Origin of the sequence: Shouchella oshimensis (assembly GCF_004375095.1) — a bacterium.
Classification (GTDB): domain Bacteria; phylum Bacillota; class Bacilli; order Bacillales; family Bacillaceae_D; genus Shouchella; species Shouchella oshimensis.
In genome coordinates this window covers 860,205-917,875 of sequence record NZ_SNUX01000003.1, presented here as the reverse complement: position 1 = coordinate 917,875, position 57,671 = coordinate 860,205, and the positions used below count along the sequence as shown (strand labels likewise).

The following is a 57,671-nucleotide window of genomic DNA, read 5'->3' as shown; positions in this document are numbered from 1 at the left end:
TTTGATGGCACTACATTTACAAACGATCATGATCCAGAAGAGGTGCTGATTACAGACTATGGCCAAGATTTTTATGCGGCACAAACATTTTCAAATACAGAGAACGATAAAGTGATTTGGCTTGGATGGATGGCAAATTGGCGCTATCCGTATCAATCACCTACTGATCCTTGGATGGGTGCCATGTCCATTCCAAGAGAATTAAGTTTAGTTACAAATGATCAAGGGGAGGTTCGCCTTTTTCAACAGCCGATTCATTGGCTAGATGATCTATCAGCTAAACAGGAGCCGCTTCAAACATTCCATGTGAGTGGGGAGAAAGCTTTACCATTAAAGGTCTCAGGTACAACCTATCGGTATGAAGCAACCGTTAGATGGGATGAATTGACTGAATTTGGCGTGCGACTAAGACATGGAGATGGAATGGAGTCACTTATCGGTTTTGATGCAGCGTACGATAAACTATTTCTTGATCGAACAAATGCTGGATTAGAAACGATTGTTGATCGTCATGGTGAGCCGTTTCCATTTGGTAGACGTTATGAAACGGATTATAGAGCGAGCAGAGGAGAATTGAAACTCACCGCATTAGTTGATGAATCCTCTATTGAGTTATTCATAAATGATGGTGAACTTGTTTTTACATCTCTTATCTACACAGATCCTACGAATGATGGGATTGAGTGGTATGCTGATGGGGGTACCATCCATGTATCTGATTCTACTTTTACGTATTTTCATAATGTCTGGAGACAACCGGTAGAAGAAGGAGCATTTGAGCGACTTGTGACCAACGTGAATCAAGCTCGTTTGAAAGTAGGAGAGTATTTGCCCCTCTCTGCTGCTCACAAGCCTGATTACGAAGAGGCTAGCGGTGAAACCTTAAGCTGGAAAAGCTTAGATAGTAACATCGTCGACATTCGTAATGAAACCGATGAAGGGGTAGTCATTAAAGCTCTAAACGAAGGCGTTACAGAGATTGTTGTAACAAACGAATCACAAGGACTAGAAAAAACAATCCGACTTTTTATTACCAAATAGGAGGACCTGTCATTTGAAGCATGTTAAAGAATTAAAAAGCCACGCTGACCGCGTAAAAGAAGCAACAGAGTTTGTTCATACAAGAGATTTATCACAAGCAACCTATCGACTGGGATACCATCTTATGGCACCATCAGGTTGGATGAATGACCCAAACGGACTTATTTATTATAACAATCAATACCATGCGTTTTATCAGCATCACCCTTATGACCCGACGCATGGTCCGATGCATTGGGGTCATGCTATAAGTGATGACTTAGTTCACTGGAACCATTTACCAATTGCCCTTGCTCCAGGAGATAGGTGCGACCAAAGTGGTTGTTTCTCCGGTAGTGCAGTTGATGACAACGGTGTTCTTACCTTACTATATACTGGCCACAATGTGATAAACAGAGAAAGAGATACATTTTATCAAAATCAAAATGTAGCTCGTAGTATTGACGGGATTCATTTTGAAAAAAGCAGCCAAAACCCTGTTATTCCAAGTCAACCTGATGGTATGCAACACCATTTTCGAGACCCAAAAGTATGGAAAGAAAACGGAAGCTGGAAGATGGTTGTCGGTTCAATAGAAGATGAGCGTGGTCAAGTGTTACTCTATCAATCTGATCAATTAGAAACCTGGTCGTATGAAGGAGTATTAGCGAAGCATAACGGTGGAAATGAAGGCTATATGTGGGAATGTCCAGATTTCTTCCCACTAGGTGATGAGCATGTTCTATTGCTTTCACCACAAGGAATTCAAACAGAAGGAGACCGATATCAGAACCACCATCAAACTGGATATTTCGTTGGTCATTACAAAAAAAATCAATTTGAAAGAGGACCATTTAAAGAACTTGATTACGGACACGATTTTTATGCTGTGCAAACGTTTCTAGATGGGAAAAACAGAAGAATAGCGATAGGCTGGATGGACATGTGGGAATCACCTATGCCAAGTCAAAAGGAAGGCTGGGCTGGGGCATTTACACTTCCGAGGGAGTTACTGTTAAAAAATGGGCATCTTTATATGAAGCCAGTAGATGAATTAGTGGCATTACGAGAGACAGAAATCAAACTTCCGTCTAGAAACATTGCCAACTCTTGGTCACTTCCTCTACAAGGGCAGAAAATCGAACTAGTACTTGCCATTAACCTTTCGCAAACCAATGCAAAAAGGTTTGGATTGAAGCTTGCCCAAGCAGAGGACGGAAGTGAAGAAACAGTCCTTTTCTTTAATGCTGAGACAAAGACTGTGACTCTTGATCGTTCACGAGCTGGGGAAGGTGTTACAGGAAAAAGAACAGCACCGATTTCGTGGAATGACCAGCTGCACATCCAACTCTTTTTAGACCGTTCTTCTATTGAAGTTTTTCTCAATGATGGAGAGACCGTCCTTACTAGTCGGATCTATCCGAGAGAGACAAGTAGAGGGGCTGAATTATTTACACTTAATGGTGACGTCCAGCTTGAAGATAGTGTAGGCTATGTATTAAAAACTGTCATCGCGTAAGTAAAGTAGCAAAGCGGCATTTTGCTGCTTTGCTACTTTACTTTTTCCATTCTTATGTTTTTTTCGATCTTCAAGGCAATGATGTCACATGTTTTCAATGCCCAACGATAATGTTGGAACATATTTGCAGCAAAGTAGGTATAGAGATCACTCGATTTTGTCCATTTAAAGTGCTTTTTTGTTGTTAACTCTTCATTGGTATGACAGTCAATTAAACGTATAACTCTTGCATGACTTAGCTTGAGTTTTTTTAATGCGTGATGTAGAGTGACGTCTTGATAGTTTGTCCATATTTGCTGATTGAGTAGAGCAAGATCACGCCACTTATAGCCAGGTGCTGGCATAGCAGGTAAATCCCCATCCATTCCTTCTCGATACCACCGCTCTAGCATGGCTTGCCATTCATACACATGCATCAGCACATCACGAAAATTTTTATCCCGTTGGTCTGCTTCTATGGATAAAGACCTTTTTCTTGTCGGTATCGAGTTTATTCGATTAAGTAGAGCTGCTAACGACGTTTCACATTCTTCCAGTAACATTTCTTTTTTATTCATTCGTCTAAACACCTCCACCTTAACTTGCAAGCAGTCGTTTAACTATTCTAAAAAAACAAAAGGTAAGAAGTCATGATCACTAAGAATTATCGATTTCGACTAACCGCGTGATAGACTTGAACCGTTTTTTTCGTAAGATTAGAAAAGAATTCTTGGAAAAGCTTATTCGAAATGACTCTTATGAATCGAAAGAAAATCACGATGCACGCAATCATCAGTAAAAGAGAAAAACCTAATTGTATACCTTCCATAATCCATCACCTTGACCCTTCGCATGAAGTCCCATCTCGTTGCATGGTTATTTGAAAACTATTCGTATAGTGAACCGTACTGCTACTATGTAAATGATATCAAAGAATCGGCTGTAAAAAAAGACCAGAAAAAGAGCAGAATTAACTCGATATGATAGTCTAAGCCTTTTTAACGTTCAACTAAGATGACAGTTGCAACCAATGAAAATAATTGATACTCAACCAGCAGAAGACTTTAAATAAACAACGTCCAAACGACCCTTTCACTTGAATAAAATCGGTATTCCTCATATGATTTACTTAGCCTGCGAAAGGAGGCGAGTATGGGACAGACAAACAAAGAGAGTTTATTTCTTCTGATTAAAGATTTTGAGAAGAAACTCAACAGACCTTTAAAGAGGGCAGAGATTACGTTACTTAAATCAATGCTAAGTAAAAAAACGAAATCTCAAAACTAGCGTATAGCCACTTCGCTATCTCTTATCTGTTCCATACTACATATATAAAAGCTGAATACAGGCGACTCAGTAACGCAATAAATGAAGTTGCTATTTCCCGAATATTATTTGAATAAAAAGAGTTTCATCTTAACAAGTGATACAACACCTCATTCAGATGAAAAGCCAAACGGAATAGGGAAGTTTGGTATGATTGGGGATCATACGAATACAGGAACGTTTCATGATCGATGAAATAGAGGCATGATCACTTAACGACTATATTGCCATTACGAATGAAAAGAGCTTGATGATTTGAGATGGGTAAAAGGTCTAATTTTGAATGATAGTGCTCAATCATTTTTTCTATTGCTTCATTAAAATAAGGGTGTCCAAAGTGAGGAATAGGGTATTGCTGAATCTGATTAAGCCCTGTGAAATTAGCAAGGGTAGGGGCCTTGGACTTATTGTCCATAAACGCCACATATTCAATATTTGGAGACATAATAATTGATCCAGCTGATTCACCAATATATAGTTTTCCTTTTTTCATCTGTTCAATAATCAATTTGTCTGAACCAGTCTTAAGCAATTCCTGCAGTAAATAAAAGGTATTGCCTCCAGATACATATATATAATCATTTTTAGATAGTTTCTTTTTAATTTCTGTAGCTGGGGCATGAGATATATCAAGAATATCTACCGTTATACCTAGCTGTTTAAATGCTACTTTTGCAGAATCTACATAATGTGTAATCAATTCAGGAGCGCTCGCAGTTGGAATAAATGTTACGACCTTTCCACTGGGATCTTCTTTAATAAATTCACGAAATAGATGGACCACATCTGCAAATGATGAGGCTAAGAACATGTTCATTGCAATCAAACTCCTAAAGTTATTTATGGGAACGTACGATCTTATTATAAGAAAAAATAACTGTCGAATCAACTGCCGCGTTAAAAACATACTTACACCCATAAAGAATAAGTAAATTTGAATGATTAGGGTGTTTTTTTGTAGTACCCATTCGAAATATAAATATAGATTAAGCCAATTGGAGCAATAACAATTGCAAACATATACAATATAATCATTTTAAACATTTTCCAAGGTATCACAAACAGTAAAGGTAATAGTAATTGGTTGCCTGATAGGAGCAAATCAATAAGGTCATCCCAGACTACTGTGGCAAATGGAAACAGAAAAAAGTTTAGTAAGAAGAATAGAAAAACAATAAAATGAAAGTCCCCAGTAAGCATTAATATAAGAATGATCTTTAGCTTAGAGCCAAAAAACCTAAGAACGTTCGCAATGAGGTTGAATAGTGCAGGAAACAAACCCTTTATTTTCTTTAAGTAATTAAAATTGAGAATTTCTTTCATAAAAAAGTCGTACAACCTTCTTTCTACGAATAGGCTAAAAATGTGGATGAAGGGAGGATGTATGATCTTTTTTGGACATGTACTACTCGGGATATCTCTCGCTGCTCCAATTGGCCCAGTTAATGCAGCTCAACTTGAAAAAGGCCTTAAACATGGTTTTTTACACTCTTGGTTAGTTGGTTTAGGTGCCATGTTAGCAGATGCGTTGTATATGCTCGCTGTATACATTGGTTTATCTCAATTATTAATGTATGAAGGTGTAAAAGTATTTCTTTGGTTGTTTGGCTGTTTTGTTCTTCTCTATACAGGAATTGAGACTATAGTCGAAACAGCAAAGTCTAAAAATCAGCTTACGTATACAAGGAAAAAGCCTTCATTGTTCCAATCTTTTGGTACCGGCTTTCTTATCTCTATTTCAAATCCATTGACCATATTATTTTGGTTAGGAATATACGGTTCAGTACTAGCGAAAACATTAACTTTATACGAGTCATCTCAAATATGGCTATTAAGTAGCGCCATCTTTATAGGGATCACTCTATGGGATTTGTTTATTGCAATAGTATCAAGCACAGCCAAATCCTTTGTAAGCGAAAAGACTAAACAGATCATCTCAATTCTATCAGCCATTAGCTTAATAAGTTTTGGATTGTACTTTGGTTATCTAGGGTTAACTTTATTACTTGGCTCGTAGAAATGTTTGATGTTAAAACTGGGCAGTGGAGGAACTATTAGAAGAAAGGATAGAGGCGGTAAGATGTTGCTTGAACATGAGAAAGGGCCGATGCCATAGTATACAAAGCACGACCCTTTCCCAAACAAACGTCATTTGGCGAAACACAAAGCCATTTCACCATACTACCTTATTGTGCATGAAAGTGAATAAGTTAGGCTTAAGAAGCTCTTATCCACTTGAACAATCCCGTTATTGTTTAAACATTCATCGCTTGCTGCTGCAATTTCCATACTATTAAAATAGATTCTAGCTATTAATAATACTGTCAGACAAACAATGAGTGTAGCTACAATAAGTCCTAGCACAAGATGGTTTTTATGAGACAAAAAAATCTCTCTCCTTTAAGTACATACTATAGTTAAACAACAGTTTAATGAAACTCTAGTAAAGAAAGGGCACGATTTCAAGGCATATACTAAAAAATAGGTTAAAAGGTGCATGATGCGCGTGCTTCTGCATAATTTATGGTCACATTTACTTCACCGTATTAAAGCTCCAAAGCAAAAGTGAGGTGGATTAAATGGCCAATTATGTTTAAGAAAACAAGATAAGTAATTTAAGAAAATTGCATCTTTCTATATTTCCTAATTAGATTGTTACAAGTCGGGAAAGGCTTGTAGAGGGTATGTCACCTTTCCAACATCGCAAACATATTAGATAATCAAAATATGGTGGATGAATCTATTAACGAACTGATCGAGGAAGGTTTATTGTTTGAAGTGTGTGAACTTGCAGAAGAACTAATTGAAATATATGAGAAAAAAGGCGATAATGAAAATGTAATTAAGTACTATAAAATTCCATATAGCGCGAAATTAAAACCCGAAATGATTGGAGATGGTCAAGAATGAAGAAGTATTTGGTTGCCTTATTTACAATTGCTTTTTTAACAATAATACCAATCTCAACGGAAAATGCAGATTTAGTTGACAATTCAACCCTTGAAACAAAAAGTAAGACAGATTACGGATAAAAACAATTATTTCATATTTTAAAGCAACCTATTGTAAAAAGAAGACCATAAACACGAGGTCTTCTTTTTACAATTCATCTGACCTTAACTATACTGGGTGTTATAGTCATTTTTGGAGGCGTTGCACTAATGAAGATTTATGATGCAAAAGAATTTCAAACTTTGCTAATTAGCGTATTTATTCTTGCCTTTATATATGATAGTGGTTTTCCATATTTCATATATAACTTCTAATGTGATAAGTGGAAATGAGTATCATATTATTACATCGACATCATATTTACTTATAGTCGCAATTGTATGCTATGTATTAAAGGCATATGGTTTCCATAGACTTTAATTATGTTTCATTAAATTTCATCTTTTGTCTCAAAACTTTAAGTAATCTTAGGTTTTGAGACATTTTCATGCTTTATTACTTAAGTTCCTGTAATGTATATTATGTAAACTTATAAATAAATGCAAGTGAAAAAGAGGATAAATATTCACCCTCTTCTTCTCTCATATACGTATTACTGTGTTAAGTGGAATAAGAATGCAAAAGCAGATACAAAAACGGCAATAATGCAATATTAAGCCAAAGTGCGTTTATGTTTCAAAATCTTCTCTTTTATTCATCTCAATTCTTCTTAGAATAAATGTCGATAGATAGTGTATCAATTTGCTTGCTATTTTAAGAAGAAGTCATTTTTGTCATTTTCATCAATTTCGATCTCTATAGACTTAACATTTTGCCATGTCGTTTCTAAAAAGGTATCTTCACTGTCAATGACTTCAATTCTAGCATTATCTTCAATTTTGGCTACCATTGTATACAAGAAGGCAATTACATCAGCTCTACTACCTTTTGGAGTAACCATTTCATTGGTACCATTATCAAATGTTAATTTAACTCTCATAGAATCCCTCTCATCTTTATGTATCTGTATTAACTCTTTATTATTCTGTACTTGAATTTAAGTTTCTTTACTCTTATTGCTGAATATGGTAACGGAAAGGTTAAATTTACTTTATTTAGCGAGTTTACTACCACTTAAAATATAACATCTTCCATTTAACTTTTGTTTAAATTTGTAAATTGATTTAACCATCCAATACGGTGATAGCTTTTCGTTCGACAAGCTTGCTAAGAAATTTAGAATCTATATGAATAGATTAAAAAAGCCTCTAAACATAAGCCTAGACTTAGTTTTGAGGCAAAAATAGAGAAATGAGTAAGCGTAATTTGTTTACTTTTTGTATCAATTGTTGCGTTAACATTTTATTTGGTAAATCATATGTGTCTGGTATTACTGCTAACAAAGAAATAGGCAATTATTAGCCTTTCCTGTCTTTCGGCAAAAGGTCTCGAACAAGCATTTCCATTGTTAAAGTATCAATTATCATCATATAATCATCGACATGTGCTCTATCCATCCCTCTTTCTAGCTTTCTGATTAGGGTCTGATTTAATCCAGTTCTTTTTGCTAACTCAACTCTACTAATACCTAACATTTTTCTCATCTCAACCATCTTCTCAACCATCTGGTCAAGATTCTCATCACTCATCTTTTTCATTCCAGAGCCCCTTTTTTCAAATAAATCATTTATAGTTATGTAATGATTGAATATTCATGATTTTTTTGTAACACTGTGTTAAAATTGTTCATTCCATTATAATTTATTTTATCTATAACGAAAACCCTAAAATAGAAAAATTCTCTCTTTTGGCAGCTAATATGCGTTGCTTTCGTTACATGTGTCGGCATCTTATTTTTTTACAGAGTAGGCTTTTTTCAAAAAAATGTGAAACGTATTTACATGTTTGGTCGTAAGAAAAGTAGGAGGATTGATACGTATGCATTTACTTGCTGAACAACTGTTTGTGTTATCCCTTGACCCCCATAAAAAGAAACCGTACGCGCGCTCAGCCGCTTCGCTTTCTTATGGCCTAGCTGCAGCGATCCTTACCGATCTGCTTGTCGATTCCCTTATTGAAGTCCGTCATAAAAAAATTGTTCCATTGTCTAAGAAAGCAGCAGATCCTCTATTAGAGGAGACCCTTATGTTAATGAACAACTCAAAGCCAAAAACGCCTGAATACTGGGTTACAGCATTGCCATCAAAACTAGATAACATCCAGCATACAATTGCTCGGAAGCTTGAAAACAGTACTATTTTGACTGTGAACAAAAAGTATATTTTAGGACTATTTCCATCATTCACTTATGAGTGCAAACAAGAGAATTTAATCCCTATCGTTCGTGAACGATTCGTAACCATTTTGGAAAAAGCAAATCAACAAGAACCTTTAAACAAAAATGAAGAGCGACACTTAATGTTACTATCTCTTCTTCAATCAAGTAAGCTAGTAGACATTGTATTCACAGATCGTAATGAAGCAAAAAAGATTGAAAAGCAAGTTAAACATTTGAACAAAAACCTTCCATTATCAAAATCCGTTAAGATGGCAACAGAGTTTATTGATACATCCATAACAATGGCGATTGCAACAGCAGTCGTTACCTCAACAACCTCCTCTTCATCAGACGCGTAGAGAGAAGACATTCATCTCTTATACGCGTTTTTTACTAGCTTTCCTTCCCTATTTATGTTAAAAATGAATATATTCACCTCTTTGTCTGGGTATACGTCACCCTATCCCCCATGATGTTTTTTCTCTTCCAATTCTTCTCTGAAAGGAGGCTTGTCTTCCAACTCATTTTTTACGTTTTGTAACATATAATCTAACACTGTTGTTGAATTTTGAATTTTTCGGCTTTATTGTAAGTGGATAAACTTAGTCAGCAACGGCTTTATGCAGCATTTCGTTACGATCTCAAAAAAGGAGGCGTTTCCATGCATTTGTTAGACAAGTTACAGGTGAATTTTGAAGAAGTGGAACCCCCACTCTCTAGCCAAGAAGCAATAGACGAGGCCACTCGTTGTTTGTATTGCTACGATGCTCCTTGCATTACCGCTTGTCCCACAGGTATTGACATTCCCGGCTTCATTAAAAAAATTACGACTGCCAATTTAATTGGCTCTGCTCGAACCATAATGGAAGCTAATCCTGTAGGAGCTAGCTGCGCCAGAGTCTGTCCTACTGAGGAACTGTGTGAAGGTGCTTGCGTGTTGAACCATTCTTCTAAAGCGATTTCAATTGGCAAATTACAGCGATTTGCAACGGACTGGGCTATTCATAATAAGAAAATCCTTTTTAAAGCAGGCAAAAAAACGAATCAACGTGTAGCCATCGTTGGCAGTGGACCGGCTGGTTTATCTGCTGCACGAGAGCTTGCTCGTCTCGGCTACCACGTCACCATTTTTGAAAAAGACTCCGAAGGTGGTGGTTTAGACACATATGGCATTGTATCGTTTCGATTACCAAAGAAAATCTCTTATTGGGAGGTCGAACAAGTTAAGTCTCTCGGTGTTACGATACAAACAAATACGTGTGTCGGCGAAGACATTACTCTTGATGAATTAAAAAGCTCATATGATGCAGTTATTCTCGCGATCGGAATGGGAAGCGTCCCTTCTCTAGGCATTCCGGGAGAACAAGCACAAGAGGTTTATGATGCCATTGATTTTGTGAAAGCAACGAAAACCGATGAGCTCGCTACTCATTTTTCTGGAAGGAAAGGTGTAGTCATTGGAGCTGGGAATACGGCTATTGATGGTGCAACATGTGCGGTTCGTTTAGGAGCTTCTAATGTAAAAATCCTTTACCGTCGTACCGAAGACGAAATGACAGCTTATGATTTTGAATATACCTTTGCCAAGCAGGATGGCGTTGAATTTCGCTGGCTTCACTCCCCTACTCGCATTCTTCTTGATGAGAATGGATCTGTAACTGGAGTGGAATGTATGCAAATGACCCTTGGAGAAGTAGATCAAGATGGACGGCGTCGGCCGATTCCAAGTGGTCATACTATCGTCATCGCCACAGATTTTGTCGTTCGAGCAATTGGGCAATCTCGTTACAGTTGGCTTGATCAGGCTAACATTCACACAAAGAATGGGATAATTACGATTGATGAGCAATTTAAAACAACTACTGAAGGTGTATATGCATGTGGTGACGTGATCTTCGGTGATGGACAAGGTGAAGCAATGGTCGTCTCTGCAGCTGAGCAAGGAAAACAAACGGCTTATTCCATTCATCAAAACCTAGCAGACATACGTAAGGAGGCACATTATGGCTGATCTTTATAGCAACCTTGCTGGTATCTCCTCCCCTAATCCCTTTTGGCTTGCAAGCGCACCTCCAACAAATTCAGGCTATCAAGTTCAGCGTGCCTTTGAAGCAGGTTGGGGTGGTGCCGTGTGGAAAACGTTAGGAGAACCAATAATCAACTCCACCTCTCGATTTGCCGCTGTTCACTTCAATGGTCAGCGTGTAGCAGGTTTTAATAACATTGAATTAATTTCTGATCGTCCTCTTGAGACTAATTTGCGTGAAATCGAGGAGACGAAAAAACGGTTTCCTGATCATGCGATAGTTGCTTCTCTAATGGTCGAACCAAAGCAAGACAAATGGCATGAAATTGTTAAAAAAGTGGAAGCTGTTGGTGTAGATGGCTTAGAGCTAAATTTTGGGTGCCCTCACGGTATGGCTGAACGTGGCATGGGCGCAGCATCTGGTCAGGTACCAGAGCTAGTGCAGAAACAAACAGAATGGGTAAAAGAAGTGGCTCAGACCCCTGTGATTGTTAAACTAACACCAAATATTACAGATATCACTGTAACAGCAGAATCTGCTGTGCAAGGTGGAGCGGATGCGATTAGTTTAATTAATACAATTAACAGCTTGGCCGGCGTCGACATTCACTCGTGGCAGACGGTGCCGAATGTCGATGGACTAGGAACTCACGGTGGCTATTGTGGGCCTGCCGTCAAGCCTATTGCGCTTCATATGTTAGGTGACTGTGCTAGGAATCCACAGGTGACGGTGCCGATTTCTGGAATTGGTGGCATAGCGAATTGGCAAAACGCTGTTGAATTTTTGTTAATGGGTGCGACTAATGTACAAGTTTGTACAGCGGCCATGCATCATGGATTTCGGATTGTAGAAGACATGATTGACGGTCTCTCCACATACCTAGATGACAAGGGTCTTTCCTCTGTTCGCGATTTAACCGGTAAATCGGTACAGCGCTACTCTGACTGGGGCAATGTGAATCTTAACCATCAAGTGGTCGCGTCTATTCATACAGATGTATGTATTAACTGTAATAAGTGCCATATTTCATGTGAAGACACGGCTCATCAATGTATTGAACGATTTGTTGACGAAAAAGGAGCGCCCTATTTAAAAGTAAATGAAGATGAATGTGTTGGCTGTAATTTATGTTCCATTGTTTGCCCAGTGGATGGCGCAATTGATATGGTCGTGAAAGAAAATGGCCTACCTCCTATGTCGTGGAATGATCGTCAAAGCAGCATGGCGTCAATGAAATCCCCTCAATCTTAAGGAGTGAGCGTTTATGAAAAAAGTGATCAAGAACGGGACAATTGTAACAGCATCCGATACGTATCAAGCAGACTTGTTGATTGAAAATGAAAAAATAACGGGCATCGGTAGCGCCGCAACGTTTGGAAATGTAGATGATACGATTGACGCGACAGGCTGTTTTGTTTTCCCAGGTGGTGTTGACCCTCACACCCATTTAGATATGCCATTTGGTGGTACGGTAACAAAGGATAATTTTGAAACAGGTACAATTGGTGCTGCATTTGGCGGCACCACAACCATTATTGACTTTTGTTTAACTGAAAAAGGAGAACCCTTACAAAAAGCCATTCAAACATGGCATGATAAATCAGCCGGAAAAGCAGCGATTGACTATAGTTTTCATTTAATGATCGGTGAAATGACCGAGGATGTGTTAAAAGAGCTCCCGGCTGTTATTTCTAATGAAGGCATTACGTCATTTAAAGTATTTATGGCGTATAAAAATGTGTTTCAAGCAGATGATGCGACATTGTTTGAAACGTTACTAAAAGCAAAAGAGCTAGGTGCTCTCGTTATGGTTCATGCAGAAAATGGAGATGTCATTGACTTTTTAACGAAGCAGGCACTTGCCAATGGACAAACGGACCCTATTTATCATGCACTAACCCGACCAGTTGAAGCAGAAGGAGAAGCGACGGGTCGAGCTTGTCAACTAACAGCTTTAGCAGGATCGCAGCTTTATGTTGTTCATGTCACATGTGCTGAAGCGGTAAAGCAAATTGAAGAAGCACGCAAACGAGGCGCTGATATTTGGGGAGAAACATGCCCCCAATATTTAGTGCTTGATGAAGAGGCGCTTCGAAAAGCAGATTTTGAAGGAGCAAAATATGTTTGGTCGCCTCCCCTTCGCCCAAAAGAACATCAAGATACATTATGGAATGCGTTGAAAACAGGTGGTTTACAGACAATCGGTAGTGATCAATGCTCATTTGACTTTGACGGTCAAAAAAGTTTAGGCAAAGACGATTTCACTAAAATTCCAAATGGTGGTCCAATTATAGAAGATCGGATGAGTATTGTCTATTCAGAAGGCGTTGAAAAGGGACGAATAAGCTTAAATCAATTTGTTGATGTTACATCAACAAGAGCAGCAAAACTATTCGGGATGTATCCGAAAAAAGGGAGTATCTCTGTTGGCGCAGACGCTGATCTTGTCTTATTTGATCCAAGTATAGAGCGTACCTTATCGGTTACCACTCATCATTTAGCTGTTGACTATAATGCATTTGAAGGAATGCAAGTAAAGGGTGTCCCTCGCACTGTACTTTCACGTGGGCAAGTCATTGTTCACGATGGCTCCTATATTGGTTTACCTGGAGATGGTGTTTTCATAAAACGCGCACGTTATGGCAAAATGCTTTCAAATGATCGAGTCAAACTTTAGGCAGGGAGGCACCTTCTATGGCAGAACATTTGCATTTCGAAAAAGAACGGAAACAAATTAATGCGTTTTTAGCAGAAGGATTAAAAATCGATACGATCATCGATCATTTAAACGGTTCAGATATCTCCTTCTCAAATGATCAGAAATACGAATCCCTCACAGTCGGCAATGCGAATGCTCGTAAATATGCATCCACCCTCTTTTTTCATCAACAAAAAGGAGGTGACGCTTCTCCATGAAGACAGAAAACCTTCGCATTAATCAAGATCGACTCATGGATACCCTTCGTGATTTTGCTAAGATTGGTGAAACAGAGAACAAAGGCGTTACCCGTTTAGCTTTATCAAAAGAAGATATTCAGGCGCGAACGTATTTTAAAGATCAATGTGAGGCTTTAGGATTAACGGTTCAATGGGATGATCTTGGCAACATGTACGCATTACTTTCAGGAAAGAATCCGGATCAAGCTCCTATTTATATGGGGTCCCATCTCGATACAGTAAAAAAAGGCGGTCGCTTTGACGGTGTTCTTGGAGTCGCGGCAGGCTTAGAAGTACTTCGAGTCATGATTGATCAAGGCATTGAGTTCAATCGACCTGTTGGCATCATTAATTTCACAAATGAAGAAGGCGCACGGTTTGAACCATCTATGATGGCTTCCGGTATTATAGCAGGAAAATTTGATCTACGTACTATGACAAAAAAAATCGATGAATCTGGCATGACGTTCGGAGAAGCTCTTGAATTGTCAGGTTTTAAAGGATCTCATGCAAACCGTTTAAATCAAGCCGCTGCTTTTCTTGAGCTTCATATTGAACAAGGTCCTATTTTAGAACAACGCCAGCTTGATATTGGTGTTGTTGAGTGTGTTGTCGGCATGTGCTGTTACGAAATCGACATTACTGGTCAATCGAATCACGCAGGTACAACCCCTCAGTCAATGCGAAAAGATGCTCTTACAGCTGCCAATCACCTTATGAACATCCTTCATAAACGATTGACTAAACTTGATTCAGATTTAGTCTACACAATAGGACGTTTTTCGGTTTCCCCAAATATTCATACAGTAATTCCAAATAAAGTTGTTTTCTCCATTGAAGCAAGGCATAAGGATGAGGGCGTTATTAAACAAGTGGAAGCGATTCTTTCTGAGGTTACTAATGAATGCTCCCTCCCTTCTAACGCAACAAAATTATGGGGACGAAATACGGTCTGGTTTAATGAGCAAGTTGTCCAACAAGTAGAAGAATCGACAAAAACCCTTGACTATTCCTATACCAAAATGGTCAGTGGTGCTGGACACGATGCCCAATTTATTGCAGGAATCGTACCATCAGCGATGATTTTTGTTCCGAGTGCCGGCGGTATTAGTCACTCAGAAAACGAATATACTTCGTGGGAGGCATGCGGGATCGGTGCAAATGTCTTATTGGAAACGGTTTACCGACTAACGACTAAACTGTAGGGAGGTTCGTCACATGGAAGCGGAGACGAAAAGAAGCTATAGTGAAAAAGATCAAGATTATTTATGGCATGGGATGAAACCGTACCAAGCGAATGGAACGCCATTAATCGCAGAGAGCGGCAAAGGTTCTTGGTTCACAGATACAGCTGGAAAACGATATTTTGATGGAGTTTCAGGGTTATGGTGCTTAAATTTAGGTCATGGTCAGGAGGAAATTATCGAAGCTGCAGCTAACCAAATGAAATCATTAGCTTACTTTCCCCTCTCTTTTGGTCATAAACCTGCAATTGATTTAGCAGAAAAATTGAGTGAGCTGCTTGGTGGTGGCTACCGTTCTTTTTTTGCAAATGGTGGCTCAGATGCGAATGAAACAGCATTTAAAATTGCTCGCCAACATCACAAGCAGTCAGGTAATCCAGAAAAAACAAAGATTATCTCTCGCTATCGCGCCTACCATGGTAATTCTCTCGGTGCGCTTGCAGCTACCGCACAAGCAAACCGGAAAATTAAATATGACGTGAATGTTCCAGGGTTTGTTCACATCCCTCCTCCTTATGCTTATCGGAGTAGCTTCGGCTCTTATGAAGAAGACGACCTCCGAGCTGCTGAGTATCTTGAACAAACCATCTTATGGGAAGGTGCCGAAACGGTTGCCGCGTTCATTATGGAGCCAATTATTTCTGGTGGCGGTGTCATTCACCCGCAGTCTGATATCTATTACAAAAAAGTTCGAGAGATATGTACGCGATACAATGTCTTGCTTATTTTAGACGAAGTTGTATCTGGATTTGGTCGGACTGGAAAAGTATTTGGCTACATGCATGGGGACGGCTTTTTTCCGGATATCATAACGCTAGCGAAAGGATTAACAGCTGGTTACTTACCTCTTGGCGCAACTTGTGTACATGAATCTATTTACCAGTCATTTAAAACAAACGGAACTACCAATCATTTTCGTCATATCTCCACTTACGGTGGACATCCTGCGTCTTGTGCCGTTGCCTTAAAAACGATTGAGATTATTGAACGGGATCAACTAGTGAATCGAGTAGCTCGATTAGAGCAAACCATTCTTCGTAAACTTCATGCGCTCACATCTTATTCGTTCGTTGGCGATGTCCGTGGTATCGGATTTTTATATGGTATTGAACTTGTCAAAGATAAGCAAACGAAAGAACCGCTTTCAGATGAAGCCATTAAAACGATTGTAGCTGCTTGTCAGAAGAAAGGGCTCATTATTGGTAAAAACGGCGATACAGTGCCTTCAGGAGGAAATGTACTCATTATAGCCCCTCCACTCACATCAACCGAAGATGATTTAACGTTTTTAGTAAAAACGCTAAACGAAGTGTTTTCAGAGACAGACAAAGAAGCGAGCTCTTATTGAGCCCGCTTCTTTGTTTTAAGTTTTATGATGAGCTTGTGTTTCCATCTACCGATTGGAAGTGGTCAACATATTGATGAAACCGTGGAGCTAAAAAACTGGTTTGTTGAACAGCCTGAAGGGTAACTGTTTCTGTAAGTACATTATTGCCACTACCTAAACGAAGACGAATGCTACCTAGGTTTGCTTGAACAGTTTCATTTAAGCGCATGTTCACTGTTTTACTCCCTCGACCTTGTTGATTAGCAGTAACATCACCGACATTAAAGTAGCCATAGTTTGTTGGCCAGGAACCATCCGCACGTTGAATTTGCGAGATAGATTGTCCACCTGCAATATAAACTTGAAGCTGTGCGTTTGATATAGTCTGCCCAGGTGTAAGCCCCGTTAATACTACTTCAACCGGAAACGTAGAACCATCTAAAGGCATTGGGTTTGGATAAGATAAAGTAAACGCCGCTTCCTCAACAGGTGGCTGTTCTTCTTCTTCGCCTGTACCGATTGTTACTGCTTTCGTTACCACGTTATTGCCTGCACCGACACGTAAGCGAATATTTGCTGGTCCTTCTGTTACACCATTGCCAAGACGCATTGTTACATCCATCTCTGCCTTTCCGGTTCCATCTGCACGAAGTGTTCCAACGGATTGATACCCATACCCGTTCGGCCAAGAGCCATCCGCACGTTGAATTTGCGAGACAGCCGTTCCACCTTGAAGGTACACTTGCATATCCGCATTTGTAATTACTTGATTGGGCTGCATATTTGTTAGGGTAATTCTAACTTGAAACGGTGTTCCATCTGCTGGCAATACAGCTGGTGTTTCAAGTTGATAGGAAATATCAATTGGAGGTGCTACGTCAGAACCGTAAGAGCCATTCGCAAATGTTGTGCGATCATACCAAAGATAGCCTGTTTGTGGTGCTCTCCACGGTTCAACCTGCGGCTCCGTCGAGTGCTCAGGTGTCTCCATTTCTAATATAGGCGAAGGCTCATCAAGAGGAAGATCGATTTCTGCAAATGTATGGTAATCCTCTTGTTCAGCTAGCCAATGAATAACGTTCACAAGAAGTGGACCATTATCACGATCAATAAAGCCATCATACGTTCGCTTCACTCCACCATGCTCTTCATTGCGATATTTTGGAGTACTATCCTCTACTGGAGAAGAATCTCCGATAAAAGCAGACTTCCCATCACCTTTTTTGCCAATGGCTACAAATGGGCCTTCCTCTATTCCTCCGCCAAAGTAAACACCTTGATCAACAGCTGGACCCCACGAATTTGCTTGCTCTGTTAAGCCATCTGGCAGGTAAACAATTCCTTTAGCAATGTCTTCATTCATAATGGCCATCGTTGACCCTGCATGGATCGATACTTCTTGAATTCCTTCTGTGATACCAAATGATTCCTCAACAGGCACAATGATATCTCCGGCTGTATTGTCAATGGCGTTAAAACGAAAGCGAACACCAAATTCATCACTTAACCAATCCGAACTTGTTACTCCTTCCATCGCTTCAATTTCACCTGCGCTCATGCCTTTTGTTGGTTCTTCATAAGCGCCTCTCCGCCAACCATTCATAATTTCATTTGAATCCCAACGATTTAAGTTACGGTCTGCATTGTAGTGATCAGCAATAAAGAAAACGCCGCCACCATTTTCCGCGAAACTAGCAATCGCATCTTGTTCTATTGCTTTAAAAGGAATTTGTGCTTCTGGTATGACAAAGACATCAACATCATTTAAGTCATCTAAAGATAACGGCTCTGTCCCACGATGCTCTTTCACTAAATACCCTTCTTCAACTAACGCATCTGCAAAATCAGAAAACGCACCATCAATCACCCAGTCTGATTGACCGGCCGTTTGTCCATGGCTGTTGTCGAATAAAACAGTTTTTCCATTAGGCTGATTTGGTTGTAAAACAGGTGCTGGATCATTAGGTCCCTCTGCTAAAGCGGGTTGTTGCAAACTTAACACCATAAACGAGAGCATTGCAGTTGCAAAAAATTCTTTCTGATACCTCATAACACCGTGCCTCCTCTTTATTCTGTTGTAAAAGCAATCGAACTCTTTTTATCATAGCAGATTGTTAAGCAGTCGATGTTAAAAAAATGTATTTTTTATCATCATTTTAAAAATAAAACAGACCACTTTTACAAGGAAACCGCGCTGATCAGCCTCCTTTTACTATTATTATCTTTACATAAAAAAACACCCGAGTGCATAACTATCAGATTTTATATTATATTTTGTTAAAACATTACTATTTTCCTAAGACAAATATTTTTATTTTTTTTAGCAATAGGCTAATATATAAGGGTGCAATGTATCAATTTTTTCCATTAGAGTGTAAAAATAGAGACCATTTTCTGACAGACAATAGCGTATGATGATGATTAGTTCCTAGTTCTATTGTCTTGAAATGGAGATGGTTATATTGAGTACAAATGTAAAAGCCTATCGATTATTGCACGAAATAGATAAACGGTTGCGGAAAGATTTAAGCCTTGCTGCTCATCTTCCAGCACGTGATGTTCTTGAAGTTGCTTTACACGCTCTACATAAAAAACGAACAAAAGAAGAGCTTGATCGATTATGGCATTTAAATTATTTACGCCATGACTTAATGAATTTTGAAACGATATCCCCTGCTCAAATTCATTTTTTAAAAGAAGTGCGCTCAATGTTATTTGAGGAAAATAATCATTTAACCCGTAACTCATTAGAGGAAACAACTTATGTATAATCATGATTCTCTTAACAATCGGTTGCTTTATCGGCGGTTCTTTTATAGTTGTCTATCTATCTTGTTAATCGTTGCTTCTATACCGTTTCAAGAAATTCTTGTCCATGCAGATGAAGACAGACCCCCTGCCCCACTCTTCATTGAAAATGAAGACAATCTCATTGTGAAACAGCCTTTCGCGATTCAAATGAATGAGGTGGAAGACAAAGATTGGGTGCTAACATTACCAGATCAACTAACTTGGGAGCAGTCAAATGATGAGGAGCATATTGAATACGATGAAGAATTCAATCAACTTGTCATTCAAGCAAATCAAGAGTCGAAAACCTTCACTTTGCAAGCGACTCATGCAGGGGTTTATGCGATCTCCGTACAATCCGTCACAAATGAAGAGAAAATTCTTTATCAAGACGTTACTGTACATATTAGTGATGCCGAAGAGGTAATTGAAACCGAAGATTCGCATGATGAAAAAAAAGAAAAGGAAACCGACATACCGACCGAATTAGAAAATCCTGAATACAATGAAGATCAAGAAGAGATTAAAACAGACGAACAACTAGAGGAAGAATTAGAAGAGCCAGTGGATAACGAAGATGTCTCAGAGAATTTAGATGGCGATAAAGAAAGTGAACCAGCATTAGAGGAAACAATTGACAATACCGATAAAGAGCAGACTCCAGTTAAGGAAGAAACAAAAGATGACGAAAACCGTGCTCCTGTCGAACCACTTGAAGAATCGGAGTTAGAAGAAGCTACAGACAATCTTAAAGATGGTTCTAAACACGAATCAAATGAACAGCCACAACAAAGCAATGTAACCGATGATTTACAAAACCAATTAAATGCTGTGAAAGAACGGTTCACCACGTCATCTGTAGACCTTGCAAATGTCAGCACCATCCCATTACCACCTGTAGGAGGACCAAACGTTTCAGATTTGTTTACATATGCAGGTGATCGAAACGTAGCACAACACCCTAATTCAAATGTGCGTGTGCTCGCAGATGGAACGCGAAATAAATCTTCGGCGATGTGGTTTAACGAGCGAATTGATTTAAACCAATCTTTTCAAACGACTATGCACTTATACATTAATGGGGCTAATCCTAATCAAAGGCAAATCGCAGATGGCTTAACGTTTACGATGCACAATGATCCTAGAGGTTTACAAGCCATTGGACAACGCGGGGAATCACTTGGTGCTTATGGAACACTTCGAGAACGTTCATATACAGGATTTATTCAAAATGCGCTCTCTTTTGAATTTGATACGTATCATAATGGCGATTATAGCGATCGCGGCTTACAGAATCAAAGTCATACAGCGGTGGTTAATCCTTCTGTGATCGACCGAGGATTTTTGGGAACTCAGAATGCTCGAATGGTTCACTCCAATATAACCTATCGAACGATTATTAATAACAACTGGCAGTCTTTTACGGTTAAATGGGAGAAAACATCAAATTTCGGTGGAACGCTTTCGTACTCGTTTGCTGGTCAAACAACTACTTATTCCATCTCTGATTACCGTAACGTATTTAACAATAATCGTGTTTATTGGGGGTTTACAGGTGCAACAGGTGAAGAGGTTGGCGTCTATGCAATTGCCTACGCAGATTTACCTCAACGCCCAAGAGCCGAAAAGCGTGTCCGGAACATTACATCTGGCGAAACAGCCTTCCAAAGAGATAGTTCAGCTTACCCAGGTGACATTCTTGAATATGAAATTACGCTTCAAAATCCTGCAGAAAATGGGCTAGGTGCAACGTGGCAGAATGTACAAGTGGAAGATCGTCTTCCATCTGGCCTCACGTATGTAGCTGACGGGTCAAAAGATAAGCCAACCGGTATAGATGGACAGAAACTCACCTTTCAAGCAGGAAATATAGGAGTAGCTAGCTCAAAAACACTTACGTTTCGTGTGAAAGTAGATGACAGAGCGATAGGCCCATTAGCAAACCAAGCCTTTGCTGCAGCAAGCTCCGGTGTGTTTCAAGGGCAAGTATCAACAAATGAATCAAGCATCACGTTAAAGGCCATTCAGATTGATGGAGATCCCGTTCCTCAAACGTTTCACGCAGGAACAGATCCTTCTACGTGGGATGTAAGTAGTTTCGTGAAGAACATGCGTATTACGCCAAATCGATTACATCAAGCCGCTCGCGTTGTGGGTTTTTCAGAGACATTACCTGATGTATCAGTACCAGGCACGTATACCATTGGTGTGAAAATTGAGAGTACCACCTATCCCGGAGTAAACAAGGTTATTCAAGTGCCTATTACGATTACAGATGGAGCGTTATCCTTTGTAGCGCCTCATCTTGACTTTGGTACTCAAGTCATTTCATCTAGTCACCAGCAATACTTTGGAGAAGTCATTGCAGGAAACAAACTAACAATTACAGACACGCGTCATGTAAAAACAAATTGGGCATTATCTGTACAACAAAAAGAAGCGTTCCGAGATCATGGAACAGGTAAAGCACTTTCCGCTACTCTGCTCTACATGGATAACGGCAATGAACAAACCATTGGCTCTCATGCCTCCATCATCGCTTCTGGACAAATAACGAACGGATTAGAAGAAGTCATTTCTGATCGTTGGACGGAGAGTGGAAAAACCGGATTCTTTCTTGACGTATTGCCAGGGAATGCACGAGTAGATCAAACCTATCAAACAGAATTGACGTGGACATTACAGGATGTACCTGCCAATGAATAATTTCAGACATCTCTTTTTGAAAGGGGGTGATGACGTTAAACGTAACGCCTCTCTTATTCTTACAGGACTGCTTATCTGTATCGTTTTTCTATTTACTCCTAGCTTAACAATTGCAAACACAGAAACAGATGCTGGTGTTGGTTTTTTCGGTGAATACCCAGAGCAGCCAATAGAAGAAGGAAATGAATTGCCCATTTTAGATGTATTACCACAGACTGGGGATCAAACGCCTCTCCTATCCTTATTAAGTGGCGTCGTATGTCTCCTGCTTGCATTTGTACTGATTAAGCATGTTTATAAACAAACCTACCACATTAGAAATGAGGAAACGAAATGAAAAAAGCTCTTCTATTCACTGTGATTGCTACTGTCACATTATCCTTCAGTAGCCTAGCAAAGGCAGAAAACGGAGGTACATACGATTCAAATGGTTCTGTACAATTCATCCCGAACAAAGACATCACAGAACCACTCGATCCTGAAAACCCTAATCCAGAAGAACCGGTAACGCCAATTGACCCAACGGATCCAACCGGCCCTAACCCCGGTACTCCAGGTCCTCTAAGTATTGATTATGCTTCTAGTCTGAATTTTGGCGAAAATGAAATTTCTACAAAAGATCGGGTCTACGCTGCTAAAGCACAAGAGCTAAGTGATGGCCGTTTTGTTCCGAACTACGTACAAATTACAGATAATCGTGGTTCAAATGCTGGCTGGTCCTTGCACGTGAAGCAAAACGGACAATTTGAAAATGAAAACGCCCAACACACGACGTTAACGGGTGCTTCTATTTCCTTTAGCGAACCAACTGTAAAAGGCACGCTTAACGATGTGTCGGCTCCAGCGGCTACGAATTCGTTTCAATTGGATCCTGAGGGCGCCTCTACACTCGTTATGTCCGCAGTAGAAGGTGCCGGGGCTGGAACATGGGTGAACCATTTTGGGAATCTTACTTCTTTAGAGAATGGTGATGTTATCACACCAGCTATTGAATTATTTGTTCCTGGCGTTACCCCTAAAGATAATACGGAATACCGCACTTCATTAACATGGACATTGTCAGACGTACCAGGAAATAACAACTAATTAATAATAGAAACGGAGAAAAACGATGAAAAAAATCAAAGTATTAACCATTACGGCTCTAGCATTTGCACTGATTACTAGTGGGAATACGGCATTAGCAAATACTAGTTCCACTTATGACACAAACGCAAAAATAAAATTCGTTCCAAATGAGGATGTGACGCCTCCTGTAGATCCAGAAGATCCCAACCCAGAAACGCCTGTAGAGCCTGTTGACCCTACTGACCCTGAAGGACCTGGACCCAATCCTGGTACACCAGGACCATTGAGTATTGATTATGCGTCATCTTTTGAGTTTGGCGAGCATAAGATTACTTCAACGACAGAAACCTATTACGCAGCTCCACAAACCTTTAGAAATTCAGACAAAATTAGTCCTCTCTACGTTCAAGTGACAGATAACCGTGGAACGGAAAGTGGTTGGACCTTGTCAGTCGTTCAAAATGGTCAATTTGCAACAGCAGATAATGAAGTGCTAAACGGTGCAGAGATTACAGTCAATCATGCTGCAGTTAAGTCTATTGCTGCCTCGTCAAAACCATCTCATGCCCAAGAATCGTTCACTCTTACTCCTGAAGCTAAAAGCACCCCTCTTCAAGCAAGCAAAGGAGAAGGTGCCGGTACGTATACGTATCACTTCGGAACAAGTGAGACTGCTGATTCTAGCGTCTCTTTAGAAGTGCCTGGTGCGACAACAAAGTATGCGAAAAACTATTCAACAACATTAACGTGGACATTATCCGACACACCAGGAAATGAAGACATAAATCGTAAATAATGATTTGGGCATGCATAGTATGTGCATGCCCTCTCTTCAAGAAAGGAAGGTTTGATGAAATTACTACGCTTTGTTGTGTTGTTAACCTTTACGTGTTTGGTCTTTATGCCGTTTAAGGCACAAGCCTCAGAGTTTAATTTCTCTGTTACGACGATCATCCCTGATAATCAAATCGATTCAAGTAAAACATACTTTCACTTACAACTGGATCCAGGCGCCAAACAAACTGTCGAGATTCTTCTTCGTAATGATACAGACACAGATGTTGTGATTGAACCTGATATCGGCACCGCATCAACAAATGTAAATGGTGTTGTTGAGTATGGAGTTATTGACCAAGAATGGGACGAGTCACTTTTATTCCCTATGGAAGATTTGGTGACAACCGAAGAAGAGATTGTTGTTCCTGCTAACGGGGAATATACACTACCTCTAGAGATTGCCATGCCAGACGAGTCGTTTGACGGTGTAATGGCTGGTGGAATTACGTTGCAAGAAACCGTTGAGGAAGAGAATAAAGAATCAGCGGAACAAGGTTTATCAATAAATAATCAGTACGCTTACGTTGTTGGGATTGTTTTGCAACAAACCGAAAATCCAATCATACCAGATTTGCTTCTCCATGATGTATATGCAGATCAATTAAATGCTCGAAATGTGATAATGGCGGATATTCAAAACCCTAAACCGATGTATATGAATCAATTGGCTGTTCAAGCAGTCATTAAAAACGATGCGAACCAGATCGTTCTTGAAGCCGAAACAGACGGAATGCAGATGGCGCCAAATTCACGTTTCTCCTATCCAATTTCTCTTGAAGGTCAGCCTCTAGAAGCAGGTGACTATAGGATTGAGTTAACAGCAATTTCAATGGGAAAAGAATGGCAGTGGGATGAACCGTTTACAATTGATGAAGAACAAGCACAGGCACTGAATCAAACAGATGTATCGATACCAGCCTCTGACTATACGTGGCTCTATGTTGCACTTGGCATTGCTTTTATTGTGATGGCGTTCTTGCTTATTCTTTATTACCAGCGGAAGAAGCATAAAAAACAACTACATGACGCAATGGACAAACAACGTGCTTCGGCAAGCTAACATGAGCGAAAGGTTGAAATCGTCTTTTATGCTCACTAGTATTGTCCTTCTTCTAGTGATGGGAATTGTGTTACTATGCTCCCCTTTCATTAGAGATTACTTTATTGAGCAGCGCATTGCATCAGCACAGCAACTATTTTTAACCCATTCGTTGCACGATCATGCCAATACGGCTTCTATCATTGACTCAACGGCTATTGAGCGTCCTACTTTCCTTGAAGTCATGCAAGAAGCACTTCAACAAAACGACCTCCCAATCGCTGGGGCGCTATCAATACCAGATGTTCAGTTAACCCTCCCAATCATTAATGGGTTAACCAATGAGCATTTACTCGCTGGGGCCGCTACACTAACGGATCAACAACCTATGGGAAGCGGTAACTATGTTCTATTTGGACATCATTTGTCAAAACAAACATTACTATTTGGTCCACTTCTTCATGTTAAGCCTAGCATGAATATTTATATTACGAATAAAACAGAAATCTATCAGTATACTGTTTTTGAAACAAACATCATTTCTGAGCATGACACCCAGTATCTTTTGCCAACAGACGAACCCAGTATCACACTCTTTACATGCGATACGAGTAAACCAACGACAGAGCGATTTATGGTAAGGGCAAAACTCATATCAAAAACAACCTACGAAGAAGGAAAGGAATTCTTTAACTAAAAATGACCAAGCTGGTAGAGGGACTATGCGATGTTAATCGATAAACGAATAGACCGGTTAGTTAAGCTGATTTACAAGTTAAGCACGGAAGAATTCATACAAAGAAAGACACTGCCTGATGAACTGAGTTGTTCGCTACGTACTGTTGATGCTGCTTTATACGAATTAAAGAATGAAATGGAGCGCAAACATACGGATATGACTATCGAATATGTTGACAGCGAAACCATGTATTTGAAAGGAAAGGATGACGCTTTTTTAAAACAACTGCTTCATCAATACTACATTCAAGATGACATGGTTTGTTTCTTTTTGAGCGTCATTTCAAAAAACACATCCGCTAAAACATTTGTTGAAGAGCAATACATTAGTCGTGCCACGTTTTTTCGGAAGCTTAAACTCTTTAAAAAATGGCTTGAACGATTTCAACTATCGTTTGACTTACGCTCATTAAAAATTCATGGTGATGAACGACAAATTCGCCATTTTTACTTTTCGCTCTTAATCGAAATAACAGGCAAATTGATGTGGCCGTTCTCTTTCCAAAAAACGATGATAGAGAAACGAGTTGAACAAATTATTGAGACTCTTTCGCTACGGTTGTCACCTGTTCAAAAGGAAGCTTATATTTATCATCTCGCTATTCAACACTATCGAATAGAAAACGGATTTTATAGTCCTGGTTATGACATTCCCTTTCCAGCGAATATTAAAGAGAAACTTATGAGTGAGTGTCATTTAATTCTTAACGGAATTCCTGAAGAATACCGAAAAGGAGAAGAAGATTTCTTATTAATGATGATTGTTAATTCACCAAGTCACTATCATCCACTAGAAATTGTTAGGCAAAACATTGAAATTCATCAAAAAACACAGACCGAAGCTTGGTTGTTCACTGTTATGTTCACCGAAAAACTAGGAGCGTTGTTTCCAAGCGCATTAAACAAAGAAAATATGAATCACGTTAAAGGGCATTTAATACAGCTTTATTGTTATTATGAACATCACGCAACTAATTTTCTTCATTATAAAGATATGATTTACGCGAATGCCATTACGAAACAACATCCTTTATTAAGTAGCATTGTTCATCAACTTGCAGACGAGACGGAAAACAACGGGTTCAAACGATCACCAACAGCACACACACGCTATTTGCTTATGCTCTATACCTTCGTTGATATTGATAAACTTCAACCGGCATTACGACTTCTTATTTTGTCCAGAGAAGGTCCAATATACGAAGAAACACTAGCGGAAAAGATTATGAGTTACGTCCCGTTTCAGCTAGAAATCTCCACTTCGACGATCCAGAATAAAAACGTTAGTGAAGAGGGCTATTCTCTCATTTTAACAGATATGCCTTTTGTAAGAGGTTCCACTGATAATATTTTATATATGCACTCCCCTCCTACTGATGGGGACTGGCGAAGAATTTACGATCGCTGTGCGAGTGCATACTGGTATCGGTTAAACGCAAACAAACAGCTTCCCTCTGTAATGACGAGGAGATAAGCTGTTTGCGTTTTTAAAAGGCTATTTTTTGAACGTAACGCGCTCCTCTAATTTGTCTACAAAAAGGGATGACTCAGGTGGAGTGGTTTTAGCTATTTGTTTCCCTTCTTTAAAAGAGTGCGTCACAGTCGCTAATTTTCGTATGGTTTCATACTCATTTTCTGCATCAACAACAATGAAGTTAGCAGTATTCCCTTCAACAACTCCGTAATCATCATGGATGTGGAGGGTTTTGGCGCTGTTGTGCGTAATAAAGTCGATGGATTGTACAATTTCCTCGTAGCCCATTAGCTGACCAGCGTGAATACCCATATGAAGCACCTGTAGCATATTTCCTGTTCCAAGTGGGTACCAAGGGTCAAAGATATCATCATGCCCAAAACAAACGGTTAAACCTGCTTCTTTTAATTCTTTTATACGAGTTAATCCTCTTCGCTTAGGATAGGTATCAAACCGACCTTGTAGATGGATATTTACTAACGGGTTTGAGACAAAATTAATATTGGCCATCTTTAATAATCGAAATAATTTAGAGGTATATGCATCATTGTAGGAACCCATTGCTGTTGTATGGCTAGCCGTTGTTTTTTCGCCAAGTCCTCTCTCATATGCTTCTTTAGCCACAACTTCTACAAAACGTGATTGTTCATCATCAATTTCATCACAGTGGATGTCAATCAGTCGGTCATATTTTTCAGCTAAATCAAATGCATGTTTCATTGATTCTACGCCATACTCCCTCGTAAATTCAAAATGAGGAATTCCGCCTACAACATCTGCTCCCATTTTTAGTGCTTCCTCTACTAATTCCTTCCCATTCGGGAACGAAAGAAGCCCCTCTTGAGGAAACGCAACAAGTTGAAGCGTGACAGAAGAGGCCATTTCTTCTTTTACTTCGAGCAATGCCTTTAGTGCTGTTAAATTTGGGTCCGTTACATCAACATGAGTTCGCACGTATTGAATCCCTTGAGCTACTTGCCATTTTAATGCTTTTTTGGCACGCTCTTTCACATCTTCATGAGTGAGAGACTCCTTCCGCTCTGACCAACGTTGAATCCCTTCAAACAACGTTCCGCTAACATTCCAAGCAGGTTCACCCGCTGTCATTGTTGTGTCTAAATGAATGTGCGGCTCAATAAATGGTGGTAAGATAAGCGAACCAGCAACATCAAGAACCTCTCTGTTTTCTACTTGGATTGGCTCTTGAGTAATTCGATGAAATTTCCCATCTTGAATGTCAATTTGCCAGCGTCCACTTCTATTGCGCAATGTTGCGTTTTGAATAATCATGTGTCATCACCAGTTCCTTTTTCTTTTTTACTGTGTTCATTACAGTTGTACAAACGATGTATACAATCATTGTACCAATTAACGCGTTTAAAGGGATAATGCCAGGGGCTAGCTGGGCAATGGTGACACCTATTGCCCAAGAAACAATGGCAATCCAATTAACAGCTCTCACTTTCATCTCAGCAAGTTTTGGGTAATGTCGCTTATGAATAAAGAAGTAATCGGCTATTAAAATTGCACCAATGGATGGAATAGCCACTCCAAGAATGGTGAGAAAGCCAACGAAATTGTTGTACATCCACATAGCCAACACTGTTCCAATAACACCATTCAAAATAACAAAGAATTTTTTCGGCAGTTTCGTTATATGGGCAAACCCTAACCCAGATGCATACAAGGCGTTATCATTCGTCGTCCAAATATTTAAACCTAGTACAAGTATGGCTGGAATCATTAACCCTTGTAAAAACATGACTTCAGATACCTCTGCAAGACCATATACCATTGCGCCAACTGCACCAAATAAAAACATAAGTGAGTTCCCTAGAAAAAACGCAATCGTTGTAGCGCTAACGGCTTGCTTGGCTGTTTTAGCAAAGCGAGCAAAGTCTGGTGTTAACGTCCCTCCACTTATAAAAGAACCGATACAAATCGCCAATGCAGCTGAAATGGCCATTGTTGCTGTAGGTTCATAGGCAAACAATGTTTGCACACCTCCAGCATCTTGAACACCTTGTGTAACTGAATAGCCCCCTAGAATTGCAATTGCAGGTACCGCTACAAAGCCTAAGACAACAAGTGCTTTTATCCCGAAAATCGCTGAAGCCGTCATCGCTAAGCCAAATGTAAAAATAAGTACGTAGACGTTCCAATTCATCGCCTGGGCTACAGGAACTGCGAACATGGCAACGCCAACACCAAACCACCCTACTTGGGTAAAGGCTAAGAGAAACGACGGCAAGTAAGACCCTTTTTCACCAAATGCATGTTTTGCTAATAAGTGGGTGGAAAGGCCTGTTTTAGCAGCGATGTATGCAAGCGCGCCTGTATATAATCCAAGTAATAAATTTCCACCTAATACGACTACGATAAACTGGGAGAAGGTCAAGCTGATGCCAAGTTGTCCACCTGCCAACATACTTGCCGAAAAAAACGTGAAACCTAGCATGACAGCCAATGTTTTAAGAAAATGCTTCCGCTCTGTCTTTGGAACCTCTTGCCATGAAAACTCTTGATCTTGCTTTTCCATTGTTCTAACCTCCAAGTTTTCTGATACCAAAGCAGAAAAAAAGGCTAATTGTCACGTAACTGACAATTAGCCTTTTTGGTCGTGAAAGCGCCTATGCTTAAAACGCTTCGACGAACTTATACGTCCCCATAATGGGAACGCACATCCGCTGTCCTTGTCAGCCTCTCTGGACTGGTTTAAAGGTACCATCATTAAATTAGCTTTATTATTACAAAATACGACTCATTTCGTCAAGGTTTTATTTTCAAAGGTTAGCTCTTCTAACTTGTGATGCGATACTAATAGACTTAGATTTTCTGCTTAAAGTGTTCATTTAATAGGAAAAAAATAATTACTGTAAAGACCTTAGATAAACGGATTGTCTAATGTTTTTTACATTTCCTGAAAATTTTGTGATAGACTTTCGTACAAAAGTTCACTAAACTATGTATATTCTATTTATACTATCCTATAGAGGAAAGAAATGGGGGATGTTTGTGAGTTTTGCTGCGATTGTAGAAAGCATTAATAATATTGTTTGGGGTCCTGCGACTTTGCTTTTGATTGTCGGTACAGGTATCTTTCTAACGATTCGTTTAGGTTTTTTACAAGTAAGAGATTTACCTTATGCATTGAAATTAACGTTTAGTCGAAGTAAAAAAGATAGTCGAGATAAAGGAGATATTTCTCACTTTCAATCATTAATGACAGCGATGGCGGCTACGCTCGGAATCGGGAATATGACTGGGGTCGCATCAGCGATCTTATTAGGTGGGATTGGCGCACTATTTTGGATGTGGGTCGCAGCCTTTTTCGGAATGGCAACGAAATACGGTGAAGCCATTCTTGCTGTGAAATATCGAGTTGTCAATCATAAAGGTGAAATTTCTGGTGGTCCAATGTACTACATAGAGAAAGGGTTGGGCTGGAAGTGGCTAGCCGTTCTTTTTGCACTATTTGGATTTCTTGCTTCATTCGGGATTGGAAATATGACTCAATCAAATACCGTATCCAATTCATTAGCGGATAATTTCGGTATTAACCCTTGGATTACTGGATTTGTGCTTATGTTAGTTACAGCCCTTGTACTCTTAGGCGGTATTAAAGGAATCGGTCGAGTAACCGCTATTTTTGTACCGTTTATGGCTTTATTTTACATTTTAGGTGGATTAATTATTATCGTAACCAATATTACGTTAGTACCTCAAGCATTTGCTATTATTTTTGAAGCTGCTTTTAACACTGATGCTGCACTTGGTGGTACCATTGGTCTTGCTATTCGTTACGGGATTGCTCGTGGTGTGTTTTCCAATGAAGCTGGTTTAGGTTCTGCTCCAATCGCCGCTGCCGCTGCCAAAACAGATTACCCAGGTCGGCAAGCGCTCGTATCTATGACAGGAACGTTTCTTGATACCATGATTGTTTGTACCATTACTGGACTAACAATTGTCATGAGCCAGCTATATGTTGGTGTTCCAGATGATGAGATCGGTAATGTCCAAAGTCTATTAACCGGTCAGGCGTTTGAGTATTTCCTTCCAGGGTACGGTAATTATATTGTGGTGTTTGCCATTCTCTTGTTCGCGTACTCCACGATTATTGGTTGGTCATACTATGGGGAGAAGTGTTTTGGCTACTTGTTCGGTGACAAAAATACCATTATCTATAAAGCGGTATTCGTAGCCATTGTTTTTGTTGGAGCTGGGACAAAATCAGACATTGTCTGGAATATTGCTGATATCTTCAATGGCTTAATGGCCATTCCAAACTTAATTGGGCTTCTCTTCTTATCAGGTGTCATCGTTAGTGAAACGAAGAAATTTAGAGAAGTTCGAAAACAAGAAAAAATAGAAGAAAAACAACAAAAAGCAAGTTAAACAGAAAACTGCGCCCATTCTACAATTTGGTAATGAGCGCAGTTTTTTATGATGGTAATGTAAGAAAGATGCTTTTATAGATGAAGATCCATTACGTACTCTTGCATTTCAGTATGATAATAAGCAATAGAATATTCTACGAGTTGCTCGTCTAAGTCATAGGTATGGCGAGTCCTTTTCAGTAAAGGTGTCTCGTTTATACCTAAAGAGCTGTAAACGTCTTCACTTGCTATACCAACCCCAAATGTGTCTTGGAACCGATTAAATGAAACCCCCACCCCTCTTAACAAGGTATATAAAGATCCTTCGTATTCAGCAGCTACATCTGGGAGTGTAAAAGAAACGGGAATGTAGTGAACAAACACAATATATGGTTTGTTATCCAAATAGTAAAGCCGTTGAATACGGCGAAACTGCCCTTTCATGTGCGCCAATTCCAATGGTGGCTCAACAACGGTAATTCCGATAACGTCTTTTTTGATTTGTTTTCCTTCTTGTTTCAAATAAGCAGAAAAAGGCTGACCAGTCGAAAGTTTTATAAATGCTCGATTATCAAGAACCGTGGTACCAACCCCACTTTGCTTCTGTACATATCCTTCTTGTGCAAGTTGCTCCATAGCTTTTCGAACAGTAATTTTACTTACTTGAAATTCTTCCTCTAAAAAAGACTCTGACGGCATTAAAGTTCGTACTGGATAGATACCATCTTGAATGCGTTCTTTTAAAATCTCTTTTACTTGTGCATACAATGGTCCTTTTTTCTTAACTAGCTTCATGGTCACTACCTTTCTACGTCAACCTGTTGATTCTGTCGACATTTCTCTATTGCAGATCGTGTTGTAATCGGGGAATCTCCGTACGTTGTATGTGCAAGCACACCAGCAGCAGTTGCCCATTCGATTATGTCCTTGGAAGATTTCCCCTCGTACATAGCAGCTAAAAAACCACTAAAAAATCCATCCCCACTGCCTATACGATCCAGTATGTCAACGGAGTGTTCTGTTGAAAAGTCTACCCGCCCCTCTTGAACTAGAAAACCTTGTATCGTAGGAGCAGAAGCATTTGTTTCACGAAGTGTACCGGCAATAGCAGCTATCGAATAGGTTTGTGCTACTTTTGGTAATAAAGCTTCCACTTGATCTTTTCGCTGAGTGGCACCTGTCTCCATGCCAAGTATGGACATCGCATCCTTTTCAGTCATTGAGACGTAATCTGCTAATGATAGCATTCGTTCATACACTGGCCGTGCTTCCTCGTAACCGCCTTTCCATAGCTTCGGGCGAAAGTTACAATCGAAGGACAATGTTAAGCCAAGAGCCTTCGCTTTTTCTGCGACATGTAGCGTTACCTCTCGAATTTGTTCATTTATCGCGAGACTAATGCCACAAAAATGAATATGTGTCCCTGAGCGTAAGTACTCAATGGAATAGTGAGACTCTAGTGATTGACAAAAAGCGCTTTCTGAACGATTGCTGTACGTCACTTCAGAGATTCTAGTACCAAAGCCTTTCTCAAGCACATACATCCCAATGTAATCACCATCGAACGAAACCGCACTAGTGCCTACACCTAGTGAACGAATGTACGATGCTGCTGCGTAGCCAAGACTATTATCTGGCAAGGTGGTCATCAATTCAGTTTGGTAACCAAGATGGCTTAACCCGCTTAATACATTGACACTCGTTCCTGAAAAAGCAAAGTCCAAGCTTCTTGTCTGCGCTACCGTTCGATAATTTGGTGCTTCTAACCGCATCATCACTTCTCCAAAAGCAAGTATTTTCGCTTTCAATCTATACCGTCCTCTCATAAAACGTATCTACTACTTGTTTCATCTTTTCATAGAGCGTTTCAACGTGCGCCACATTTGTTTGGTTAGTCTGAGAATCAATAATAGACGAATACACATGTGGAATCACTTTCTTTACCCCGGCATCAAGAGCGATACGAATCAGCTCCTCCACATTTGTTAAATCAATCCCGCCAGTAGGCTCTAAAGCAAATGATGCTTCTGCACAAGCTCTCGCCACAGCTTTATACTCTTCAATGGTCTCTAAACCGTTCATTGGAAAAAATTTAACCGATTGGGCACCCATATCTTGAAGCATTGTGATTGCCGTCTCGATTGGTATTATGGCTGGCGTCGCTTGTGCACTTAATGGACCAGTGGATACATGAACCAGACCAGGCGTTCCACTTGGTGAGACTAATCCGTTTAGCATCGTTGTTTCATTGTCTAAAGCCGATCGCGTATAGCCCACGCCAGTAAACACTTGATTCACATGTTTTGGCTTAAAAGAACGCACTATATCGGCAACAACTTTCCATTGGTGAGGGTCACCAGCACCTAGTCCGACGGAAACAGCATTATCAAGAATATCTCCATATCGAACAAGGTCTTGCACCGCTTCTTTAACAGAAGAGTAGTTTTTCGATAAAACGCCTATCAATACGTAACCTTTAGCGGCATGATAACACGCCTCTGCGTTCTCTATATCACTTGCTAATACATTCAAACAAACCCGATCTCGGTAAAAATTAGACATAATTACTCCCCCAATAGCGTATTTATACGATCTCGAATGATGTCTGTATCTCCATGCAGTAAAGGACGTGGATCCAAATCAATATGACCTTCATTCGCATGATAATCCCTTGTATAAATTGGGATTGGACCTGTTTTTAAAGCATCGACAAGTTCTAACGCACTTAACTTAGCTTTTGTTGGATTAATAAACAATCGTAGTCTCGTTATTGGCCGACCAGAGGGATCATCAATAAATTGGACGCTAACACCTGGTAAAGAATCAAACGAATGTAACTCTTGTAAAACGTCACGTTGTATCTCGATTGACATCGTGTTTGTACCATATGCTTCTAGTGCTGCTAATAATCCGAATACCGTTTCCTTCCCCACCTTCATTGCTCGCCCAATAAACGAGCGATGTTGTTTGGCATATGAAAGAAAAGGTTCTTTACCAGCTAGGATACCGCACGATGGCCCTTCAATTGCTTTTGATCCGCTAAAAACGACAAGATCGCAACGATCCGCAAATTGATCAATGCCATCTTCTGCCGCAGCATCGACAAGAAATGGAATTTGATTCTGAATGCATACTTGCTGGACCTCGCTAATTGTTGGCATATTTTTCTGAACACAGTGATGCGATTGTACGAACAAAACGGCAACGGTTCGCTCTGTTATAGCTTGTTCTATAAGAGATGCTCGACACCCATTTGCATAACCCACTTCTTTTACTTCCGCACCGGCTAATGAAATCATTGTCTCAATCGGTGCACCATAATCCACATTATGACCTTTCATTAAAATGACTTCACTCTTTCGTTCAGAAGCAACTTTATGAAGGTGCTCAACCGCATAACGATTTTCTTTTGTAATAAGACCTGCAATGGCAAGGGTTATCGCTGCTGATGCAGAATTTGTTATCATCGCATCTTCAGTACGACAATAACCGGCAATCATTTTCCCTGATTGTTCATATAAGTCTGCCATTTCAAAGTAATGCTTGCCGCCATAGCTCATCGCTTCAACTACTTGGTTAGAGAGTGTAGACACACCTAAAATCGTCATTCGACCACTTGCATTCACTGCCTTCTTCAAACGTTGTTCAAAGTTCAATGTATGTCCCCCCTATATAAACGGCTAATGGCTTTATACGATAGGTTGTTTGGCGTACAGCGCCGTGTGAATCAATCCATGAATAGGAACGGCCGTGCTCTAGTTTAAATAGCGTGAGGTCCGCGTTTGCACCAACTTTTATGGTTCCAATATCAGTTCGACCAATTAAGCGCGCAGGAGCTTCTGTCACTGCTTGAATGACTGTTTCCAAAGAACAGCCTAACGCTAAGCACTTTGTTAGCGTACTCGCCATATCGTAAACAGGGCCATGCCGTTGGTTTCGTTCGTAAATATCTGTACTAATGGTGTCAAAATGTACATGTTCCTTTAACGCTTGTTCTGCCACTTCGAAAGAGAAACTTTCTGTACCATGCCCAACATCAAGCGCTACTCCTCGCTCCCTTGCTTCTTGCAAAGAGAGGAGCGGTTTTCCGTCCTCCCTAAATAAGTTATTTGCTTTTCCGTTATAACAATGGGTGATAATATCTCCTTGCTTCAATTCATTGAGGATTGAAGCAATGTTTGGCGGAGCACTACCAATATGTACCATCAACGGCTTCTGTTGTTGAACCGCTTTTGCTAGCAGAAGTGGTTGAATATCATTCGTCCCAACTACACTGGCGCTCATGCGTGCTTTCAGTCCAACAATAAAGCTTGGGTAGCTTTCCAAAGCGTGTTCAATGGCAGGTGCTGAAATAAAAGACAAATCACTCAACTCATCCATCCTAGATAAACCGACACTCGAGATGTTTAAAAAAGCAAAGATCCTCGTCATGCTTTTCGTTGCAAGTCTATAGAATGAATCGATCTGATCAGATCCACATGTCCCAGCATCCACTACAGTTGTAACGCCGGTTTTATACCCTATCTCGTCAGGCTCTGCACAATAGGGTGGAAAACCCGGAAACGCATGGGTATGAAGGTCTATCCAACCGCTTGACATGTACACATCTTCCTCGAAAGATACCTCTTCTCCTTCACCAGCATACTCATCAACAATCGCCATAAATTTCCCATTCTCGATTACTATATCTTTTGGTTTACCGGTAACAAACCTCGCTTTGCGGATTATCTGTTTCATTATTCACTCCCCTCAACTGCTGTGCGTGTATGTAAAAAACCAATCTACTAGTCAGTATAAAGAAAAGATTCTGCAAAGTAAATAACATTATAATGTATACAAAATTCCAGCAAAATATCCACAGATCACTTTCGTTAATGTTCGCTTTTTTACGTGTTAAAAGATGAATCATTAGCTTAATTAAAAAAAAATAACTCATAACCGAACATTCATGTTGCATAACGGGATAATCTTATGTACAATAACCATACAACAAGATTTCATATAAAGGTGATGCGATGAATTTAGCTAGTAATGATGCAAAGAAACTTCTTGCTCAGCTTTATAATGATGTATCAAGAGAGTTGTTTGGCGTTGGTACGACGCTTCTAAAAGTAACCGTTGCGAATCAAATGGTTACCATTCAAGCAAAACATAAGCGTGCAATCCGTTCGATGGCACTTGCTGGTGAAGTTCCTTCTTTAAAATTAGAGGTTGATTTTCATCTTTCTCTTCTTTATAAGCGAAAACTTACCGAACAGCTTGATAATCATTTCCCGGAAGCTATTGATGTGGTTTTACGGGATTACGATGCTCATACACAATGGGCTGTAACGAATATCCTGTTTCATCACCCTATATTGGATTAGATGTACAAATTGGACATGTTCTGGTTTGAGATCTAAACGAAGATGAATGACTGCTTTTCTGCGTGTTTACACTAGGAAGATGCGTCTGTAGATTGAGCGATAACGCTACTACAGGTGTGTCTTCCTTTTTTCATTGATAAAACAAAACCATTGGAGGAACAAATGATGAAAAAAAGTATCACTGTCACTTTAAGTATGGCGGCTATTACGGCTTTAGTAGGATGTGGCCAATCAGGATCTGACCCAAGCGAGGCACCTACAGATTTAGTCATTTCAACGTGGGGATTCGCGGAAGATTTCTTTAATGAAGAAGTATATGCACCATTTGAAGAAGAGCACAACGTAAACATTGTTGTAGATATTGGAAACAATGCAGAGCGATTAAATCGCATCCGACAAGGCACAGCCACTATTGATGTCATTTACCTATCTGATTATTACGCACAACAAGGGATTGATGAAGGCCTTTTTGCAAACATTGACCGTAGCCGAATCCCTGCTATTGAAGATCTTTATGATCTAGCTCAAGCTCCTCTTGGTGAAGAATATGGTCCAGCGTATACCGTCGGACAATTTGGTATTGCCTATAACCCTGATGAAGTGGAATCACCGATCACAAGTTGGTCTGATTTATGGGATGAAGCATTGGCGAACAATATAACATTACCAAATATTACAGCAACTACTGGACCAATGTTTTTAGATGCGGCCTCTATCGTTGCTGGAGAAGAAACGTTTAATGAAGATGCGGCTTTTGATCAATTAAATACACTTAAAGGAAATGTTGTGAAAGAATATGATCGAACATCAGATTTCGTGAATATGTTTTCACAAGGAGAGATTGTGGCGGGTCCTTTTATGGAAATGTATTTAAAAGATTTACTTGCAGCGATTCCAGGAACGGAGTTTGTTACACCATCTGAAGGCGCTTATGCAGTGTTGAACACAGTAAATGTTGTTGAAGGAAGTAACAATAAAGAACTTGCAGAAGAATTTATTAATTGGCATTTAAGTAAAGAGGTGCAAGAAGCTTCAGCAAAAGCAAAAATCGATTCCCCTGTTAATAAACTAGTTGAGCTCTCTTCGGAAGAAGCTGAAGGTATTACGTATGGAGAAGACACTATTAATGAATTAAAACTACTTGATATGGAATTTGTCAATGAACAATCGGCTCAGTGGATCGATCGTTGGAATAGAGAAATTGCGAATTAAGGAGACTTTTTCATGAAACAAAAACTTTTACTTGATGTAGATACAGGCATTGATGATGCTCTTGGAATCCTACTCGCTGCAAATGATAAAGACACTGAACTGCTCGGAATTACAACAGTAAATGGTAACGTTTCGCTCCAACAAGCGACAACGAATACATTAAACGTCCTTGCATTGATTGAACATTCATGCCCGGTTGTAAAAGGAGCGGAAACGCCCCTTTTACGTCCTCCCCACTTCGAAAAGTCTGTGCATGGCGAAAATGGACTTGGTGGTGCGCTACAAGATGTTGAGCCTAGCACTTTGCCAAGTCCTGGCTTTGCACCTGACTTCATGATTGAACAAGCACGTCGCTATCCTGGAGAAGTCACTTTTGTCATGACTGGCCCTTTAACAAACTTAGCGCTAGCAGTCAAAAAATGTCCTGATCTACCGCAACTCTTACAAAAAGTAGTGTACATGGGTGGAGCAGCGTTTACGTATGGCAATATCACCCCTGCTTCTGAATACAACATGTATGTTGATCCAGAAGCAGCTCGCATTGTCCTTCAAGCAGGCTTTCCATCTTTAACGCAAATCGGTCTAGATGTTACACGACAAGCATTGCTTACGAATGCTCACATCGATTCACTTCAGACATCAAACGTGAAACATTTTGTAAAAACATCTACTGCGCATTATATCAAACGATATGAACAGCGAAATGGTGTAGCAGCCTGTGCACTTCATGATCCACTTGCCGTCGCGTACGCCATTCGACCGGATCTTTGTGAAACCCAGTTGCTTTATACAGATATTGAAACGTCAAGTCGGTTGTGTGATGGTCAGACGATTTGTGACTTACAAGATCGTCTGCAGGAAAAACCGAACGTTCACATAGCATTAAAGGTAGATGTAGACGCATTTATTTCGTACTTTTTAACAACCATTCAACACCATTTACATTAAACCGTTTTGACAAAGAGGTGGCTATATTGAAACAATCTGGACGTTATCTTTTGCTTCTTCCAGGACTATTATTTTTAGCGATTTTTATGCTTGTTCCACTTGTTCTTACAATAAGTTCTACTTTTGTTGAGGGTGGAAGCTTTTCAGTATCAGGCTATTTGAATTTTTTAACAGACGCATATTTCTTAGACATTTTATGGACGACACTTTATGTTGCTTTATTAACGACGTTCTGTTGTATCGTGCTTGCGTTCCCAGTAGCTTACTATATTTCTAAAGTAAAAGGATCAAAAAAAGCCCTTCTACTAATGCTCGCAATCTTTCCATTACTTGTTAGTCCAATTGTACGCTCTTTTAGCTGGATGATTATTTTAGGCAGAAATGGACTACTAAATGATTTTCTACAGTCTCTTGGTATGATCCAAGAGCCATTAACCATTCTTTATACACCTGTCGCAGTTGCAATCGGCTTAGTTCATTTATTTTTGCCGCTAATGATTGTCACCCTCGTTGGTGTGATGGAAAACATTGATACGGATTATATACGAGCCGCTGAGAGTTTAGGCGCCTCTAAAACAACAGCCTTTTTAAAAGTAATGTTCCCTCTTTGTATGCCGGGGTTATTAATAGGAAGCACGCTCGTGTTTGTGGGTAGTTTTACAGCATATACAACACCAGCACTTCTTGGTGGTCAGCAGCGTGTCATTTCCACCTTCCTTTATCAAAATGCCATCACTTTGAATGACTGGAATACGGCCGCCATGATTGCGACCATTATGATTGTCCTGACATTCTTTATTACAGGGATCTTTCAAAAACTTGCAACTAAGCTTAACCCAGGAGGATCTTAAAATGAATCAACAGAATCATTTTGCTCTCGGACTCATTACTCTTATTATCTTTCTGTTCTTGCTTGGTCCCCTTGCGATTATTTTTGTCGCATCGTTTGAACCAACTAGTGTATTGCAATTTCCACCGACTGGTTTCTCCCTTGAATGGTACCGGAACATTTTTACGGTGTCTGCGTTTATGGATACGTTTAAACTATCCATGTTCATTAGCTTTCTTGGCAACCTTTGCGCGTTACTATTAGGTATTCCTGCTGCCTATGCCCTTAGCCGTTTTGATTTCCGTGGTAAAGGACTATTAAATGCCATTTTTGTCTCACCTATTTTAATACCGGGAACGGTTTTAGGTTTTACCTTTTTACGTTACTTAATTGTAAGCTACAGCTTACCTCTTGAAGCAGCTCTCTTTATTGGACATACCATTTTAATGCTTCCTTTTATTATTCGGGTTATTGCCTCCAGCATGGCAAATTTTGATTTTTCGATTGAGGAAGCTGCAATGAATTTGGGCTCAAGTCGAATAGGCGCTTTTTTTCGTGTCATTATTCCTAACATCAAATCAGGTATAATAGCCGGCGTATTAATTGCGTTCCTTGAATCGTTTAACAACGTCGATATTTCCGTATTTCTAACAGGTCCAGGGCTTAGTACCTTGCCTATCCAAATGCTGACCTATGTTGAACATTATTTCGATCCAACAGTAGCAGCTATTTCTGTGCTGTTAATGATCTTTACTGCTGTCTTTATGTTTTTAATTGAACGGTTAGTTGGATTGTCTCACTTTACAAAACGCTAAGTTTAAACGATGGAGGATGCACAATGACTTTATTATCATTAGATCAAATTACAGTTGCGTATCAGAAACAACCGATTCTAAAAGACTTTGAGCTTTCAATTGAAAAAGGCCAGCTCATTTCGTTGCTAGGTCCAAGTGGTTGCGGTAAAACAACGACACTGCGTCTTATTGCAGGTTTTATTGAAGCAAATTCAGGTAGATTTACTTTTAAAGATCAAGATTATACAAAAGTACCTGTCTCCAAACGTAATTTTGGATTCGTCTTTCAAAATTACGCACTATTTCCCCACTTATCCGTTTTTGATAACATCGCCTTTGGGTTAAAATTACGCAAACAATCAAAACAAGAGATCGAAAAACGTGTGAAACAAGTTCTTGAAGTTGTTAACTTAATCGGTTTTGAATACCGTTTTCCTAAAGAATTATCTGGTGGTCAAAGACAACGTGTTGCAATCGCCCGCGCCCTTGTTATTGAGCCTGATTTGTTATTATTTGATGAACCACTCAGCAATTTAGATGCGAATTTACGAGAAAGCATGCGTGTTGAAATTAGACGAATTCAACAAGAGTTAGGAATTACAACCGTTTACGTGTCTCATGATCAAGAAGAATGTTTTTCAATATCCGATCAAGTTGCCATTATGAACAACGGCGTTATTGAACAATTGCATACACCAGCTCATATTTATCGTTTTCCCAAAACCCAGTTTGTTGCTGAATTTATTGGCTTTAAGAATTTCATTCACTTTTCTAATCGTTCGGATCTAGGTAGCAAGCTTCTCTTAACTGCTGGGAGTCATTCATTTCATGTAACAAAACATGAACATAGCGAAGCTGGTATGACAGGCGCAATACGTCCAGATGACCTTGAATTACTGCTTGAACCGGCTCCACCTGAGCAAGTCAACTATGTCCCTGGTAATATTAAGGTTTGTACGTTTTTAGGAAGAAGTTACCAATGTACTGTTGAGACAGCACTCGGCACATTTACAGTGAATGCCGAAATTGGACAGCCACTTGAGATTGGAAGAAACGTTACACTCTATTTTCCAGAAAACAAAATTGTCGTAGTTGAATAAGGAAGCGGTGAAAGAATATGCACATTGAAACCATTGTCACGAATGCCAAGGTTTACAATACTTATACGAAGCAATTTCGTGAAGTTGATTTTGCGATTGATGGAGGACGGTTCGTTGCCATTGGTTCAAAAGATGAGCTAAAGAAGCTCACTGCCAAAACGATAATCGATGCAAAGAAAAGATCTATTATACCCGGATTAATTGATATTCATCTTCATATTGAAAGTTCTATGGTTACACCAGAAACCTTTTCATACGCTTTACTACAAAACGGTGTAACAACAATCGTTCCCGAACCTCATGAAATGGCGAATGTTTTCGGTATCGAAGGTGTCCGAGCAATGATCCAAGCGAGTGATTACTGCACTGTCGATATGTTATATGCCATACCAAGCTCTGTTCCTGCTACATCACTCGAAACAACAGGCGGAGAAATTGGCATTAAAGAAATGGATGAATTAATGGCTACAGAGCAAATTCAGTGCCTCGGTGAAATAATGAATTTTGTCGATGTCCTTCATGACCAAGATTCAAAAACAAACCAAGTGCTAAACCACTTTCGTAAACACTATCCATCCTTGCCAATTGAAGGCCACGTTCCGAAATTGACCGGTCTTGATCTTGATCAAATTTTACTTTCAGGCATTGGCTCCGACCATACTCATCAAACGGTTGATGGAATGCAAGCACGAATAGAAGCTGGTATGTTCGTTCAAATACAAGAAAAATCCATGACCGATGACGTGCTTGACTATGTAAAGACTCACGATATAAGTGAACATTTTTGTTTTGTTACCGATGATATTATGACAGATGTCTTGTTTGAAAAAGGCCATCTAAATATCCTAGCGGAAAAAGCAGTAAAAGCAGGTATGCGCTATGAAGATGTGATATATGCTTGTACTGCCACGCCAGCAAAGCGAATGAATATGATTGACCGTGGCGCCATTGCGGTTGGAAAAATCGCTGACTTTGCCATCGTTGACGAAAACAGCTACTTTTCCTTCTCAGCTGTTTATAAAAATGGTGTTTGTGTGTTTGATGCTCTCTTAAAAGAAAATCAAAAAGTCCGTCCTGATCAATTCCCAGCACATTTTTATAAGAGTGTTCATTTGCCTCATTTAACTGCTGAAGATTTTATCATTAAAGCGGAAAACACGTCAGGAGAACAACTAGTTCGAGTTATGAATGTAAAGGATGGCTCCACATTCACCAAAGAAACTCATGTCCCACTTTCTGTTCAAGACGGTATGCTTGAGTGGGAAAGATCAGATTGTCGTCTGATTGCAACATTTGAACGCCACAAAAAAACAGGTAATCGGGCTCATGGTCTTATAGCTGGTGATATTATTCAAGAAGGTGCCATTGCGACAACCTATTCTCATGATAACCATAACTTACTTGTCATTGGAACAAACGTAGCAGATATGGTGAAAGCAGCTAACATGGTTATTGAAGCACAAGGTGGCTTTTGCGTTACCCATAATAATGATGTAAAAGCGTTTCTCCCCCTTCCAGTTGGTGGCATTTTGTCTGAAGCCCCTCTTGAAGAAGTTGGACGAAATGTAAAACAACTTGTAGAAGCTATGAAGGCTTTAGGTTATAAACATTACAATCCAATCATGTCGGTGTCCACCCTCTCTCTTCCTGTTAGTCCAGCGCTAAAAATAACGGACTTTGGTTTAATTGATGTGAACAAAGGAAAAGTTGTTTCGTTATTTGTTTGATTTTTTATCATTTAATATGGTAAGTGAAATTATAAACGTTCATGTTGTTTACATGAACGTTTATTTTTGTGATTGCTTATCTACACCATAAAATAAAACAAGCCGTCAACACTTCTGGTGTCAGCGGCTTGTTTTGTCAGTTTATCTCTTGAAGGGAGAATACATTCAGTATACACGACTTAATATTTCCTGTAAACAAAACTATTGCGCTAAGGAAACTTTTTAACGTTTATACCCTTCCGTCCCTTCGTTTGGTATCCAATCGAATTCACCGCTAGAAATAATATCGCATTCTATTTCTAGCGCACTCTACTTGCTCTGTTCATATACTACGTGGATAGCGTCACACATGAAGACATATTTATCTTACCTGTTAATGCTATGTCTTTAAAATATCCACTTCGTGAAGCTGATTGCCATTCAAATGCCGAATAATAAACGTATAGCCGTTGTAGGGAATTTCGTCTCCTTCTGCTAAATCGTACTGTTGTTCATACAACCAGCCTGCGATTGTTTCTGCGTCATTTGACTCTAAATCGAGTGCAAGCTCTTGGTTCACATCGTGGATTGGCGTTTGACCTTGAATTCGGTAATGGTTTGGTTCTATTTCTTCAATGACGTTTGGCTCATCTACATCATATTCATCCCGAATGTCACCAACAATCTCTTCAAGAATGTCTTCGAGGGTCACTAGACCTGCTGTACCACCATATTCATCGAATAAAATAGCCATATGAATATGTTTTTGTTGCATTTCAATTAAGATATCGCGGATACGCACCGTTTCAAATACCGTAATAACCGGATAAACAATCTCTCCAAGCTGATTTTTTTCTTCTTTTGAAAGAAGAGACGATAGAAAATCACGCACGTTCAGTACACCTACAATTGAATCCTTGTCTTCGCTTATAACTGGATATCGTGTGAAGCTATGGTTTTTTATTAACGACAGAATGTCTTCATCGGTATAATCAAGAGAGATCGTCACCATTTCTGTGCGTGGTACCATAATTTCTTTTGCTATTCGTTCATCAAACTCGAACACCTTACTGACATAGTTAAATTCTGATTGATTAATCTCACCACTTTTTAAACTATCTGAAAGAATGAGGCGAAGCTCTTCTTCTGAGTGATGTACTTCATGTTCACTCATCGGCTTAAATCCTAATACTTTGATAAGTAATCGAGCTGACCCGTTCAGTACCCAAATAAATGGATATAGCAATCGATAAAACCAAACGAGTGGTTGGCCGATAAAAAGTGTCACTTGCTCAGCTTTTTGAATAGCAATGGTTTTTGGCGCTAGCTCACCAATTACAACGTGAAGAAATGTAGCAAATGTAAAGGAAACAAAGATGGATAACGTTGTAACGAACGCTTCATTCGTCGACAATTCTCCGATAATCGGATGAAGCATCCTTTCGAAGGTTGGTTCTGCTAAGCGTCCGATTCCAAGAGCTGTAATGGTTATCCCTAATTGACAGGCAGATAAATATTCATCTAAATTACTCGTAACTTTCTTTGCGGCAAGAGCACGCTTACTTCCACCTTCAATATGAGGCTCTAATTGAGTACTTCTTACTTTTACAATCGCAAATTCTGATGCTACAAAAAAAGCTGTAAGAATGATTAATAGCGCTACACCTAAAAGGTTAATGACTGTAGATATATCCAAGAAAGCCCCTCTAGACGAGAGCTCACCTCCAAAAAATCGTGTCGTATCGCTTAACGTATACGCCTTTCCATGATCCTTTTGCTATTAAATAAGGGTTTACTTGCACGAAAAACAAATGGATGACTAGAAAGGGTTTGTAGCGAAATCATATTCTTCTACTATATTGATATCTTTTAGTGTAGCCTTATTTCTTGTTTTTAATCTAACTTGTTACAGCCAATAGCCTTTGCTTTCTATCCCAAAATTAGATGAATCGCTTTTTCACTTCGTTTGCTAACATAATTAACCCTCGTTTAAGTTCGTCTAATGTACAATATGCATACGATACCCTGACATAGTGATAGTCATTTGGCTTATATATATACCCTGGATTAATCAGTATGTTTTGTTTTAATAGTGCTAAAAACAGAGATTTTGTGACAACAGGTTGTTTGATCCTTAACCAAATATAAAAACCGCCTTTAGACGATTCCCACTCGGCAATATCACCTACTGTTTTTTGTAAAATCGCTTCAGTGAAGTCCGCCCGCTTTTTTAATGAAGCTCGTAAATTGTATATGTGCTCATAAAAATAGCTAGAATTAAGCCACTGAGCAACTAGCTGTTGGGAAATCGCACTTGTTCCATAATCTAGCTGCATTTTTAAGTCGGCTAAATAGCGTACGACCGATTCTGGACCGACTAGCCAGCCAACTCGTATGCCTGGGCTAATACATTTAGACACACTTCCAATGTAAAGAACTTGTCCAGCTCGATCAAACGATTTTAGAGCAGGTGGCGCCCCGTCAAACGTTAATTCGCTGTAAACGTCATCTTCAACCACTGGCATATGATTTACACTACAACGCTCTACTAGCCGTTTACGTTCCTCTAAAGTAAGGATTTTCCCTGTTGGATTGGAGAGCGTCGGAATTGTATAATACATCGTTTTCTTATTACTTGCTTGAAAAGAGACGCTTGGTATAGAAGGAATTGAGTGTATATAGGAGGCAGCTTCTGTTGTTATCGATGTACCAGTCTCTAACAAACCTAAAGATAATAATTGCAACGCTTGTACCGCACCAGAAACAATCAAAATATTATTAGGTTTTGTCACGATTCCTCGACGCTCTAAATAACTCGTCAAAGTGTTTCGCAAATGAAGGCTTCCCAAGGGTTCAGAATAGCCCAGTTCTTGATTCGTTAAGGTGAGCTCGCTAAACGATTTTAATAAAGCTGTTTGTGGAATGAGTTCAGGAGATAATTCACCAGTCCCTAATCGCACTGTGGTAGGTAGTGCTTCATACTCGTTTATAAGCTGGATTGTTTGTGCATTTACTTTGTACGCACTTTGCTTTATTCGTTGGTGCCAGTCAAGCGTCTGTTGGCGTAATACAAAATCCCATCCCCTTGGCTTCACATACACACCACTACCTTGTCGGCTTTCAATCACGTCTTCTGCTTTCAACTCGTCTAAAACTTGAATAATGGTGCTGCGATTGACACCAAATTGTTCAGCTAGCTTACGCTGACTAGGCAGACGCATTCCATTAGACCAGTGTCCATCCTCTATTTGCTCAACGATCCAGGCTCTTATCTGGTCAAAAAGCGTACGTTTTTCTGTCCGGTTCGGTTTCCAAGTCATGTCTTTCCCCTTCAAAATTGGTTGGATTAATTTTCAACCAATTGGTTGTTTTTTTACTATACATGATTCGATACACTTTCGAAAAGGAGTGATCGAATGCTAAGTGCATTTCTTCATGGTTTTATTCTTGCAAGTGCATTAATAATTCCTATTGGACCACAAAATTTATTTATTTTTAATCAGGGAGCGTCGCAATCATCATTTACAAAGAGTTTGCCTGCTGTGTTAACCGCAGCAGTAGCTGATACCATTCTAATCATTGTTGCAGGATTAGGATTATCCATTCTCGTTTTTACGATTCCACTTTTACAACCTTTGCTTTACCTTATTGGAGTCCTGTTCCTCTTTTTCATTGGTTGGTCCATATGGAAACACGATGAGAAGTTGGTTCAAAAAAAGAAAAAACCACTAACAGCAAAAAAACAAATTGTCATTGCATTATCAATCTCAGTGTTAAACCCTCATGCAGTTTTAGACACCGTTGCAGTAATAGGAACAAATGCTTCCCATTATTCAATTGGGGTAGAAAGGCTAAGCTTTGTTACTGCTTGTATACTCGTTTCATGGATGGCATTTACGCTGCTAGCTTATTTAGGAAGTCATCTGAAGCAAATGGACACACACGGCAAGTATATGAAGTGGATCCATAAAGCGTCTGCTGTAAGCATTTGGCTTCTCGCTCTCTATTTTGGGATTCAAGCATTAAAAAACATGCTCTAGCTCTTTACTGGAAAGGCATGAGCTTGTGCTATGCTAGCCCTACCTTCACTCTTCTCTTCAACAATGATTGTGAATCGTACAACGTAATTGCCTTTAACAGCACCGATCGTTTTCGGTTTTGTGTTTAGCTATCTATAGCTTGACCCCTTTACTCTATAGCGGTACCATACAAATAAATAGCAAGATTTCACCATTTTTTTGTAAGGAACGACTAATGGGGAATGGAGACATACTAATGTTAACAAAAGAAATAGCAAATGCAATTGTTCAAGAAACGTCAATACGCTTAGATAGAAACATTAATATCATGGATAAAGACGGTTTCATTATCGCTTCACGAGATGCTTCTCGACTACATACTGTACATGGCGGCGCTGTTGAAGTATTAACGACAGGCAACAGTTTAACCATCTACCCTACGCAAGCAAGCCGGTGGGAAGGGTCAATACCTGGTATAAATCTACCGATCCTTTTTAATAAAGACATAATTGGTGTTATTGGAATAACTGGTGACCCAGATGAGCTAGAATCAGTTGGTGAACTTGTTAAAATGACCACTGAGCTTATGATCCAGCAAGCCTTTATCACCTCTCAACTTGAATGGAAACAACGAACAAAAGAGATGGTGATTGAGCAGTTATTACTCCCCAATCCTACTTATAAAACCATTCAAAAAGGATTAGAAATGCTCGAAATCAACCTATTGCCACCTTTTATGGCAGTCACCATCCAGCTTCACCAGCTGACCATTCAAAAACAAGAATTAATTGATAAGATTGAACAATTCTTTGGTTACCATCATGCAATTGCCGGATTTAGTAGCCTGAATCATTTATTTATCGTAGTGTCCCATATGGAAGAACAGGATGCGGTTAAACAAATGAAAACACTTCAATCATTCTTGCAAAAGCAACGCACCACGTTTACACTTTCATATAGTTTACCATTCAAAGAATTAAACCAATTCCACCAAGCCTATTTGGACTGTGAGTTAGCCTTGACTATGACGGATAAAGAAAATGCCCTTATTTCTTTTAGTCAATTCGAAGTCAAAGCATTACTTCATCAAATGAACAGTGATTTACGAGAACGCTTCTCCAATCGCGTTCTTCATGACTTAAACGACACTCATACAATAACGCTTAAAACGTTTTTTGAAAACGACTTAAACATTCAAAAAACAGCAGATGCACTTTTTTTACATCGAAATACACTTTTATATCGCTTAAATGCCATCGTTGATAAAACTGGCTACAATCCAAAAACATTTAACGATTCGCTTATTTTACAAGTAGCACTATGGATTAAAGAACTGAAGTAGAACGTTTAGAGACATCGTAGGAAGTACGGGATAGGCACCCCCTTTTTCCATTTATCCCCAATAAGGTGTTCCATTAGAGCACATCTATATTTCTAAAGTTTTTCTAGAATAATTCACTAAATACAGTTTTACAAATTTGTTCATAGTACAATGAACATAAATATATATGTTCCTCTGAATGAAGTCGAAAGGCAGGTAAGATAGTGAACTCAATACTTGAACTTCAAGGTGTAAGCAAGACGATTCGGGGCAAACAACTTGTTCAAGATGTTAGCTTTTCCGTTAACGCTGGAGAAGTATTTGGCTTTTTAGGGCCTAACGGTGCTGGCAAAACAACAACGATTCGAATGATGGTAGGTCTATCCGATTTAACCCAAGGTGATTTATTTATATCTGGTTATAGTATCCGATCCTCTTATAGTGAAGCCATAAAACATGTTGGTGTTATTATTGAGAATCCAGAGATGTACAATCATTTAACTGCTCGAAAAAACATGATCCACTTTGCCAGAATGAACGGGGCCATTGACTATGATCGCATCAATGAATTGCTTGAACTTGTTGGGTTAACAAACGTTATTGATAAAAAAGTAAAAACATTCTCACTAGGAATGAAACAACGCTTAGGTATCGCACAAGCACTTATACATCGCCCTAAATTACTCATTCTAGACGAACCTACGAATGGTCTTGATCCAGAAGGGATTCGCTTAATACGCACCTACTTGCGTAAATTAGCAAAAGAAGAAGGCTTAGCTGTTCTCGTTTCCAGCCATTTAATGAGTGAAATGGAGTTAATGTGCGATCGCTTTGCGATTATACAAGAAGGAAAAATGGTTCATGAAGAAATTCTTGTTGGTACTGAAGAAGAAAAACAATCTGCTTATGACGTGCTCGTTCAAGAAGATCAACTCAATTCTGCGTTAGCCATAGCTAGAAACTTCGATCCTCAAGCAGTCATTAAAGAAAACAAGGTCTGCCTTTTACTCGATAATCATCAAATTTCTCTATTCATTCGACAGTTAAGTAGTGCTGTTGATGTAAAAGAATTAATTCAGTCGAAAGAAAGCCTAGAAGATCGCTTTCTTCATTTAACAAATAAAGAAGGTGTGAACCGATGATTGGACTAATTCAAAATGAACTTATGAAGCAAAATGCACGCATAAGTACGTGGATTATGCTGATCTTTATTATAGCTCTTACCTTACTAACTGCTATTCTGATGCATAATGCCGCTACCTATCTTCATTTCGATTCAGACTGGCGGGAATCCGTTCAATCGGATATCACTTATTATGAAGAGTTTAAAGAAGAAGAGCCTTTTGCTGAAGAACAGCTATTACTTGCAAACTATCGTCTTGAACAGGATGTTCCTCCAACTTACGCTGTTTCTGATAATGTATGGATGTTCATTATGGATAACAATGGCGTTATCATGCTTGTTAGTTTATTTATTATTGCCATTGCCGCAACCATTGTTTCTTCAGAATTTAAACAAGGCACCATCAAACTATTGCTTGTGCGTCCACCGTCCCGTATAAAAGTACTATTATCAAAATATGTAGCAGTTCTCATTTACGCGTTTACCTTTCTTGCTGTTCTATGGATTTCTTCTTTTATCATAGGAGCGTTGTTTTTCGGCTTTAATGAGCAGATCGTTCATCTCTATGTAATGGATGGAGAAGTGCGGGAGCGAGCATATTGGCTTCAATCTATTTTCGTATTTCTTTCTAACATGCCGATGACCATTTTACTTGCCACGTTGGCTTTTGCTATTTCAGCTATGTTTTCGAGCGATATTATGGCCATCGCTATTAGCATTGCCGGTCAATTTTTAGGTCTATTGGCAAACATTATTTTGTTAGATTTTTACGATTGGGCAATCTTCTTGCCTTTTGTCAATGATTTAAGTCAATACGTAACCGATGGCATGCCGCTATCTGACTTAATTAGTCCTCTCTTCTCTTCTATTGTACTGTTTTGTTATTGGTTACTCTTTATCGGTATTGCTTTATTCGTCTTTCATAAACGTGAAATTAAACCTTCCTAAAAAAAAATTCAGCTAATACAGCTGAATTTTTTTCTTTAAAATATAACACCTAAAATAGATAGTACATTCAGACCAAACAATTGATCTATTAACACAACTGTAATGGCAACTGGTACTACCAAAACCATCATACTATACCAAACAACAAAGAGTTTCCGTCCAAACATACTACCTTGTCGGAATTCTTTCTTCAAGACCGATTTCGGTACTTTCACTAATAAAAATACGCTAATGAACAGTGCGCCAATTGGCATAAGAATATTGGACACAGTGTAATCAATAAGATCAAAAAACGGCATTCCGAAAAGATAAAACTCGCTCATTAAGCCAAACGACAAGGTGGAAGGAATTCCCATTATCAGGACGAACAAAGCAACAATCCAGCTAACTTGACGCCTTTTACTTGCATCTTTTTTTATAAATGCCGCAATGACTATTTCCAACAGCGAAAAGGCTGTACTTAAAGCGGCGAAGAAAAATAAAATAAAAAATAACACGACAAGCACTTGCCCATACGGTATTTGTGAGAAGATGGTTGGTACTGCTGCGAAAATAAGGGTTGGTCCTTCAGTAGGCTCCAATTGAAACGTAAACACGCCTGGAAATATCATCACACCAGCGAGCATCGCAACAAGTATATTCATACCTCCAAGGGTCATTGCGGACAAAGGTAGGTCTTGTTGCTTTGATGCATAGGAACTTAACGTAATCATGATGGACACACCAAGAGATAAAGCAAAGAAAGACTGTCCTAATGCAAACAGAACAACGTCATTTGATACAGTACTCCAATCCGGTGAAAACAAAAACCTTAACCCTTCTTGTGCCCCCTCTAACGTTAATGAGTAACCAGCTAAAATAAGCAAGAGAATAAATAAAATCGGTATCATCCACTTACTCGCTTTTTCAATCCCTTTTTGCACACCCTTTGAAACAATACCAGCAGCTAGAGCAAGAAAAATCGCTTGCGCACCTATCGCTAGGTATGGACTTGCTATTAATTCACCAAAACGTTGGGCGTATCCGTCCGCATCTAACGAATGCAATTGTCCAGAAAGAGATGAGCCTAAATAAAGAATCGACCATCCACCAATAACGCTGTAAAAAGACAAAATGAGGAAACAAGTCACCACACCTAGCCATCCAGTAAAACGAAACGTTGATGTAGGTGCAAGTTTTTTAAACGTCGTAACAGCATCCGCCTGAGAATGTCTTCCCAGCACGTATTCACCGATTAGCAAAGGCACACCGATTAAAAGAGTGAACACTAAAAAAAGCACGAAAAAAGCGCCTCCGCCACTTGTTCCTGCAATATAAGGAAACTTCCATATTGCACCGAGCCCAATTGCACTACCGGCAGTTGCGTATAAAAAGCCTAACTTCGAGGACCATTGTTGTTGCCTTGTTGACATGTTGTAAACTTGCTCCTTTTTTCTAGATCCTTGTAAAAACACCACTAGATAGCAAAACAAATGTGTCCACTTGAAACAAACATTTATTTTTCTGTCAGCTTGTTCTGACAATTGATTCGGTAGTGTGTCTTCCAATTCTTTCAGTTTTTCCAATGAAGATCCTATTTATTTAAAAACATTTTCTAATCGTAACAAAAACATGTCTTTTCAGCAAGAACAATTTCAGCTACTTCAAGTGAAAGCATCTTCCCATGATATGTAGACTTGAAAGAAGTTTCTCAACACATCTTTTTTTGTTGTAGTCAGAAAAGGTAGCACAAAGGAGAACACTTTTCTGACTACATTAGTCTTTAAGGAACTAAATTGTAATTAAAGTTCCAGATGGTCCACTTGCATAACGATGAATGGTTACGTGACCTGCACTATTAGCTTGGTTTGGAGCATTAGCAAGGACGACTGGGAATGTGGAGAAATTCGTGATCTGAATTGTATCCCCTGCATTGTAATTTTGAACGCGAATAACTAAAGATAACCCTCCTGTATCAGAGCAAGCAATCGGAGCGCTCGGTGAGGCAACACCGTTTATTGTTAAACCAAAAACCGCCCCTACCGTTGTCCCCGCTGCTTTATTCAGACCAACACTTATATAGTACATACCTGGTGTTACAATCGTAATCAAACCAATGCCTGGAACGAATCCGAATCCTGAGTATGCACCAGGCGTTAATAAATTTACAGGACCACCCGCTGCTACCGTTTGAGCTTGAACATTGCTGTTAAAAAACGGTTGAAGTGAGGATACTCCAGTGACACCAGTAGCTCCGGTTGCACCAGTAACGCCAGTAACTCCCGTAGCGCCAGTGGCACCTGTTACTCCTGTAACCCCAGTGACTCCGGTAACTCCTGTTACTCCTGTAGCCCCAGTAGGACCTGTAACACCTGTTGATCCCGTGACCCCAGTAGATCCTGTTACTCCAGTTGGACCAGTAACCCCTGTAACTCCGGTTACTCCAGTAGCTCCAGTAGCTCCAGTAGCACCTGTTACTCCCGTAGGTCCAGTAGATCCGGTAACACCAGTCGCTCCTGTTACTCCCGTTACCCCAGTAGCCCCAGTAACCCCTGTTACTCCAGTCGCTCCAGTAGCCCCAGTGGCTCCTGTAACACCAGTAGCTCCAGTAACGCCAGTAGCCCCGGTGACGCCAGTAGGACCTGTAGCCCCGGTAACTCCGGTAGCACCTGTTACTCCCGTAATGCCAGTGGCACCAGTAGATCCTGTTACTCCAGTAGCTCCTGTTACCCCAGTTACTCCAGTAGCGCCGGTAACTCCCGTAACTCCTGTAGCTCCTGTAATGCCAGTAGCACCAGTAACCCCTGTTGCTCCAGTAACACCAGTTACTCCAGTGACTCCAGTAACCCCTGTTGCTCCAGTAACCCCTGTTGCTCCAGTAACTCCAGTAACTCCTGTAGCTCCAGTAGCTCCAGTAACTCCAGTAGCTCCAGTAACTCCAGTAGCTCCTGTTACTCCAGTAACTCCAGTAACTCCCGTTACTCCCGTAGGACCAGTAGATCCGGTAGCACCAGTGACGCCAGTAGCTCCTGTTACTCCAGTAACTCCAGTTGCACCTGTTGCACCTGTAACTCCTGTAACTCCTGTTATTCCAGTAACTCCAGTTGCACCTGTAACTCCTGTTACTCCCGTAGATCCTGTAACGCCGGTAGATCCTGTAACGCCGGTGGCTCCGGTGACACCAGTGGCACCAGTGGCACCCGTAACACCAGTGGCTCCTGTAATACCAGTAGCTCCTGTAACCCCAGTGACTCCAGTGGCCCCGGTAACACCAGTGGCTCCTGTAATACCAGTAGCTCCTGTAACCCCAGTGACTCCAGTGGCCCCGGTAACACCAGTGACTCCAGTGGCCCCGGTAACACCAGTGGCACCCGTAACACCAGTGACTCCTGTAATACCAGTAGCTCCAGTAGGACCAGTAGAACCGGTAACCCCAGTAGAACCGGTGGCACCAGTAGATCCTGTAACTCCAGTCGCCCCGGTAACTCCAGTGGCACCAGTAACTCCTGTAACGCCAGTAGCACCTGTTACTCCGGTAACACCAGTAGGTCCAGTAACTCCCGTTACTCCAGTAGAACCGGTAACTCCAGTGACTCCAGTAGCTCCAGTAACGCCAGTAGGTCCGGTGACGCCAGTGGCACCCGTAACACCAGTAGCTCCTGTAACCCCAGTGACTCCAGTGGCCCCTGTAACGCCTGTTGCACCTGTAACTCCGGTTACTCCAGTAGGACCAGTAACTCCCGTAGCACCAGTAGCTCCGGTAGCCCCTGTAACGCCAGTAGCTCCTGTAATGCCAGTGGCTCCGGTAACTCCTGTAACCCCCGTAACTCCTGTAGGTCCAGTGGCACCCGTTACTCCTGTAGCTCCTGTAATGCCAGTAGCACCAGTAACCCCTGTTGCTCCAGTAACACCAGTTACTCCAGTGACTCCAGTAACCCCTGTTGCTCCAGTAACCCCTGTTGCTCCAGTAACACCAGTAGCTCCAGTAACACCAGTAGCTCCAGTAACACCAGTAGCTCCAGTAACACCAGTAGCTCCAGTAACTCCAGTAGCTCCAGTAACTCCAGTAGCTCCAGTAGCTCCAGTAACACCAGTAGCTCCAGTAACACCAGTAGCTCCGGTTACTCCTGTAGCTCCGGTTACTCCAGTAGATCCAGTAACTCCCGTTACTCCCGTAGGACCAGTAGATCCGGTAGCACCAGTGACGCCAGTAGGACCTGTAGCTCCAGTAACGCCAGTGCCACCAGTAACTCCAGTAACGCCAGTGCCACCAGTAACTCCAGTAACGCCAGTGCCACCAGTAACTCCAGTAACGCCAGTGCCACCAGTAACTCCAGTAGGACCAGTCGCTCCAGTGACACCTGTTACCCCTGTAGATCCTGTTACTCCTGTAGCGCCAGTAACGCCAGTGGCCCCGGTGACACCAGTAGCACCAGTCGCTCCTGTTACTCCCGTTACCCCGGTAGCACCAGTGACGCCAGTAGATCCTGTAACTCCAGTTGCACCTGTAACCCCAGTAGCTCCTGTTACTCCCGTAACACCAGTAGCACCAGTAGCCCCAGTAACTCCGGTAACTCCCGTAACACCTGTTGCTCCGGTAGCCCCGGTAAGACCTGTAGCACCAGTAACTCCCGTAGCACCAGTAACTCCTGTGGCACCAGTGATTCCTGTAGGACCAGTGACGCCAGTGGCACCAGTAGGACCAGTAGCCCCGGTGGCACCTGTAGCTCCTGTAACTCCAGTTGCACCTGTAACTCCCGTAGCCCCCGTAGCCCCTGTAACTCCCGTAGCCCCTGTAACTCCCGTAGCCCCTGTAACTCCCGTAGCCCCTGTAACTCCAGTAACTCCCGTAACACCTGTTGCTCCGGTAGCCCCGGTAAGACCTCTGGCACCTGTCACTCCAGTGGCTCCGGTTACTCCTGTTGCGCCAGTAGCCCCTGTAACTCCAGTTGCACCTGTAATCCCAGTAACACCTGTAACTCCAGTAGCTCCTGAGACACCCGTAGGTCCTGTGGCACCAGTAGCTCCAGTAACTCCCGTAATTCCAGTAACACCAGTAACTCCCGTAATTCCAGTAACACCAGTAACACCAGTAGCCCCAGTAACTCCAGTAATCCCAGTAGCTCCCGTAACACCAGTGACTCCTGTAGGTCCAGTGACTCCTGTAGCCCCGATAACGCCAGTGGCACCAGTGATTCCAGTAACCCCGGTGGCTCCTGTAACACCAGTAGCTCCTGTAACTCCGGTAGCTCCTGAGACGCCCGTAGGTCCAGTAGCACCCGTAACTCCAGTAGCCCCGGTAAGACCTGTGGCACCTGTCATTCCCATAGCACCCGTTACCCCAGTAGCCCCTGTAATTCCTGTTGCTCCAGTAGCTCCTCGTTCTGCGACTAAGCTATAGTCCGCTGATGTTTCTGGTTCTCCTATCGGTGGTGCCGTGTTTACTACATACAAACTTCCTCTAAAACTTACTAGCTGACCAACTGAATAGTCTGAAACAAGTGTTGGATTGTAGTCCACTATCCCACTATCAAATCCGATTCCTGTTGCTCCTCTACTAACAAGTAGAGTGTAGTCAGAAGATGTCGATGGCAAACCAGTTGGTGGGGTAGTGTTTACTATGTAAGCACTACCTTCAAACGTCACAACTTGACCAATCTTATAGTCAAACACACGAGCAGGGTCGTAAGGCACAGTACCTTCAAAGCCTGCACCGGTAGCCCCCGTGTTGCCTGGAGCCGCTAACAGTAAATAATCATTCGATTCGCTAGGTATTCCTGATGGTGGGGAACTAACTACAAGATACGTCCCACCTTCATAAATTACAACTTGACCAATTTGATAATTTGTAGCAAGTACAGGGTCGTAATTTACAACCCCCGTTAATCCAATTCCAGTTGCTCCGGTTGCACCAGTAGCTCCTGTAATTCCTCCAGCGGGTCCAGTAGGACCAGTAATTCCAGTGGCTCCTGTTATACTGATTGGAAAGGAATTATTAAATAAAACTCTACCGTTTGTTGAAGTACGCCTAAATCGTTGATAATTTGAACACTCTTCAAAATAACTCAATCTCACTACACCCTCTTTACTCGCCCTTTTATTAGACTATGTAAGCTAAAATGAAAGTGTTAGTGTATTCTCGCGGTATCCTTTTATTTGTCTCTATTACAACGCCGTTCAATAAACAAATACAAGTTTATTTATTATAAAATATGGGGAGTTCTATTTTAAAAAAAGAGAGTACAACATCCTCCATTTTTTATTTACACATAAAAAAAACCAAGCTAAATCGGTTAGCTTGGGAAGGTGACTAAACATTTATATGGTAACGACCTTTTGGCACAACAAGAGGCGTATGTGAAACAGGATCTGCAATTACATCGCATTTTAATTCAAAGATTTCTTGGATAAGTTCACTCGTGATGACTTCCCCTGGTAAGCCTTCTGCTATAAGACGGCCTTGTTTTAAAGCAAAGATATAATCAGCGTAACGGGCAGTAAGGTTAATATCATGTAGAACCATAACAATCGTCGTTCCATGCTTACGGTTCAAGTCCGTTAGCAAATCAAGAATTTCCACTTGGTACGTAATATCCAAAAAAGTAGTCGGTTCATCAAGAAACAAAATGTCAGTTTGTTGCGTTAACGCCATTGCAATCCAGACACGTTGCCTTTGTCCACCAGACAATTCATCGATATTACGATTAGCG

51 protein-coding genes (2 of these 51 cut by a window edge) are annotated in these 57,671 nt (G+C 40.3%); 33 read left to right on the top strand and 18 right to left on the bottom strand.

Annotated features, from left to right (window positions below; genetic code table 11):
• Nucleotides 1–1,041 carry the 3' portion of a glycoside hydrolase family 32 protein gene (locus E2L03_RS15475; RefSeq protein WP_241742184.1) on the top strand. 708 nt of this gene lie to the left of the window's left edge, so only the last 1,041 of its 1,749 coding nucleotides appear in the window; its start codon lies off the left edge, out of view; its stop codon occupies nt 1,039–1,041.
• A 13-nt stretch (nt 1,042–1,054) separates the two neighbouring features.
• Nucleotides 1,055–2,539 (top strand): glycoside hydrolase family 32 protein, encoded by a 1,485-nt coding sequence (locus tag E2L03_RS15470; protein ID WP_241742181.1) that lies wholly within the window; start codon nt 1,055–1,057, stop codon nt 2,537–2,539.
• Nucleotides 2,540–2,571: 32 nt separating this feature from the next.
• Here E2L03_RS15470 and E2L03_RS15465 read toward each other — a convergent pair whose 3' ends face one another.
• Entirely contained in the window at nt 2,572–3,096 is a 525-nt protein-coding gene (locus E2L03_RS15465; protein WP_134259580.1) for a ClbS/DfsB family four-helix bundle protein, read from the bottom strand.
• Between the two features lie 790 nt (nt 3,097–3,886).
• Between E2L03_RS15465 and E2L03_RS20540 the strand changes: the two genes are divergently transcribed.
• A complete protein-coding gene (locus E2L03_RS20540) occupies nt 3,887–4,039 on the top strand; it encodes a hypothetical protein (RefSeq protein WP_166740330.1) in 153 nt (50 codons plus the stop codon).
• A gap of 13 nt (nt 4,040–4,052) precedes the next feature.
• Here E2L03_RS20540 and E2L03_RS15460 read toward each other — a convergent pair whose 3' ends face one another.
• Both E2L03_RS15460 and E2L03_RS15455 read right to left on the bottom strand, forming a co-directional pair.
• Entirely contained in the window at nt 4,053–4,661 is a 609-nt protein-coding gene (locus tag E2L03_RS15460; protein WP_095150254.1) for a Type 1 glutamine amidotransferase-like domain-containing protein, read from the bottom strand.
• Nucleotides 4,662–4,786: 125 nt separating this feature from the next.
• A complete protein-coding gene (locus tag E2L03_RS15455) occupies nt 4,787–5,167 on the bottom strand; it encodes a hypothetical protein (RefSeq protein ID WP_134259579.1) in 381 nt (126 codons plus the stop codon).
• Between the two features lie 61 nt (nt 5,168–5,228).
• Here E2L03_RS15455 and E2L03_RS15450 point away from each other — a divergent pair, with 61 nt between their 5' ends.
• The 3 genes from E2L03_RS15450 (at nt 5,229) to E2L03_RS20870 (ending at nt 6,876) form a co-directional block, all read left to right on the top strand.
• Nucleotides 5,229–5,861, top strand: coding sequence for a LysE family transporter (locus E2L03_RS15450; RefSeq protein ID WP_134259578.1), 633 nt, complete (start codon nt 5,229–5,231; stop codon nt 5,859–5,861).
• A 710-nt stretch (nt 5,862–6,571) separates the two neighbouring features.
• Complete coding sequence (locus tag E2L03_RS15445) at nt 6,572–6,754, top strand: hypothetical protein (RefSeq protein WP_134259577.1); 183 nt, start codon at nt 6,572–6,574, stop codon at nt 6,752–6,754.
• Nucleotides 6,751–6,876 carry a hypothetical protein gene (locus E2L03_RS20870; RefSeq protein WP_269083156.1) on the top strand — a complete coding sequence of 42 codons (126 nt, stop codon included), beginning with the start codon at nt 6,751–6,753 and terminating at the stop codon, nt 6,874–6,876. The genes E2L03_RS15445 and E2L03_RS20870 overlap by 4 nt, the downstream gene beginning before the upstream one ends.
• Nucleotides 6,877–7,544: 668 nt before the next feature.
• Here E2L03_RS20870 and E2L03_RS15440 read toward each other — a convergent pair.
• Nucleotides 7,545–7,775: a hypothetical protein gene (locus E2L03_RS15440; RefSeq protein ID WP_134259576.1), complete on the bottom strand. Its 231-nt coding sequence runs from the start codon at nt 7,773–7,775 to the stop codon at nt 7,545–7,547.
• Nucleotides 7,776–8,193: 418 nt separating this feature from the next.
• Nucleotides 8,194–8,433, bottom strand: a complete 240-nt coding sequence (locus E2L03_RS15435; protein WP_038479835.1) for a helix-turn-helix domain-containing protein — start codon at nt 8,431–8,433, stop codon at nt 8,194–8,196.
• A gap of 280 nt (nt 8,434–8,713) precedes the next feature.
• Here E2L03_RS15435 and E2L03_RS15430 point away from each other — a divergent pair, with 280 nt between their 5' ends.
• The 7 genes from E2L03_RS15430 (at nt 8,714) to E2L03_RS15400 (ending at nt 16,609) form a co-directional block, all read left to right on the top strand.
• A complete protein-coding gene (locus tag E2L03_RS15430) occupies nt 8,714–9,412 on the top strand; it encodes a GOLPH3/VPS74 family protein (RefSeq protein WP_134259575.1) in 699 nt (232 codons plus the stop codon).
• A gap of 302 nt (nt 9,413–9,714) precedes the next feature.
• Nucleotides 9,715–11,064: an NAD(P)-dependent oxidoreductase gene (locus E2L03_RS15425; RefSeq protein ID WP_134259574.1), complete on the top strand. Its 1,350-nt coding sequence runs from the start codon at nt 9,715–9,717 to the stop codon at nt 11,062–11,064.
• Entirely contained in the window at nt 11,057–12,331 is a 1,275-nt protein-coding gene (preA, locus tag E2L03_RS15420; RefSeq protein WP_055735275.1) for an NAD-dependent dihydropyrimidine dehydrogenase subunit PreA, read from the top strand. Before E2L03_RS15425 ends, preA begins: the two co-directional genes overlap by 8 nt.
• Nucleotides 12,332–12,344: 13 nt before the next feature.
• Nucleotides 12,345–13,757 carry a dihydropyrimidinase gene (gene hydA, locus E2L03_RS15415; protein ID WP_134259573.1) on the top strand — a complete coding sequence of 471 codons (1,413 nt, stop codon included), beginning with the start codon at nt 12,345–12,347 and terminating at the stop codon, nt 13,755–13,757.
• 17 nt (nt 13,758–13,774) lie between these two features.
• Nucleotides 13,775–13,996 carry a hypothetical protein gene (locus tag E2L03_RS15410; RefSeq protein WP_134259572.1) on the top strand — a complete coding sequence of 74 codons (222 nt, stop codon included), beginning with the start codon at nt 13,775–13,777 and terminating at the stop codon, nt 13,994–13,996.
• Nucleotides 13,993–15,222, top strand: a complete 1,230-nt coding sequence (locus tag E2L03_RS15405; RefSeq protein WP_095150246.1) for a Zn-dependent hydrolase — start codon at nt 13,993–13,995, stop codon at nt 15,220–15,222. The genes E2L03_RS15410 and E2L03_RS15405 overlap by 4 nt, the downstream gene beginning before the upstream one ends.
• A gap of 13 nt (nt 15,223–15,235) precedes the next feature.
• Nucleotides 15,236–16,609 (top strand): aminotransferase, encoded by a 1,374-nt coding sequence (locus tag E2L03_RS15400; protein ID WP_055735272.1) that lies wholly within the window; start codon nt 15,236–15,238, stop codon nt 16,607–16,609.
• Nucleotides 16,610–16,631: 22 nt separating this feature from the next.
• Here E2L03_RS15400 and E2L03_RS15395 read toward each other — a convergent pair whose 3' ends face one another.
• The gene (locus E2L03_RS15395; protein WP_176463636.1) at nt 16,632–18,638 is read right to left on the bottom strand and encodes a motility-associated ABC transporter substrate-binding family protein; all 2,007 of its coding nucleotides are present in this window, start codon (nt 18,636–18,638) and stop codon (nt 16,632–16,634) included.
• Between the two features lie 412 nt (nt 18,639–19,050).
• Here E2L03_RS15395 and E2L03_RS15390 point away from each other — a divergent pair, with 412 nt between their 5' ends.
• From E2L03_RS15390 to E2L03_RS15355, 8 genes are read left to right on the top strand one after another with little or no spacing between them, the layout of a single operon-like run.
• Nucleotides 19,051–19,359, top strand: coding sequence for a hypothetical protein (locus E2L03_RS15390; protein WP_038479811.1), 309 nt, complete (start codon nt 19,051–19,053; stop codon nt 19,357–19,359).
• Nucleotides 19,352–22,084: a lectin-like domain-containing protein gene (locus tag E2L03_RS15385; protein ID WP_134259571.1), complete on the top strand. Its 2,733-nt coding sequence runs from the start codon at nt 19,352–19,354 to the stop codon at nt 22,082–22,084. The genes E2L03_RS15390 and E2L03_RS15385 overlap by 8 nt, the downstream gene beginning before the upstream one ends.
• A complete protein-coding gene (locus E2L03_RS15380; RefSeq protein WP_038479805.1) occupies nt 22,077–22,421 on the top strand; it encodes an LPXTG cell wall anchor domain-containing protein in 345 nt (114 codons plus the stop codon). Before E2L03_RS15385 ends, E2L03_RS15380 begins: the two co-directional genes overlap by 8 nt.
• Nucleotides 22,418–23,170 (top strand): WxL domain-containing protein, encoded by a 753-nt coding sequence (locus E2L03_RS15375; protein WP_038479802.1) that lies wholly within the window; start codon nt 22,418–22,420, stop codon nt 23,168–23,170. Before E2L03_RS15380 ends, E2L03_RS15375 begins: the two co-directional genes overlap by 4 nt.
• 25 nt (nt 23,171–23,195) lie before the next feature.
• Entirely contained in the window at nt 23,196–23,948 is a 753-nt protein-coding gene (locus E2L03_RS15370) for a WxL domain-containing protein (RefSeq protein ID WP_038479799.1), read from the top strand.
• A gap of 54 nt (nt 23,949–24,002) precedes the next feature.
• A complete protein-coding gene (locus E2L03_RS15365) occupies nt 24,003–25,049 on the top strand; it encodes a WxLIP family cell surface protein (RefSeq protein ID WP_134259570.1) in 1,047 nt (348 codons plus the stop codon).
• A gap of 1 nt (nt 25,050) precedes the next feature.
• Nucleotides 25,051–25,725 (top strand): class A sortase, encoded by a 675-nt coding sequence (locus tag E2L03_RS15360; protein ID WP_166740329.1) that lies wholly within the window; start codon nt 25,051–25,053, stop codon nt 25,723–25,725.
• A gap of 30 nt (nt 25,726–25,755) precedes the next feature.
• Complete coding sequence (locus tag E2L03_RS15355; RefSeq protein WP_134259568.1) at nt 25,756–27,240, top strand: AcpB/EbpR/MafR family transcriptional regulator; 1,485 nt, start codon at nt 25,756–25,758, stop codon at nt 27,238–27,240.
• 21 nt (nt 27,241–27,261) lie between these two features.
• Here the strand turns inward: E2L03_RS15355 and codA are convergent, their stop codons facing one another.
• The gene (gene codA, locus E2L03_RS15350) at nt 27,262–28,530 is read right to left on the bottom strand and encodes a cytosine deaminase (RefSeq protein WP_134259567.1); all 1,269 of its coding nucleotides are present in this window, start codon (nt 28,528–28,530) and stop codon (nt 27,262–27,264) included.
• Nucleotides 28,499–29,779 (bottom strand): cytosine permease, encoded by a 1,281-nt coding sequence (gene codB, locus E2L03_RS15345; RefSeq protein WP_134259566.1) that lies wholly within the window; start codon nt 29,777–29,779, stop codon nt 28,499–28,501. Before codB ends, codA begins: the two co-directional genes overlap by 32 nt.
• A 470-nt stretch (nt 29,780–30,249) precedes the next feature.
• On the opposite strand from codB, the gene E2L03_RS15340 reads away from it, so the two are divergent.
• Entirely contained in the window at nt 30,250–31,635 is a 1,386-nt protein-coding gene (locus E2L03_RS15340) for an alanine/glycine:cation symporter family protein (protein WP_095150242.1), read from the top strand.
• Between the two features lie 74 nt (nt 31,636–31,709).
• On the opposite strand, the gene E2L03_RS15335 is transcribed toward E2L03_RS15340, so the two are convergent.
• The 5 genes from E2L03_RS15335 to E2L03_RS15315 are packed head-to-tail and all read right to left on the bottom strand — an operon-like array spanning nt 31,710 to nt 36,353.
• On the bottom strand, nt 31,710–32,411 hold the full coding sequence (locus E2L03_RS15335; RefSeq protein ID WP_038479779.1) for a GntR family transcriptional regulator: 702 nt from the start codon (nt 32,409–32,411) through the stop codon (nt 31,710–31,712).
• A gap of 5 nt (nt 32,412–32,416) precedes the next feature.
• Complete coding sequence (locus E2L03_RS15330; protein ID WP_134259565.1) at nt 32,417–33,424, bottom strand: sugar kinase; 1,008 nt, start codon at nt 33,422–33,424, stop codon at nt 32,417–32,419.
• 1 nt (nt 33,425) lies between these two features.
• Nucleotides 33,426–34,178: a 2-dehydro-3-deoxy-phosphogluconate aldolase gene (gene dagF, locus E2L03_RS15325; protein WP_134259564.1), complete on the bottom strand. Its 753-nt coding sequence runs from the start codon at nt 34,176–34,178 to the stop codon at nt 33,426–33,428.
• Nucleotides 34,179–34,180: 2 nt separating this feature from the next.
• A complete protein-coding gene (locus E2L03_RS15320) occupies nt 34,181–35,272 on the bottom strand; it encodes a DgaE family pyridoxal phosphate-dependent ammonia lyase (protein WP_236702330.1) in 1,092 nt (363 codons plus the stop codon).
• Nucleotides 35,262–36,353 (bottom strand): EF_0837/AHA_3915 family putative deacetylase, encoded by a 1,092-nt coding sequence (locus E2L03_RS15315; RefSeq protein WP_134259563.1) that lies wholly within the window; start codon nt 36,351–36,353, stop codon nt 35,262–35,264. The genes E2L03_RS15320 and E2L03_RS15315 overlap by 11 nt, the downstream gene beginning before the upstream one ends.
• A gap of 278 nt (nt 36,354–36,631) precedes the next feature.
• Here E2L03_RS15315 and E2L03_RS15310 point away from each other — a divergent pair, with 278 nt between their 5' ends.
• From E2L03_RS15310 to E2L03_RS15280, 7 genes are all read left to right on the top strand, one after another.
• Nucleotides 36,632–36,982 (top strand): hypothetical protein, encoded by a 351-nt coding sequence (locus E2L03_RS15310; protein WP_038479767.1) that lies wholly within the window; start codon nt 36,632–36,634, stop codon nt 36,980–36,982.
• 165 nt (nt 36,983–37,147) lie between these two features.
• On the top strand, nt 37,148–38,194 hold the full coding sequence (locus E2L03_RS15305) for an ABC transporter substrate-binding protein (RefSeq protein ID WP_134259604.1): 1,047 nt from the start codon (nt 37,148–37,150) through the stop codon (nt 38,192–38,194).
• Nucleotides 38,195–38,206: 12 nt separating this feature from the next.
• Nucleotides 38,207–39,142 carry a nucleoside hydrolase gene (locus tag E2L03_RS15300; RefSeq protein WP_055735259.1) on the top strand — a complete coding sequence of 312 codons (936 nt, stop codon included), beginning with the start codon at nt 38,207–38,209 and terminating at the stop codon, nt 39,140–39,142.
• Between the two features lie 26 nt (nt 39,143–39,168).
• Nucleotides 39,169–39,993, top strand: a complete 825-nt coding sequence (locus tag E2L03_RS15295) for an ABC transporter permease (protein ID WP_124742053.1) — start codon at nt 39,169–39,171, stop codon at nt 39,991–39,993.
• Nucleotide 39,994: 1 nt separating this feature from the next.
• Nucleotides 39,995–40,786, top strand: a complete 792-nt coding sequence (locus E2L03_RS15290; protein ID WP_038479755.1) for an ABC transporter permease — start codon at nt 39,995–39,997, stop codon at nt 40,784–40,786.
• A gap of 23 nt (nt 40,787–40,809) precedes the next feature.
• Nucleotides 40,810–41,865: an ABC transporter ATP-binding protein gene (locus E2L03_RS15285; RefSeq protein WP_134259562.1), complete on the top strand. Its 1,056-nt coding sequence runs from the start codon at nt 40,810–40,812 to the stop codon at nt 41,863–41,865.
• Nucleotides 41,866–41,882: 17 nt separating this feature from the next.
• The gene (locus E2L03_RS15280; protein WP_134259561.1) at nt 41,883–43,592 is read left to right on the top strand and encodes an adenine deaminase C-terminal domain-containing protein; all 1,710 of its coding nucleotides are present in this window, start codon (nt 41,883–41,885) and stop codon (nt 43,590–43,592) included.
• 379 nt (nt 43,593–43,971) lie between these two features.
• Here the strand turns inward: E2L03_RS15280 and E2L03_RS15275 are convergent, their stop codons facing one another.
• Together E2L03_RS15275 and E2L03_RS15270 are read right to left on the bottom strand one after the other, a co-directional pair.
• Nucleotides 43,972–45,267 carry a hemolysin family protein gene (locus E2L03_RS15275; protein ID WP_134259560.1) on the bottom strand — a complete coding sequence of 432 codons (1,296 nt, stop codon included), beginning with the start codon at nt 45,265–45,267 and terminating at the stop codon, nt 43,972–43,974.
• 244 nt (nt 45,268–45,511) lie between these two features.
• Nucleotides 45,512–46,891, bottom strand: a complete 1,380-nt coding sequence (locus tag E2L03_RS15270) for an aminotransferase-like domain-containing protein (protein WP_134259559.1) — start codon at nt 46,889–46,891, stop codon at nt 45,512–45,514.
• Between the two features lie 96 nt (nt 46,892–46,987).
• Here E2L03_RS15270 and E2L03_RS15265 point away from each other — a divergent pair, with 96 nt between their 5' ends.
• The 4 genes from E2L03_RS15265 to E2L03_RS15250 all read left to right on the top strand — a co-directional run bounded on the left by E2L03_RS15265 (nt 46,988) and on the right by E2L03_RS15250 (nt 50,982).
• Nucleotides 46,988–47,611, top strand: a complete 624-nt coding sequence (locus tag E2L03_RS15265) for a LysE/ArgO family amino acid transporter (protein ID WP_134259558.1) — start codon at nt 46,988–46,990, stop codon at nt 47,609–47,611.
• Between the two features lie 235 nt (nt 47,612–47,846).
• Complete coding sequence (locus tag E2L03_RS15260; protein WP_166740327.1) at nt 47,847–48,932, top strand: CdaR family transcriptional regulator; 1,086 nt, start codon at nt 47,847–47,849, stop codon at nt 48,930–48,932.
• Between the two features lie 203 nt (nt 48,933–49,135).
• A complete protein-coding gene (locus E2L03_RS15255) occupies nt 49,136–50,053 on the top strand; it encodes an ABC transporter ATP-binding protein (protein ID WP_134259556.1) in 918 nt (305 codons plus the stop codon).
• Nucleotides 50,050–50,982: a DUF2705 family protein gene (locus E2L03_RS15250; RefSeq protein ID WP_134259555.1), complete on the top strand. Its 933-nt coding sequence runs from the start codon at nt 50,050–50,052 to the stop codon at nt 50,980–50,982. The genes E2L03_RS15255 and E2L03_RS15250 overlap by 4 nt, the downstream gene beginning before the upstream one ends.
• Before the next feature lie 35 nt (nt 50,983–51,017).
• On the opposite strand, the gene E2L03_RS15245 is transcribed toward E2L03_RS15250, so the two are convergent.
• The 3 genes from E2L03_RS15245 to E2L03_RS15235 form a co-directional block, all read right to left on the bottom strand.
• Nucleotides 51,018–52,394 carry a sodium-dependent transporter gene (locus E2L03_RS15245; protein WP_134259554.1) on the bottom strand — a complete coding sequence of 459 codons (1,377 nt, stop codon included), beginning with the start codon at nt 52,392–52,394 and terminating at the stop codon, nt 51,018–51,020.
• A 358-nt stretch (nt 52,395–52,752) separates the two neighbouring features.
• Nucleotides 52,753–57,036: a beta strand repeat-containing protein gene (locus E2L03_RS15240; protein ID WP_208394360.1), complete on the bottom strand. Its 4,284-nt coding sequence runs from the start codon at nt 57,034–57,036 to the stop codon at nt 52,753–52,755.
• A 235-nt stretch (nt 57,037–57,271) separates the two neighbouring features.
• Nucleotides 57,272–57,671, bottom strand: partial view of an ABC transporter ATP-binding protein gene (locus E2L03_RS15235; protein ID WP_038479731.1) — the 3' end only. 404 nt of this gene lie beyond the right edge of the window; only the last 400 of its 804 coding nucleotides appear in the window; its start codon lies beyond the right edge, outside the window — the gene reads right to left on this strand; it ends in the stop codon at nt 57,272–57,274.

Coding starts and splice junctions, on each gene's coding strand:
- E2L03_RS15465 (WP_134259580.1), bottom strand. CDS start 3,096: ATGAATAAAAAAGAAATGTTACTGGAAGAATGTGAAACGTCGTTAGCA.
- E2L03_RS20540 (WP_166740330.1), top strand. CDS start 3,887: ATGAAGTTGCTATTTCCCGAATATTATTTGAATAAAAAGAGTTTCATC.
- E2L03_RS15460 (WP_095150254.1), bottom strand. CDS start 4,661: ATGAACATGTTCTTAGCCTCATCATTTGCAGATGTGGTCCATCTATTT.
- E2L03_RS15455 (WP_134259579.1), bottom strand. CDS start 5,167: ATGAAAGAAATTCTCAATTTTAATTACTTAAAGAAAATAAAGGGTTTG.
- E2L03_RS15450 (WP_134259578.1), top strand. CDS start 5,229: ATGATCTTTTTTGGACATGTACTACTCGGGATATCTCTCGCTGCTCCA.
- E2L03_RS15445 (WP_134259577.1), top strand. CDS start 6,572: ATGGTGGATGAATCTATTAACGAACTGATCGAGGAAGGTTTATTGTTT.
- E2L03_RS20870 (WP_269083156.1), top strand. CDS start 6,751: ATGAAGAAGTATTTGGTTGCCTTATTTACAATTGCTTTTTTAACAATA.
- E2L03_RS15440 (WP_134259576.1), bottom strand. CDS start 7,775: ATGAGAGTTAAATTAACATTTGATAATGGTACCAATGAAATGGTTACT.
- E2L03_RS15435 (WP_038479835.1), bottom strand. CDS start 8,433: ATGAAAAAGATGAGTGATGAGAATCTTGACCAGATGGTTGAGAAGATG.
- E2L03_RS15430 (WP_134259575.1), top strand. CDS start 8,714: ATGCATTTACTTGCTGAACAACTGTTTGTGTTATCCCTTGACCCCCAT.
- E2L03_RS15425 (WP_134259574.1), top strand. CDS start 9,715: ATGCATTTGTTAGACAAGTTACAGGTGAATTTTGAAGAAGTGGAACCC.
- preA (WP_055735275.1), top strand. CDS start 11,057: ATGGCTGATCTTTATAGCAACCTTGCTGGTATCTCCTCCCCTAATCCC.
- hydA (WP_134259573.1), top strand. CDS start 12,345: ATGAAAAAAGTGATCAAGAACGGGACAATTGTAACAGCATCCGATACG.
- E2L03_RS15410 (WP_134259572.1), top strand. CDS start 13,775: ATGGCAGAACATTTGCATTTCGAAAAAGAACGGAAACAAATTAATGCG.
- E2L03_RS15405 (WP_095150246.1), top strand. CDS start 13,993: ATGAAGACAGAAAACCTTCGCATTAATCAAGATCGACTCATGGATACC.
- E2L03_RS15400 (WP_055735272.1), top strand. CDS start 15,236: ATGGAAGCGGAGACGAAAAGAAGCTATAGTGAAAAAGATCAAGATTAT.
- E2L03_RS15395 (WP_176463636.1), bottom strand. CDS start 18,638: ATGAGGTATCAGAAAGAATTTTTTGCAACTGCAATGCTCTCGTTTATG.
- E2L03_RS15385 (WP_134259571.1), top strand. CDS start 19,352: ATGTATAATCATGATTCTCTTAACAATCGGTTGCTTTATCGGCGGTTC.
- E2L03_RS15380 (WP_038479805.1), top strand. CDS start 22,077: ATGAATAATTTCAGACATCTCTTTTTGAAAGGGGGTGATGACGTTAAA.
- E2L03_RS15375 (WP_038479802.1), top strand. CDS start 22,418: ATGAAAAAAGCTCTTCTATTCACTGTGATTGCTACTGTCACATTATCC.
- E2L03_RS15370 (WP_038479799.1), top strand. CDS start 23,196: ATGAAAAAAATCAAAGTATTAACCATTACGGCTCTAGCATTTGCACTG.
- E2L03_RS15365 (WP_134259570.1), top strand. CDS start 24,003: ATGAAATTACTACGCTTTGTTGTGTTGTTAACCTTTACGTGTTTGGTC.
- E2L03_RS15360 (WP_166740329.1), top strand. CDS start 25,051: ATGAGCGAAAGGTTGAAATCGTCTTTTATGCTCACTAGTATTGTCCTT.
- E2L03_RS15355 (WP_134259568.1), top strand. CDS start 25,756: ATGTTAATCGATAAACGAATAGACCGGTTAGTTAAGCTGATTTACAAG.
- codA (WP_134259567.1), bottom strand. CDS start 28,530: ATGATTATTCAAAACGCAACATTGCGCAATAGAAGTGGACGCTGGCAA.
- codB (WP_134259566.1), bottom strand. CDS start 29,779: ATGGAAAAGCAAGATCAAGAGTTTTCATGGCAAGAGGTTCCAAAGACA.
- E2L03_RS15340 (WP_095150242.1), top strand. CDS start 30,250: ATGTTTGTGAGTTTTGCTGCGATTGTAGAAAGCATTAATAATATTGTT.
- E2L03_RS15335 (WP_038479779.1), bottom strand. CDS start 32,411: ATGAAGCTAGTTAAGAAAAAAGGACCATTGTATGCACAAGTAAAAGAG.
- dagF (WP_134259564.1), bottom strand. CDS start 34,178: ATGTCTAATTTTTACCGAGATCGGGTTTGTTTGAATGTATTAGCAAGT.
- E2L03_RS15315 (WP_134259563.1), bottom strand. CDS start 36,353: ATGAAACAGATAATCCGCAAAGCGAGGTTTGTTACCGGTAAACCAAAA.
- E2L03_RS15310 (WP_038479767.1), top strand. CDS start 36,632: ATGAATTTAGCTAGTAATGATGCAAAGAAACTTCTTGCTCAGCTTTAT.
- E2L03_RS15305 (WP_134259604.1), top strand. CDS start 37,148: ATGAAAAAAAGTATCACTGTCACTTTAAGTATGGCGGCTATTACGGCT.
- E2L03_RS15300 (WP_055735259.1), top strand. CDS start 38,207: ATGAAACAAAAACTTTTACTTGATGTAGATACAGGCATTGATGATGCT.
- E2L03_RS15290 (WP_038479755.1), top strand. CDS start 39,995: ATGAATCAACAGAATCATTTTGCTCTCGGACTCATTACTCTTATTATC.
- E2L03_RS15285 (WP_134259562.1), top strand. CDS start 40,810: ATGACTTTATTATCATTAGATCAAATTACAGTTGCGTATCAGAAACAA.
- E2L03_RS15280 (WP_134259561.1), top strand. CDS start 41,883: ATGCACATTGAAACCATTGTCACGAATGCCAAGGTTTACAATACTTAT.
- E2L03_RS15270 (WP_134259559.1), bottom strand. CDS start 46,891: ATGACTTGGAAACCGAACCGGACAGAAAAACGTACGCTTTTTGACCAG.
- E2L03_RS15265 (WP_134259558.1), top strand. CDS start 46,988: ATGCTAAGTGCATTTCTTCATGGTTTTATTCTTGCAAGTGCATTAATA.
- E2L03_RS15260 (WP_166740327.1), top strand. CDS start 47,847: ATGTTAACAAAAGAAATAGCAAATGCAATTGTTCAAGAAACGTCAATA.
- E2L03_RS15250 (WP_134259555.1), top strand. CDS start 50,050: ATGATTGGACTAATTCAAAATGAACTTATGAAGCAAAATGCACGCATA.
- E2L03_RS15245 (WP_134259554.1), bottom strand. CDS start 52,394: ATGTCAACAAGGCAACAACAATGGTCCTCGAAGTTAGGCTTTTTATAC.